Below are 47,616 nucleotides of genomic sequence, written 5' to 3'. Positions count from 1 at the left end.
TCCTGCATAACATCACCTAATTTACCGGTATAAGCAGACTTACCTTTACCTGGCATAATAGCTGATTCAATCGTTAATAGCTCACCACCGACTTCAGTCCAGGCTAATCCGGTTACCTGACCGACACGATCACTTTCTTCTGCCACACCATATTGATAATGATATACACCTAAGTATGTTTCGATATTATCGGCCGTCACGATAACTTTTTCTTTTGGCTGCTCAGTAATAATTTGTTTCACTAATTTACGGCAGATTTTAGAAATTTCACGTTGTAAATTACGTACACCAGCCTCCCGGGTATAACGCCGAATAATTTCCATGACGGCATCTTCCTGAATATCAATTTCCTCAGCTTTAAGACCATTGTCTTTGATCGCTTTAGGCAAAAGATATTTCATGGCGATATTGAGTTTTTCATCTTCTGTGTAGCCCGCAAGACGAATAATCTCCATACGATCACGTAATGCATCGGGGATATTCAATGTATTTGCAGTACAGACAAACATAACGTCGGATAAATCATATTCAACTTCTAAATAATGATCGGCGAACGTTGAATTTTGCTCAGGATCAAGCACTTCAAGTAATGCTGATGCAGGGTCACCGCGAAAGTCTTGAGCCATTTTGTCTATTTCATCAAGCAGAAATAAAGGATTTTTTACTTCTGTTTTACAAATATTCTGTATGACTTTACCAGGCATAGAACCTATGTATGTGCGACGATGACCACGGATTTCAGCTTCATCTCTAACACCACCTAAAGCCATTCGGGTGAACTTACGATTAGTCGCCCGCGCGATAGATTGTGCAATCGATGTTTTGCCCACACCAGGAGGACCGACCAAGCAAAGAATGGGACCTTTTGATTTTTTTACACGTTTCTGGACTGCAAGGTATTCAACGATACGCTCTTTGACTTTTTCAAGACCGTAATGGTCTTCATCCAAGACCTCTTCAGCCTTGTGCAAATCCAACGTCACTCTTGAGCGTTTTTTCCAAGGCACTTCCAGTAACGATTCAATATAGTTTCTAACTACAGTCGCTTCTGCAGACATTGGCGACATCATGCGAAGCTTTTTCAATTCTGATTCCGCTTTTGCACGTGCTTCGGCCGGCATGCCGGCTTTTTCGATATTCGCAGCAAGCTCATCCGTCTCGTTTGCAGATTCGTCTATTTCGCCTAACTCTTTCTGAACGGCTTTGAGCTGTTCGTTTAAATAGTATTCGCGCTGGCTTTTTTCCATTTGTTTTTTAACACGGTTGCGAATACGTTTTTCAATCTGCTGAATATCAATCTCGCCTTCAAGGAAAGCCATTAACTTCTCAACGCGCGCTTTTACATCACTCATCTCAAGTAACATTTGCTTATCTTCAAGCTTCAGTGTCATATGAGCAGCAACGGTATCAGACATACGCGACACGTCCTCGATACTCGAAAGCGATGAAATCACCTCAGGTGGAATCTTTTTATTTAATTTGACGTATTGTTCAAATTGACCCAATAACGTTCGCATGAGAACATCGGCTTCACGGTCATCTTCGATATCATCAATAAATGGTGCCACTTCGGCTTCTGTATGCGTATCATGATTATGGAAATAAACCACATTTGCACGCTGTACACCTTCGACCAATACTTTAACCGTACCGTCAGGCAGTTTCAGTAGTTGTAAGATATTTGCCAGTGTTCCTGTTTCATATAAACCATCAGAGTCAGGCGTATCTTCTGATGAATCTTTTTGTGCAACCAACAGGATTTGTTTACTTTCATCCGTTGCCGACTCAAGGGCTTTGATAGATTTATCTCTACCAACAAAAAGTGGTATCACCATATAGGGATACACGACAACGTCACGTAAAGGTAAAACAGGAACAACCTTTATGTTGTTATCGTTTGAAGTGGTAGTTAGTTCATTTTCCATTAAGGCAAACCTCTTACATGTGTCTGTAGACACCCAATTTAGGACATGAATTCAATATGGGGTCAGACAATAAAAAATCAAGCATACAGAAATCGTATGCTTGATTTAATGTGCAGATACAACGGTATAGTTGACTGATTATTTATCGCCAGAGGCCATATCAGTGCTTTGATCTTCGTAAATCAAAATAGGTGAGTTCTCACCAGCAATCACACTTTCATCAATCACTACTTTGGAAACGTTATCTGCTGACGGTAACTCAAACATAGTATCAAGCAACACATTTTCAATGATAGATCGTAAACCACGAGCGCCTGTTTTTCTCTCCATAGCTTTTCTGGCGATAGCTCTTAATGCATCATCTCTGAACTCAAGTTCAGCATTTTCCATATTGAATAATTGTTGATACTGCTTAGTTAGTGCATTTTTAGGTTCAGTTAGAATCTGAACCAATGCTTTTTCGTCTAGCTCATCCAATGTAGCAACTACCGGTAGGCGACCAACAAACTCTGGAATAAGACCATATTGAATAAGATCTTCAGGCTCGACCGTCCGTAATGACTCACTCAATGGCTTATTGTCATCCACACTTTTTACTTCAGCAGAGAAGCCAATACCACCTTTTTGGGTACGATTTCTGATAACTTTATCCAAACCAGCAAAAGCACCACCACAGATAAATAAAATTTTACTTGTATCTACCTGTAAGAACTCTTGTTGAGGATGTTTGCGTCCGCCTTGTGGTGGTACAGAGGCAATCGTTCCCTCAATCAATTTCAGCAATGCTTGTTGAACACCTTCACCACTCACATCGCGAGTAATTGATGGGTTGTCTGATTTGCGAGAAATTTTATCTATCTCATCAATATAGACGATGCCTGTCTCTGCTTTATCAACGTCATAATCACATTTTTGCAGTAGCTTCTGGATGATATTTTCAACATCTTCCCCTACATAACCGGCCTCTGTAAGCGTGGTAGCATCAGCCATAGTAAAAGGCACATTTAACTGTCTGGCTAATGTCTCAGCTAATAACGTTTTACCGCTACCGGTAGGCCCGATTAAAAGAATATTGCTTTTAGACAGTTCTACGTCGTTATCTTTATTAGCCGTACGAAGACGTTTGTAATGGTTATAAACCGCAACAGAAAGGTAACGCTTAGCGCGTTCTTGTCCGATCACGTAATTATCTAGTGCATCATTAATTTCGCGAGGTGTAGGTAATTTACTTTCGGCTTCTTCAGTCGCCATTTCCTGCATTTCTTCACGAATAATGTCGTTGCATAGATCGACGCATTCGTCACAAACAAATACAGATGGACCAGCGATTAATTTTTTTACTTCATGCTGACTTTTTCCACAAAAAGAGCAATAAAGTAATTTATCATCGTTATTTTTGTCGTCGCTCATATTTTTACTACCTTACGCGTCATCTATAAATTTTATCGGCCGAGATTGCTTATTCTGTAGGTCGGCTTGTTAATACTGAGTCGATTAAACCATATTCGACAGCTTGTTCACCGTTCATGAAGTTATCACGGTCAGTATCTTTACGAATTGCTTCTATATCTTGACCAGTATGCTTGGCAAGAATTCCGTTTAAACGATCACGAATACTCAAAATTTCTTTTGCGTGAATATCAAAATCAGAAGCTTGTCCCTGGAAACCACCTAATGGCTGGTGCACCATGATACGTGAATTAGGCAGACAATAACGCTTTCCTTCTGCACCACCGGCTAAAAGAACCGCGCCCATACTGGCGGCCTGACCAATACACAATGTGCTGACATTAGGTTTAATAAACTGCATGGTATCGTAAATAGCTAACCCAGCCGTTACTGCACCACCAGGTGAATTGATATATAGATGAATGTCTTTATCAGGATTTTCTGATTCAAGGAATAACAACTGGGCAACTACCAGGTTAGCCATTTGATCTTCAACAGGGCCGACTAAAAATATGACACGTTCTTTTAATAAACGAGAAAAAATATCATACGAGCGTTCACCACGAGATGTTTGCTCAACGACGATAGGCACCAGTGCGTTTTGAATCATACTGGTTTCTTCACCAGAAAATTTATTTGTCATAACCATCCTAATTTCAAGGTCCCAATAAAAAAACAGCCCATACCCATTTCACATGAGTACGGGCTGCATTCAATATCAGCGTTGTTAATTAGTTAGATACTGCATTAACGACGTCTGAGAATGTCGATGTACTCTCTTCTACTTTAACATGGTCATAAATCCATTCAACTACCATGTCCTCTACAACTGTCATTTGAATTTCTGACAGTCTTTCTTGATTGTTCATGTAGAAGGTAACAACTTCTTCTGGATCTTCGTAGCTAGCCGCAATCGCGTCAATAGCTTCTTTTACGCGATCTTCCTCAGGACGAATTTCGTTATCAGAAATAATCTTACCAATCAAAAGGCTTAACTTAACGCGCTTTTCTGCATTTTCTTTAAAATTGTCAGGATTGAAAGGCAAACCTTCAACATTTACGCCCTGATTGCGGAGATTGTTTTTTGCTTGCTCAACAAGATATTGTGCTTCACGTTCAACAGGGGCTGACGGTAAAGCAATTTCATTGTTTTTGGCCAATGAATCCATCGCTTTACGTTTGTTCAGTGTTTTTAATGCTGATTTCAGTTCACGTTCCATATTGGCACGGACTTCTTTTTTCAGTGCAGCGATGCCATCTTCGACACCACACAGTTCAGCAAATTCTTTATCCAGTTTAGGTAATTTTTTCTTAGCAACTTGTTTGACGGTAACAGCAAATTTAGCTTCTTTACCTTGTAAGTGCTCTGCACGGTAATCTTCAGGGAAAGTTAATGTAACTTCAACTTCCTGATCGGCTTTTTTACCAATTAATTGTTCTTCGAACTCAGGCAACATACGTCCTTCGCCTAATTCGAGTAACACATCCTGACCCTTGCCGCCCTGGAATTCTTCACCGTCGATGGTACCAACGAAATCAATAGTAATGCCATCGCCTTCTTTCGCACCACGTTTTAGTGGTTCCCACGACATACGCTGTTCACGTAGCGTTTCCAACATACGGTCTACATCTTCATCAGTCACTTCAGCAACTGTTTTTTCCAATGTAATGTCATCAAGTTTGACACTTTCTACTTCTGGGAAAACTTCGTAGTTAAGGGTATAGATAAAGTTACTGCCTTTTTCATCCATACTATCGATATGTGGAGGACTAGCTGGATTAACACCTTCTTGGGTGAAGGCTTCACGCATGCTTTCCTGAACAAGAGAGTCAATAACTTCACGACGTGCAGATGGTCCGTGTGTTTTAGCGACCATGTTCATCGGTACTTTGCCGGGACGGAAACCCGCCATTTTCACATTAGGTCTAATTGACTTAAGGCGTTCCTGTACTGCTTGCTCGATATTGGCATCTTCGACTGTGACGGTCATACGGCGACCAAGTTCGCTCACGTTTTCTACAGTAACTTGCATTCTCTAACCTCAAACATGGGGATTTAGGCATGGCGGTTTCGCCATCCGCCTATTGTAGTAATGGTACGAGAGGAGAGACTCGAACTCTCACAGGTTACCCTACTGGAACCTAAATCCAGCGCGTCTACCAATTCCGCCACTCTCGCATAATCATTTATCAGGCATGCCTGATGCCTGAAAGAAGTCGGCTATTATAGCGATAACATTTCGATAAAACTAGCCTTGAATCGCTAAAAAACTAATTCCCATGTTCGTTTGCTGGCAAAACTGCTGAAATGCAATGAATTCTTGCTGAGAAATATCTCGCTTGCTCGAACTTCGATCGGCCATAAACAAGCCAATAACTTTATTTTTTACCACTACAGGCATGAGCAAATACGATGACCCTTCTAGCATGGCTCTGATTTGTTTGGAAATATTGTCTTCGTTACTTTTCTCTAGAAATAAAGACTGACGCTGCTCTACTACTCTTTTAAATACCTGATTGGAAGCCAGATCAATAATTAACTGCTGTTTAAGCTCATCGACCTGTTTTCCTAGCCCTGTTTTGCAGGTTAACTTTGTTCGTGTTTCATTCAGCAACATGAACACAGCCCGATCCATACCCAAACCGCGCGTGAGTCCTTCAAGCGTCATTTCCAGAACAATACTGATTGATGGTAGCGGCAGCTCTTGTAGTACCTGTGTCATCTCTTGTGACACTCTCATTAGATAGTCAAAATCGGGAGCAGAAAAATCATTCAGAACATCAGGAATATCAAGCTTTGGTAAGGCTTCAGCTTCATCGATATGGTCGGGTAACAGAATTGCCCTGCTGATTTGTTCGCTTCCGTATAGCACTGTCAGCTCTTTCGATTTGTTCACATTAGATAGAACTAATTTTTTTGCTTTTTCAACTGACACATCACAAATTTGAGCCACACGCTTAGATACTGTTTCTAGCTCTACCTGCTTCCATCCCTGCTGTGCTGTTGTTGCAATATCAACAGCCAGAGAAATAACCTTGGTATTTTTTGCCGACAAGCGATTATTCAAATAGTCATTAAGTAACTCGCCTAATGACCAATCATGACAGAGGGTTTTTGTTAAGTCAGTCAGTCTGAAGCCCAACACTTTCAGCTCTGCCTTGGTTGACTCTATTCCTTCATGCATTTCATTCAACAGTGTCAGGCTTTCTTCACCAGCAAATGCCCAAAATGCCATATAGCCAAGACGTGAAAGTAAGGTCGCAACAAAAATATCTTCGGCGTCGTCTAACTTCAACTGTTTTGCAAACTCTTGTGCTTGAGTAGCTGCATGAAATGCAAAAGCCATTTCTTGAATCAACTGGGCGCGTTGTTCACCTACTCTCAGATTATCAATGAGCGCCATTGACAGTGTAATGACTTTTATTTGATCAAACCCCATGACCATTACTGCACGAGAAACAGTGCTGATGCTGTGTCTGGTTGGATTGAAATGAACGGTATTGGCTGCCTTCAAAACCCGACTGGTTAAAGAGGCATCCTGAAGAATAATATTAGCCACATCTGATGCTGAACTTTTACCACTATGTAATGCCTTGGTGACATTCGCCACAGTGCCAGCAAAGATTGGCATATCCTCTTCACTGAGTTGTTTTATCCAATCAGATATCGATGCATTGACCACTAGAGGTTAATCCTGCGCTTTTTTTTGATTTGCAACACCATGCGGAACATGTCCGGTAGCAACATGTTCCACAGCGGATTGACAATGCTTTTCCTGGTCATCAAAAAAGATATCCGCACCGAATGATTTCAAAAACGGGCCTTTATCCATTCCTCCCAGGAATATAGCTTCGTCAATTCGTATATCCCATGCTCTTAGAGTACGAATAACACGTTCATGTGCAGGCGCAGAACGCGCTGTGACTAATGCTGTTCTGATAGGTGATGCATTCTCACCGTATTCAGTCTGAATCTGATTCAGTGCCATCAAGAAATCTTTAAATGGTCCACCGGGTAAGGGTTCACGCGCGGTCTGCTGCTCATTTTCAGTGAAAGCTTTCAAGCCTTTTTCTTTGAAAATACGTTCCGAATCATCAGAAAAAAGAACAGCGTCACCATCAAATGCGATTCTAAGCTGATCACTGTCATTATTACTTCTGATATGTGATGGCAGAATAGTGGCGGCAGCAATACCGGCTTCCAACGCCATACCCACGTCTTCAGGACTGGTTGATAAAAATAGATGTGCGTTAAAAGGCGCTACATATCTGTACGGACTGCTACCTGATGTAAATACCGCACGAGTAATAGCTAATTTATGATGCTGTATGGAATTAAAAACGCGTAGTCCAGTATCGGCAGAATTACGTGATAACAGAATAATTTCAACTTTAGGCGTATTGGGATTGTTATCATTCAATGCCAATAATTTACGCACTAAACTAAAGGCGCCGCCTGGTGACAGAGGCACATCTTCATTTTCGATTTGATAGTTACAATAAGCCTCTGTGCCTTGTTCTTCATAGATTCTATGACTTTCATCCAAATCGAATAAAGCCCGAGATGAAATAGCAAGAACAAGTGGTTTGGTTTCCATTATATTTTGACATCCCTCAACAATGATTGGCCGTCAGTACGAGCAATTCTGATGATTCGCTCCCATGCAATCTCTCCAAGTTGATTTACACTTGGTTCCTTAGCAAGCCCCTGCAAATCTTCATCTAAGGTTCTGATAACAGAGACTTCGCTGGGTTTACCTTTAGGAAAGTTACTATTTTCAGAAAAGACTATACGGCAAAAGATTGGGACTTTCGGTGCTAATAACTGCAACGCATGTTTAGTGTTGTAGATCCGATGTAGTGGATTGGTGAACTTGAAGCTTCTACCGTCGATAATTTGTGTCCATTGATCTATGTGATCGGCACCAAATAAATGTCCTGACATCGGATATGTTTCAATAATCAATAACCCTTGCTCAATCAGCAGTAAGCGTTCTATTTCTATCGCCCCACCTAAACCATCAGGAATAATAATAGATTTTGCTTCTTGCTTTTTTATTGATTGTAATGAACGTTCCAGCTTTCTTGAATAACGTGAACGTTTTCTTTTACGTTTAATCACAAACACTAAACACAGTAGAACACACACCGCGACAGCGATGGTTATTTGAGTGGATAAATCGAAGGTAATAATTGTACTGGCCTCAATATTGTTGTGTGCTAATTATACGAAATCGTCACCGTATTGTATTCACTTTATGTTATGACTCTAGCGGTAAATGAGTAATCGGATCTTCATGGATAATCACTTCTGCATCATCGAATAAGTCAGCTATCTGATGCTCAAGTTTATCGGCAATCTCATGTGCTTCTCTTAAGGTCAGTCTTTCATCCAGCTCCAAATGAAGTTGTACAAAGACCGTTGTGCCTGAACGCCGGGTCCGTAAATCGTGTAATCCCCTTGCTTGAGGATGATTCAATATCAATGCACTAATTTTTTCCCGCTCTTCATCCGGCAATTCATGATCCATGAGTAAATCAATCGATTCTTTCACAATGCCCCAGGCACTGTGCAAAATAAACAATGCTATGGCGATAGCAATGATAGGGTCAGATAAGTACCAGCCATTCATGCTAAGCACTAATGCCAGGATGACACCGCCATTGACCAACAAATCTGTTTTGTAATGAAGGGCATCCGCTTTAATTGCGGTTGAGTCCGTCTTTCTGATGACATAATTCTGGAATGTCATTAATGCTAATGTAGCTACAATAGAAAACAGCATAACAGCTAGGCTCACCGTCATCCCCTGCTCCATTGCCTCGGGTTTGAACAGACGATTTATAGCCTGAAGTAGCAGGATGCCAGCAGACCCTGCGATAAACATTGATTGACCCAGACCAGCGAGTGATTCTGCCTTGCCGTGACCAAAACGATGTTCTCTATCTGCTGGTTGTAATGCGTGATGTACGGCAATCATATTTAAAATAGATGCCAAAACATCCAAACTAGAATCGACTAATGTGGCTAATACACTGACCGAATCAGTCAGGAACCAGGCAAATAACTTGGCTATTATCAAAGTGATGGCTGTCGCCACAGAAGCGTATGTTGCCATCCGCATCAAATGTGCTTTATCAATGTGTTGAGGCTTATTCATGGACTTAGTATAGTGGATTACATTCAAATAGCGTGAGTCTAGCAATAATGCTGCTCAATTGTTTCATTCAGGAAAGTTTTTATGCCAATTTCGACGATAAATACCACACCTTTTGAAGGCCAAAAACCAGGCACTTCTGGTTTACGCAAGAAAGTAAGTGTATTTAAACAACCCCACTATCTGGAAAACTTTATTCAATCGACTTTTAACGCGCTGGGTGATTGTGAAGGTAAAACCCTCGTTGTCGGTGGCGATGGCCGTTATTATAACCAAACAGCCATACAGATAATTCTGAAAATGGCAGCAGCCAATGGTTTTGCTCATGTCTGGGTTGGTCAAAATGGTATTCTGTCGACACCTGCTGCATCATGCGTTATCAGAAAATATCAGGCTTTTGGTGGCTTGATTTTATCTGCCAGTCATAACCCCGCGGGTATTGATGGTGATTTCGGCATAAAATTTAACACGAGTAATGGCGGTCCAGCGCCGGAATCAATTACCAATCAAATCTATCAGCAAACAGCTGAAATCAGCCAATACAAAATATCCAATGCAGCAGATATCGCTCTTCATAAATTAGGCACGCAGAGTTTAGGAGAGATGAGTGTTGAAGTAATTGATTCCGTAGTCGATTACACAGAATTGATGGCAACTATTTTTGATTTCCGTGCCATACAAGCACTACTAACTTCCAGCAACTTTTCTATGCGCTTCGATGCCATGCATGCGGTCACCGGTCCTTATGCAATTGAGATTTTAGAAAAACGTCTAGGCGCCCCTGCCGGCACAGTGATAAATGGTATTCCATTACCTGACTTTGGTGGTGGTCACCCTGATCCGAATCTGACTTATGCCGAACAACTCGTTACAGAATTATTTTCTGATGATGCGCCTGATTTTGGCGCCGCTTCGGATGGCGATGGTGATCGTAATATGATCCTGGGTAAACAGTTTTTTGTCACCCCGTCTGATAGCTTGGCGATTCTCGCTGCGAATTCACAGTACATCCCTGCTTATAAATCTGGTATTGCGGGTATAGCTCGCTCAATGCCAACCAGCCAGGCCGCCGATCGCGTTGCTGAAAAACTGGGTATCGAATCACATGAAACGCCGACCGGCTGGAAGTTCTTTGGTAACTTATTAGACGCAAATCGCGTCACTCTCTGCGGCGAGGAAAGCTTTGGCACAGGCTCGAATCATATTCGTGAAAAAGATGGCTTGTGGGCAGTCCTTTTCTGGCTAAATATTTTAGCGGTTAAACATCAGTCCGTCGCTGAGCTGGTTAATCAACATTGGCAACAATTTGGGCGGAATTATTACACTCGACATGATTACGAAGGTGTTCCTACTGAACAAGCAGAAGCGTTAATTCAACATCTGCAAACTCAGCTCCCAAGCTTGCCAAAGAAACAGTTCGGAGAGCGAGTTGTCAGCTATGCGGATAACTTTAGTTATCATGACCCTATCGACAACAGTATCGCTGAAAAACAAGGCATTCGTATTGGCTTTGAAGGTGGTGACAGAATTATTTACAGATTGTCAGGTACCGGAACAGAAGGCGCCACATTACGCGTATATATCGAATCTTATGAAGACAGGCCTGATAGACTAAATCAAGATACACAGACAGCCTTATCTGAGCTTATCGAGCTGGCAAACCAGTTAGCCAATATAGCTGTGCTAACAGGTAGAACAGTGCCCACAGTTATTACCTAAACTTAATAACATTGAAAAATATCATGCAGACATTAATACTGGGCTCCAGCTCACCGTTCAGAGCTGAAGTTTTAAAAAAGCTGGGGATAGACTTTATACAACACGCACCCGATATAGATGAATCTGTACTTGAAGGGGAAACAGCCCCATCACTGGTTGAACGCTTAGCAAAGGAAAAAGCCTTAGCCATTGCTAAAGACTACCCTGAAGCACTCATTATTGGTTCTGACCAGGTTGCAGTGATAGATGGCAAAATCTTAGGTAAACCCGGCAATCATGAAACGGCTGTAAAACAGCTTTTATCTGCTTCAGGTAAGGCTGTCACCTTCTATACAGGCTTAGCCTTGTATAACGCTCAAAGCCTAACGATGCATCACTTAGTAGAACCTTTTACTGTTCATTTCAGATCACTGTCTGAAAAGCAGATTCACTTTTATCTGGAACAAGAAAAGCCCTATCAGTGTGCTGGCAGTTTTAAATCCGAAGGCTTAGGCATTGCTTTATTTACTAAATTAGACGGCGATGACCCAAATAGTCTGATTGGTTTGCCACTGATAAAACTCATTGAGTTGTTGAACAAGGAAGGCGTTGATGTTCTTCAACTCAATGAGTAAAACATTTATTCGTTTGCTGATTGCTCTTTCAGTTTTTCGGCATTAGCCATAGCAGCAGCTTGTGCTGCATAATTGTTCATTGTTTTTGTCATAAGCTGACGAGCGGCTTTTGAACGCATTGACTTAGCCATACCTTCAACTAAACTGCTTTCAACGCCGTTGGACGTTAAATGCGTTTTCAGTTCATCAAGGTGGTTTTCACAGCTTTGCATAACTGCTTCAGCGGCTTTTTGTGGGTTTTCAGCTGTATGATTCGAATGCAAGTGTCCTTGCATCATGCATTTATTGTAGTCTGTGAGGATAGAATACATTTTCGTTTGTGCTGCTTCTGGCATATCAGCAGGTGTGACATACTCTTGAGCGATAACAGCTGAAGATGCACTTAATAAAAGTGCCGATATTAAAAATTTTTTCATTGCGACTCCATTGTAGCTAAAGCATTATTTAACACCCATCAGATTGACTGATGAGTTAGGAAATAATTCCCGATAATACGCCAGATATAAATAATATTCACACCACTCTTTTCATAGAGTCACAATGATTTCATCACAAACTAAATTTATAAATAAAGAACAAAGACTTAGATTTTGAGTAAAAATTACATGAAAAACGCGATCAACGATGCCAGACTCAATCAACTGACTACCTGGGTAGAAAAACTATTTCCTGATGATCATTTAAATATCACTGTAGCCTCCAGTGATGCCAGTTTCAGAAGATATTTCCGCTTGAAACAAACTAACAGCTCCTACATCGTGATGGATGCACCACCTGAGCATGAAGATATAAGCAGCTTTATCAAAGTTGATGAGTTTCTTGCAAAATATGATGTCGCAGTACCACATATCTATGCCAAAGATGAAGATAATGGCTATTTAGTGCTCAGCGATTTTGGCGATACTTCCTTTTTAAAGTCATTAACATCTGCCAATGCCGATAATCTCTATCGGAAAGCCATTAATGAGTTAATTTCTATGCAAAAAACTCATCCGGCAAACACATCATTGCCTGATTATGATGAGACAAAACTACGGGATGAAATGTCACTATTCCCTGATTGGTTTCTGAGTCGACATTTAGACTTAAAAGTCCCGAAAATACTCACCGCTGTCTATGATTTTCTTATTGATGAAATACAACAGCAACCTAGCTGCTTTGTTCATCGTGATTACCACAGCCGAAACCTAATGGTCTGTGCCGACAATACCCTCGGTATTATCGATTTTCAGGATGCGGTGGTCGGCCCAATTACCTATGATTTGGTGTCATTATTGAAAGATTGTTACATTCAGTGGCCAGCTGAACAGCAGCAGAACTGGCTAAACTACTACAAAGAACAAGCAATAAATAACAAACTGATTACACAATCCCAAGGTAAGGATCTACAGCGTTGGTTTGATTTGACCGGATTGCAGCGACACCTTAAAGTGCTTGGCATCTTTTGCCGCCTCAACTATCGTGATGGTAAAGCTAATTACCTTAATGACTTACCTCTTACGCTTCACTATGTACTGGAAGTCTGCGAGCGATACAAAGAACTTGAGGCTTTATATGAGTTTCTTACCTTTACCCCCGAAATTATGGCAATAAAATGAAAGCAATGATTTTAGCTGCAGGCCGAGGTGAACGCTTGCGACCTTTAACAGATCACACTCCCAAACCGCTTGTATATGCTGGAAATAAGCGTCTGATTGAATACCTTATTGATAATTTAGTATCTGCAGGTATTCAGGAAATCGTGATTAATTATGCTCACCTGGGTGAACAGTTTCCTGCTGTTCTTGGCAATGGTGAGAATTACGGTTGTCGCATCGTTTATTCACCCGAAACCGCTGGCAGCTTGGAGACAGCAGGCGGTATAACTCAAGCATTAAGTCTGCTGGGTGACGAACCATTCATTGTGGTCAATGGCGATATCTGGACGGACTTTGACTTTTCTGTGCTAATAAGACATGCGCTAGCAGCTGGTACTGACTGCCATCTAATTATGGTAAACAATCCTGATCATAATGCTGATGGCGACTTTGCAATCCAAGCGGATAATTTAGTCAGCCTTGAAGGCAAGAGTAAATTTACTTTTAGTGGTATTGGCCTCTACCATCCTCGACTTTTCCAACACCTGAAAGTCGAACGCAAAGCGCTTAGGCCATTGTTTGAAGAAGCGATAAAAAATAAGCGGATGACTGCAGAGTTATATGATGGCCGCTGGTCTGATATAGGTACGATAGAGCGTCTGGAAGCATTAGAGCAAGAGCTAAATTAACTAAGCTCTTGCTCTGCACATAAAAACTCTAATAAAGCCTTTTGTGCATGTAATCGATTTTCAGCTTCATCCCATACAACACTTTGTTCACCATCAATGACATCGGCGGTGACTTCTTCGCCACGATGTGCAGGTAAGCAGTGCATAAACAAAGCGTCTTTTGCTGCCAGTTTCATGATGTCATTATTGACCTGAAACTCAGCAAAAGCTTCTTCACGTTTACGTTGTTCTTCTTCCTGTCCCATGCTGGCCCAAACATCAGTTACAACAAGATCCGCATCTTTTGCCGCCTCTGCTGGATTATTGAATAACGCAATTGTGGCATCTACCGACGACACAATATCCGCTTTCGGTTCATAACCTACCGGCGTGGCTATATGCAGCTCAAAGCCAAATTGTTGCGCAGCATTGATATATGAATGGCACATATTATTGCCATCCCCAATCCAGACCACTTTCTTACCTTTAATTGAACCACGATGCTCTTGATAAGTCTGCATATCGGCTAATAACTGACATGGATGAAAATCGTCGGTCAGAGCATTGATTACCGGAACAGAAGAGTATTTTGCAAATGTTTCAATCTTGGCATGTTCAAAGGTACGGATCATTACCGCATCCACCATAGATGAAATTACACGTGCAGAATCTTCTACAGGTTCACCACGGCCAAGTTGAGTATCATCAGGTGATAAAAATATTGAGCCACCACCAAACTGTATCATGGCTGATTCAAAGGAAACCCTGGTACGTGTAGATGACTTTTCAAAAATCATCGCCAGGACTTTATTCTTCAAAGGCTGGTAAATTTCACCTTTATGCTGCATTTTTTTGAGCTCAGATGCACGATTAATTAATGCTTCTAACTCATCAGCACTCAAGTCTTTTAAAGTTAAAAAATGTCTCATGTTTAGGCTACACTCTCAACCTGTTGCGAAGACAAAAACTCGAGTACGAGTTTACTCACCTTATCTACGATCATTTGGGACTCCTCAACATTGAGGATTAACGGTGGTAATAAACGAATAACAGATTCTGCTGTGACATTAATCAACAGACCTTCTGCTAGTGCTTTTTTAACCAACTCAGCACAAGGCATTGATAACTCGATACCAAACATCATCCCATGTGCACGCACATCTTTCACGCCAGCTTTGCCAAGCAGTCTTTGCTGAAAACCTTCCAGCATTTGTTTTCCAAGCACGTTGACGTGTCCCAATATGCCATCTTCTTCGATCGTGTTTAATACGCTTAATGCTGCACTACAGGCTAACGGATTGCCACCAAATGTCGAACCATGATTACCTGCTTGTAAAATACCAACAGCATTACCAGCAACAAGACAAGCGCCAATTGGCATACCATTACCCAGCCCTTTCGCCAAGGTCATCACATCAGGTACGAGCTCTACATTATGTTGATAAGCAAACCATTTACCCGTTCTGGCAATACCTGTCTGCACTTCATCCAGCATCATCAGTAATTTGCGTTGTGTACAGATGGCACGAACACCCGCTAAATATTCACTGTCAGGTATTTTAATTCCGCCTTCACCTTGTACAGGTTCAAGTAACACTGCCACAGCTTCAGGCCAGTGACCAATCGCCATGCGTAAAGCATCAAGATCATTGTATGGAACACGGACAAAGCCAGGCACTAAAGGATCAAATCCTACCTGTACTTTAGCATTACCTGTAGCAGTCAACGTCGCCATTGTACGACCATGGAAACTGCCATCCATTACAATCACTACAGGCTTATCTATGCCTTTACTGTGGCCATATTTGCGAGCAATCTTAATTGCAGCTTCATTGGCTTCTGCACCTGAATTACAAAAAAACACCTGATCCATTCCAGACAAGGCCGTTAGCTTATCAGCCAGTTTTTCTTGCAAAGCAATATGGTACATATTGGAAGTATGTACTAATGTTTCCGCCTGGTGCTGAATAGCTCGCGTCACAGCAGGATGGCAATGCCCCAAATTACATACAGCAATACCGCTTAACGCATCAAGATAGCGTTTTCCATCTGTATCAGTTAACCAAGCGCCTTTACCTTCACTAAAAGTGACGTCTAGACGTCCGTATGTGGGCATGACCGACTCTGTCATGGCTTGTACTCCTTGCCCTGACGGCATTAAAAAAAACGGCTTTTTAAAGCCAATAAACGAAAAATGGCAGTTTCAAATGAAACTGCCATTTATCAAAAATCGTGTATTTTATAATGTTATAAAGTAATAAACAAATTTACTCTACAACACGATTAACTAGCCAGCAAAGTTTGCTGATACGAAGTCCCAGTTAACCAAGCCCCAGAAAGCTTCCAGATATTTAGGGCGTGCATTACGGAAGTCAATGTAATAAGCATGTTCCCAAACGTCAACAGTCAATAAAGGTTTTTGACCATCTGTCAGCGGGCAGCCAGCATTACTTGTGTTAACGATAGCAATACTGCCATCAGCATTTTTGACTAACCAAGTCCAGCCTGAACCAAAGTTTGTCGCCGCTGATTTGCTGAATGCTTCTTTAAATTCATCAAAAGAACCAAATGTGCTGTCGATAGCAGCAGCTAAATCGCCTTCTGGAGCACCTTTTGCATTTGGTGTCATGCAGTTCCAGTAGAAAGTATGGTTCCAAACTTGCGCGGCATTATTAAAGATACCACCAGAAGCTTTAGTGATGATTTCTTCTAATGACTTACCTTCAAATTCAGTACCCGGTACCAAGTTATTCAAGTTAGTCACATAAGTTTGGTGATGTTTACCATAATGATATTCAAGCGTTTCTGCTGAAATTGTTGGTTCTAATGCATCCTTAGCATAGGGAAGTGGTGGCAATTCATAAGCCATGTTTTTATCTCCTAATATGTGAAAAATAACCGAGTAATTGAGTCAATTATTCTAAAAGAGCACTCAGATGATATCAAGTGCCGTGGTCTTGAGTTTACTTATATATCACCGAAAATCGATAACATAGATAAATCCAAACCCATCAATATTGCATTCTCTCTACCATTTTCTGCCGGGTAATAAGCTCTGCGGACTGACATTTCATTAAAACCTAGCTGTTCATAGAGATTTTGTGCTTTCTTGTTTGACTCTCTAACTTCTAAAACCACAATCGAAGCCGATCGGGCTTTGGAAAAATCAATGATATGCTCAAGTATAAATCGACCATATCCTTGTCGTTGCATATCTGGTCTGACACAAAGGTTAAGCAGATGAGCTTCGTCCAGGACTAACTGTACAATGGCATAACCCAAAATCACATCATAAGCATCAGAATAGACCCATGCATAATGTCCGGCATCAAGACTATCGGAAAAGTTCTTGAGCGTCCACGGAAACTGATTTGCTGAGCATTCGATATTATGAACAACCTGCAAGTCCTGATCCGTCATTACTCTTGGGGAGACCATATTTTTTATCCGTTAATTAAAAGCGGTGCGATAATGTTTTAATCGTTGCCAGGCAACGGCTTTTAAAGAGGGTTGACTTTGCATGGCTGCTAAAGATGGTAACTGAACGCATTCAATATCATCAGGTAAGCTGTGTTCAGTCTGAGTCATAGTAATAATTGTTTTACTATGAAAATTATCTTGGTGCATGAGCCCCAAGTCTGACGACTCAATCATTAGTTGTTGCCTAGTATCTAAGCTGACGGCTTTAAGAATACTGGATAATAATCGACGTTCAACTGTGTCTAATTGTGTAGTTTCAACAACAATAAGCAGTTCGACATCATCAGGAATTTGCAGAGACTGACTCTGCAAATTATCTGATGATAGTGACTCATTAGCCTTTATTATTTCAGTATTATTGCTCTGACGTAGTGTCCAGACAGGTATGCCCATTTCAGACAATACTGAGTATTGATATTGCGTTAATGCCATTAGACTTGAGGATGAGCTCGGTCAACAGGGCTTAATATTTTATTCAATGCATTGAGATAAGCTTTTGCTGAAGCAATCACAATATCGGTATCTGCACCCTGACCACTTACAATTCGTCCGCCTTTCTCAAGACGAACACTGACTTCACCTTGCGCATCGGTTCCCGTTGTAATGCTATTAACCGAATACAGTTGAAGCTCTGTTTGACTCTGTACAATAGACTCTATGGCTTTATATGCCGCATCAACAGGTCCCCCGCCACTCATTTGAGTCTGTACTTCTCTACCATCGACTGACAATGTCACTGTAGCAAAAGGCGTTTCGCCAGTTTCACTACACACCTTCATTGAGATTAAACTCACACGTTCATCCGCAGTGGCCACTGTGTCACTCACTAAGGCTTGGATATCTTCATCAAAAACTTCATGTTTTTTATCTGCCAGCTCTTTAAAGCGTGTAAATGCGGCATTCAAGTCAGTTTCAGATGATAATTCAATGCCTAACTCCTGAAGGCGACTTCGGAAGGCATTTCGGCCTGAATGTTTACCAAGCACCATTCTGTTAGTATTCCAGCCAACATCTTCAGCACGCATAATTTCGTAGGTTTCACGGTTTTTCAGTACACCGTCCTGATGTATACCTGACTCATGGGCAAAGGCATTGGCACCCACAATCGCTTTATTTGGCTGAACAACAAAACCGGTAATACCAGACACTAACCGTGAGGCAGACAAGATATGTTGGGTATCAATATCGGTATCGCACGGGAACATATCCTGACGTGTTCTTACCGCCATCACAATTTCTTCTAAAGCGGCATTACCAGCGCGTTCACCTAAACCATTGATAGTACATTCAACCTGTCTTGCTCCATTCATGACCGCCGATAGGGAGTTGGCAACAGCCAGACCCAGATCATTATGGCAATGAACAGAAAATATGGCTTTATCCGCGTTGGGAATACGTTCACGTAAGGTTGAAATTAATGAACCAAACTGGTGGGGCAAGTTATAACCGACCGTGTCAGGAATGTTCAAAGTCGATGCACCCGCATCGATGACTGCCTCAAGAATTCGACACAGAAAATCAGTTTCACTACGACCAGCATCTTCTGGAGAAAACTCGACATCGTCTGTATATTGTCTGGCACGTTTTACTGCACGAACTGCGTTTTCAATTACCTGATCAGGCTCCATCCGCAGTTTCATTTTCATATGGATAGGTGATGTTGCAATGAAGGTATGGATGCGCGACGCATTAGCTAGTTTAAGTGCTTCACCTGCTCTGTCGATATCGGCATCTAATGCTCTGGATAGTCCACAAATACGACTATCCTTAACGGCCTTGGCAACGGCTTGAACCGCTTCAAAGTCACCGGTGCTGGCAATGGGAAACCCAGCCTCGATAACATCAACCCGCATGCGCTCGAGCGCTTTAGCAATACGGACTTTTTCATCCTTTGTCATCGATGCGCCCGGGCTCTGCTCACCGTCGCGTAAAGTTGTATCAAAAATTATTAGCTTATCAGTCATAAATGTGTGAACCAGATTATCAATAGTATTGTTTATTTTATTCTTCTTTTGCTTGAGCGCGTTCTGAACGATGCTGGCGCAGCTTCAACAAAGTAAAAACAGGGCCAGATAAGCCATAAATCAAGAATACGCTAAATAAGATTGTCGGTGGGTCTATAGCAACCAGTGCAAAAATTAGTACGAGTACCAGCATCACTACAAAAGGTACCCTATTTCTTAAATCAAGCTCTTTGAAGCTATGGTAACGCATCGAACTGACCATCAGAATAGCTGCACCAAAGGTGATAGGAATGGTGAAAATAGCAATCATATTCTCACTGAAATCATTACTTGTACCGGCCCACACCCAACCTGCGATAATTGCCGCAGCAGCGGGGCTTGGCAGGCCCTGAAAATAACGTTTATCTTGCGTTCCTATCTGAGTATTAAATCTAGCCAGTCTTAATGCACCACAGGCAGCATAGATAAACGCTACCATCCAGCCAAACTTGCCCATCCCATTCAACGACCATTGAAAGATGACTAATGCCGGTGCCATACCGAACGACACCATATCCGCTAAACTATCGTACTCCGCGCCAAAAGCACTTTGGGTATTAGTCATACGTGCAATACGGCCATCAAGCCCATCCATGATCATCGCGATAAAGATAGCGATAGCCGCTGTTTCAAAGTCACCACGAATGCCTGCGACAATGGCGTAAAACCCTGCAAACAGCCCAGCTGTTGTAAATAAATTCGGTAGTAAATAGATACCGCGATTTTGAGGCTTTTCGCTATTAATCATAAATACAGGCTCCTGTTGATTAGTCGTTACATTATGACAGTTCAGACGCACAAACAAAACGGGGGCGATTGTTTTCACAACCGCCCCCGTTGATTTTCAATCTATTAATTGATTAGTTTTTAGACTTATCAACAATTTTTTGAATCCAAGGCATCATAGAACGCAGTTTTGCACCGGTTTGTTCAATTGGATGCTCAGCATTAATACGACGCATTGCTGTCATTTCAGGATAACCCGTCTGACCTTCCTGAATGAATTGTTTAGCGTATTTGCCTTCCTGAATATTCTTCAGTGCTTCACGCATTGCCCAACGACTTTCTTCGTTGATAACACGAGGACCGGTTACGTATTCACCATATTCAGCATTATTCGAGATTGAATAATTCATATTGGCGATACCACCTTCATACATCAGATCGACAATCAGTTTTAACTCATGCAGACATTCGAAGTACGCCATTTCAGGTGCATAACCTGCTTCGGTTAATGTTTCGAAGCCGGCTTTAACTAATTCAACGGCACCACCGCATAAAACAGCTTGTTCACCAAATAAATCGGTTTCTGTTTCATCACGGAAAGTCGTTTCGATAATACCTGTGCGGCCACCACCAACACCAGATGCATATGACAGTGCGATATCTTTTGCACGGCCTGAAGCGTCTTGTTCGATAGCGATTAAGTCAGGAATACCACCGCCTTTCACAAATTCACTACGCACTGTATGACCAGGCGCTTTTGGTGCAATCATGATAACGTCAAGATCTTCACGCGGAAGAATTTGGTTATATAGAATCGCAAAACCATGAGCAAAGGCTAAAACAGCACCTTTTTTCAGATTAGGTTCGATTTCTTGTTTGTATAGCTGAGATTGGAACTCATCAGGTGTCAGAATCATCACCAGATCAGCACCTTTCACTGCTTCACCGACGTTATCAGAAACTGTCAGACCAGCAGCTTGTGCTTTAGCAATAGATGAAGAACCGGCACGTAAAGCAACTGTGACATCAACACCTGAATCTTTCAGGTTACATGCGTGGGCATGGCCTTGTGAACCATAACCAACGATGGTGACTTTCATCCCCTGGATGATTGATAAGTCACAATCTTTATCGTAATAAATGTTCAAACTCATGATTGAATTCCTTAGATTTTCTTGAACGAATATAAATTCAGTTTACAGGTGCAAGCTTTTCTCGCCGCGAGCAATACCTGTGACACCTGAACGGACAGTTTCAATAATTTTATGTTCAGCAAGTGCTTCGATAAATGAATCCAGCTTGTTGACAGCCCCTGTCAATTCAATGGTATACGTTGATGAGGTCACATCAATAATATGTCCCCGAAAAATATCACAAAGACGTTTAACGTCTTCTCTTTGAGCCATAGTTGCTGCTTTGACTTTAATCAGCATCATTTCACGCTCAATGTGAGGCCCTTCAGTTAAGTCCATTAGTTTTACAACATCGATCAGTTTGTTTAGTTGTTTCACAATTTGCTCGATGATACGGTCTGTACCGTTAGTCACTATCGTCATACGTGACAAAGATGGATCTTCTGTTGGTGCAACAGTCAGTGACTCAATATTGTATGCCCGTGCAGAAAAAAGACCCGCCACACGCGACAAAGCCCCTGCTTCGTTTTCGATCAGGATAGAAATAATATGGCGCATGGTTATGACAGCTCCCTTTCAGACTCTTGTGCAGGCGCACTGTATGGTGACATATGCATGTCATTGTGTGCCTTACCTTGAGCAATCATCGGATATACGTTTTCTGTTTGATCGGTAACGATATCAAAGAAAACCAAACGATCTTTCATAGCAAAACCTCGTTCGAGTTCTGCTCTGAGATCTTCAGGTTTTTCAATGCGAATACCGACATGACCATAACTTTCGGTTAACTTCACAAAGTCTGGTAATGATTCCATATAAGAGTGCGAATAACGATTTTCGTAGAAAAATTCCTGCCACTGACGAACCATACCTAAATAACGATTATTCAAAGCAACAATTTTGATTGGCAATCCATACTGCAGACAGGTTGATAACTCCTGAATACACATTTGGATACTACCTTCACCAGTCACACAAACGACCGTATCTTCCGGATATGCTAATTGGACACCCATAGCAGCAGGCAAACCAAAGCCCATAGTCCCCAGACCACCAGAATTAATCCAACGATTTGGTTTATCAAAACCATAATATTGCGCGGCCCACATCTGGTGCTGGCCAACATCTGAAGTCACATAAGCATCACCACTGGTAATGTCATGAACCATCTCTATTACTGATTGCGGCTTGATTTTGTCACTGTTACGGTCATAGCTCATGCATTGTTTAGCACGCCAGCCATTAATGATTTTCCACCACTCTTCAATGGCTTTTTTCTGTGGCTTTTTACTGCTAGTTGCCAACAAATGGTTCATTTCCTGAAGCACATCAGGAACACTGCCAACAATAGGAATATCTACCGTGATCGTCTTAGAAATAGAGGAAGGATCGATATCAATATGTACGATCTGCGCGTGCGGGCAAAACTCTGCAATTTTTCCGGTTACCCGGTCATCAAAACGAGCACCAATAGCAACCAGCACATCACAATCATGCATCGCCATATTCGCTTCGTAAGTGCCATGCATCCCAAGCATACCGAGGAACTGTTTATCTGTTGCAGGATAAGCACCTAGCCCCATTAGAGTACTGGTAATAGGGAATCCCAGATGACGAACGAATTTTCGTAACTCATCTGAACCATTACCCAATACAACACCACCACCCGTATAAATCATGGGTTTTTTGGCAGATAACATCAAATCAACAGCGCGTTTGATTTGGCCGGTATGGCCTTTCACTGTCGGCTGATAAGAACGCATCACCACTTTTTCTGGGTAGTGATAAGGTACTTTTATCGACGGATCAGTAATGTCTTTAGGAACATCGACAACTACAGGACCCGGCCGCCCAGTAGAAGCAACATAAAATGCTTTTTTAACTGTCTCAGCGAGATCATTGATATCTTTAACTAAAAAGTTGTGCTTGACGCACGGGCGTGTAATCCCAACCGCATCAACTTCCTGGAAAGCATCACTACCAATAACAGCAGTGCTAACTTGACCGGTGATGACCACCATTGGAATGGAATCCATATATGCCGTTGCAATACCAGTGACAGCATTTGTAGCACCAGGACCAGATGTGACTAAGACCACACCAGGTTTACCTGTAGCCCGAGCGTAGCCATCTGCAGCATGCGTTGCAGCTTGCTCATGTCGAACCAGAATGTGTTTGACATCTTCCTGATTGTATAGCGCATCATAGATATGCAGCACTGCACCACCAGGATACCCGAAAAGGTATTCAACACCTTCGTCTTTGAGACATTGAACTAATATCTCGGCACCACTTAATTCCACGTGTTCCCCTTATATGTATGCCGTTCTTTTTAGTGAGCTAAAAAATTGTAAACGTGTAAAGTTACTTGTAATGCTTGATAAGGTCAAGAATAAGGTCTGTCGCCTCTCTGCGAAGAAAAGATCTATTTATCCTTAATGCATTTGCTGTGGCATAATTCGCCGCTATGACACAATTAAATCAAAACCAAATAACATTAACCCGACCAGACGACTGGCACTTACACTTGCGCGACGATCTGGCTCTTGAGCGTACAGTTGGTGATACAGCCAAAACATTTGGACGAGCCATCGTCATGCCAAATCTGCGACCACCAGTGATCAGTACCGCCTTGGCACTCGACTATAAAAGCAGGATAGTTAAAAACATACCTGCTGATAGTCAGTTTCAACCATTAATGACATTGTATCTCACCGATAACACCTCTGCCGATGAAATTTATCGCGCTAAAGAAAGTGGCGTTGTTCATGCCGTAAAACTCTACCCGGCTGGTGCAACAACCAATTCAGACGCTGGTGTCACCGATCTAAAACATTGCTATAAAGCCTTAGATGCTATGCAGAAAATAGGCATGCCATTACTTGTTCATGGTGAAGTGACGTCTGCTGATATTGATGTGTTTGACCGTGAAAAAGTATTTATCGATCAAGTATTAATTCCGCTGATTAATGACTTTCCTGAATTAAGAGTTGTGTTTGAACACATCACAACCTCAAACGCTGCGGAATTTGTAGCGACTGCTAGCGACAATATAGCTGCCACCATAACGCCACATCATCTTTTGTTAAATAGAAATGACCTTTTAGTAGGCGGCATTCATCCTCATCATTATTGTTTACCGGTATTGAAGAGAAATACCCATCAACAAGCATTGATACAAGCCGCCACCAGTGGCAGTAAAAAATTCTTTTTAGGCACTGATAGTGCACCGCATCCACGCTCGGGCAAAGAAACGAGCTGTGGCTGCGCAGGTATTTATAGCGCACATGCTGCTATCGAATTGTATGCAGAAGCGTTTGAAGCCGCACAGGCACTGGATAAATTAGAAGCTTTTGCCAGTTTTAACGGCCCCGATTTTTATCGTCTGCCAAGAAACGAAGATAAGATAAGCTTAGTCAAACAAAGTTGGGATGTACCAGAAACGTTAACTTTTGCTGACAGCTCACTGGTACCAATGCGAGCAGGCAAGCAAATACACTGGAAAGTCGTTAGTTAAACTAACGACTTTTCTTGCGCTTATACATCAGCGCATCGCCTTCAGAAAGTAGAATCATTTATTGTCACGTGTTTTGCAGGGTCAAAGAGTACAATCCCGTATGAAAAAGTAATGTCATACCCCAGCGCTTGCTGCTCATTACAGCGTTCAATTTGCTGAGAAAATCGTTTCATCACTTGATCGACAGCTTTTTTGTCGGCATCAACTAATAGAATGACAAACTCATCTCCGCCCATTCTGGCCACTATGTCTGAATCTCTGCCGACGTCATCTAAAACGCTTGCGAACTGCTGAAGCGCTCTATCACCCTCGGCATGACCAAATTTATCATTGATGGGTTTAAATTCATTAAGGTCAAGAAAAACTAAAGCTACGGGCAGCGCACCCCGTTTGCAGATATTTAAGGATTTTTCTGCCGACATATTAAATCCTCGTCGGTTTAATATGCCTGTAAGTTCATCCATCGTAGCCAATTCAACCGCTTGAATTTCGTGCTCAACAATGGTGGCCAAGTCTCTCAATAACTGTCGGTCTTCCTCTGTGAAAGCTCTTGGCTTAATATCTTTTATACACAAGGTACCTAACTTACTGCCATCCAAGTAACGAATGGGGTAACCAGCATAAAAACGTATGTGCTTTTGACCTATCAATAAAGGGTTGTCGACAAAACGTTCATCTTGATGCGTATCCTCAACAACAAAGGCCCCCTCTCCTAAAATGGCATGACCGCAGAAAGACAGATCTCGGGGAGTTTCGGTTATATCCAAGCCCTGACAGGACTTAAACCATTGACGATTTTTATCAACAATGCTGACAAGTGCGACGGGAACATCAAACAATTTAACAGCGATTCTTGTTAGTCGATCAAAACGTTCATCTGGTGCAGAATCAAGAATCGTCAGCGAATTCAGTGTCGCTAATCTTTCCTGTTCGTTCTCAGGTAAATCTGGTGTTTTCATTTAAAACTCCAGTTTTAGAAATGCAAAAACATCATAAATCACAATACATATTGTGTATATGAGCAATCTTTTATTCACCCGTTAGAGCAAGGTATGTATGTGAAAAAAAGGCTCATTTCGCAATTAACGAAATGAGCCTTAATAACTTGAACCTATAATTTAACGCCTATACGCTGTGCTACTTCTTCATAGGCTTCGATTACGCCACCCAAACCTTGTCTGAAACGATCTTTATCCAGTTTTTTACGTGTTTCTGCATCCCACAGACGGCAACCATCTGGACTAAACTCATCACCTAAATAAATCTCGCCTTTGAACAAACCGAACTCCAGCTTATAGTCGACCAAGATCATCCCAGCATCAGCAAATAATTTCTGCAAATATTCATTAACTTTAAACGTTAACTCTTTCATTTTGCTTATATCTTCAGCTTTTGCCCATCCGAATGTTTCGATGTGATATTCGTTAATCATTGGATCATGTAATGCATCATTTTTCAGGAAAAATTCAAATACCGGTGGATTGAGTTCAAGTCCATCTTCGACGCCAAGGCGACGAACCAGACTACCTGAAGCCACATTACGTACGACACATTCCACAGGCACCATTTTCATGTTTTTAACCAATGATTCGGTGTCGTTCAGCAACGCTTCAAAATGCGTCGGAATACCTTTATCTGCCAGATATTGCATGATGAAAGCATTGAATTTGTTATTAACCATGCCTTTGCGGTTTAACTGTTCAACTTTTTCACCATCAAATGCCGAGGTGTCATCACGAAAGCTCAGAACGACATAATCTTCATTATCCGTAGCAAAAACACTTTTGGCTTTACCAGAATACAATTCTTGTTTCTTTTGCATCAGCTATCTCTTAGCGGTTAGTTATTTCACGCCAGTCAAAACCGGCCTCTTGGTCTGCAATGCCAATCCAGTCATGTTCACATGCCAGTGCATCAGCGAGCAATGGCACAACAAGTGACGGACAATTATTTTTTTCAGAAATATGCATTGCCATAATATGCTGCAAGTTCGTGGTGTCAATTTTCTCAAGTAATGAGGCGGATTGCACGTTATTTAAATGACCCAGCCTGCCACCAACTCGACGTTTAAGATGTTCGGGGTATTCCCCCTGCTCGAGCATCATCATATCGTGATTAGCTTCTAACAATAATCCATGACAACCAGACAATATTTGCTCAATCAAAGGTGTAATTGAGCCCACATCTGTCAATAATCCTAAACGGTGTTGTCCATCACCAAATACAAACTGGCTGGGCTCTCTTGCATCATGCGGAACTGGGAAAGGTTCAACTTCCAAATCCTTGATGCTGAAGGTTTCGTGGCAATTAAATGTTTTAATGTGAGGTGCAACATCTTCAGGTAAACAGCCTGCAGTGCCAGGTGTTGTATAGACTGGTAGGCGATATTTACGTGCCATGACCCGGATGCCTGCCATATGATCCGCATGTTCATGCGTCACTAATAAAGCTGACAGTTGATGAGGATCGACGCCCAGCATTTGCAAGCGTTTTTCAGCCTCACGAGCAGAAAAACCACAGTCAATCATGACTGTGGTTTCTCCTGATGTTACCAGTGTAGCGTTTCCTCGACTACCACTTCCAAGGGAAGCAAAACGCATTACGGTGCAAGTTGTTCCTGAATCAGATCTAACAAACGTTTTGCAGATTCATCAGAAGTACGCACTTCATTTGAATCTAATACCATCACACGTGTTTGATCAGCATCGGACAACAATTTGATGTAGTAGTATTCGTTTGGTTTTTTCTCAACATCATCACGCCAGAAAGCCAGCTTACTCAGCATGCCTTCATCATCTTCTTCCGCTTTCTTGAATGGATCAATATAACGAACAAAGTATTGCCCTTTACTACGATCACGATCTTCTACAGAGAAACCTTTGCTATCAAGTACACGTCCGACACGGCCCCAAACAGTTTGGAAATCCTGTTCAATCAACAAGCTTTGCTGACCGTTGCTATCGTCCATCAGTAAGACACGCGCTGTTTCTTCAGGTGGTGGTGCTGGGGTAGCTAATTTAAACTGTTCCATATCCTGTTGATAAAGCGTACCCAAATAATCAGCGAGTTGACGAAGCATGGCTTCATCTTTCTGAGTATTCGCTTGCTCATCATCAGGGTTACCTAAATAGACTTTCGCCATCTTAGAGGTATCGCCTCGTTCCACTCGGATTCGATACACATAACCATCTGCATCAGGCGTTGTATCCATCAAACCAATGCGGTCATCTGCGCGAGCAATGCCCAAGTCTTTGGTAGCCCAGAAATCAATGATGCGCTGCCAAGTCACTTCACGTTCACCTGGCACAACGAGATGTCGGTCTTTACCTTCACCTGACAGTGCGGGTTTTGTATCCGGTGTAATGTTGTATTTAGCTGCCAGCGGATTTGTCGCTGCTTCTTCAAATTCAGAGTAAGTTGCAGTATTTGTTTGATTACCGGAAATATCATCTTTAATACGACTTGTGCTTAAATCCGGCGGCACATCAAGCGGTGGCATGGTTTCAGCTTTACGGTATTTCTGAGTATTGTCAGGAACCACCTCATCCAATGATGAAAAAGCGCCACAAGCAGTTAGAGCAGTCGTCATCATGACAACCAGCGATGTTTGTTTAAATAATTTTACGTTCATTTAATACAGTTCACTCACTTGAATTTAGTTTAGAACACCGGCAGTGTTCAATGCATCACGCACAGATTGATGATAATTCTCAGACAATACCGTCATTGGCAGACGAATGCCACTAGAAATAAGTCTCATTTCGTTCAAAGCCCACTTAACAGGTATGGGGTTTGATTCTACAAATAAGAACTGGTGTAGTGCGACTAACTTTAAATTGATTTCGCGTGCCAGCGTCTCATCACCAGCAAGAGCAGCCTGACACATTTCATGCATCAGTTTCGGTGCGACATTTGCGGTAACAGAAATGACACCCTGACCTCCTGCGAGAATAAAATCGACAGTATTGGCATCTTCACCGGTATAAAGTTCAAATCCTTCTCGTGATAATTGTTTAATTTGTTGAACACGAGATACATCACCAGTGGCTTCTTTGATACCGATGATATTGGACAGTTCAGAAAGCCTTCCGACCGTTTCTGGTAACAGATCAGACGCTGTGCGACCTGGAACGTTATAGAGAATTTGTGGAATGTTGACGGCTTCAGCAATAGCTTTGAAATGGAGATACATCCCCTGCTGAGTCGGTTTATTGTAATAAGGTGCGACCAGCAATACAGCGTCAACACCCAGATCTTTTGCAGATTGAGTCAGTTCGATAGCTTCTGACGTGGAGTTAGCACCTGTACCCGCAATAACAGGAATACGACCATTAACTTGTTCTACCACCAGACGAATCACGTCGCAGTGTTCTTCTACGCTCAAGGTTGCAGATTCACCGGTCGTACCGACAGCGACAATGGCATCTGTGCCCTGGCTGATATGAAACTCGACCAGCTTTCGCAGGCTGTCAACATCCAAGGCACCATCTGCCTGCATGGGTGTGACAAGAGCTACCATACTGCCGCTAAACATATTTAAATGACTCCGAAAAAATAACAGGCATGGTACTTTGCCTGCCTGTTGATGACAAGATCAGACTGAATTGTGTAAGGTACTTTGCTTTCTAAATCTTTTCAAACAGGATGACTAAGATGACACAAGTACGATTAGGTGAAGCTGTCCCAGACTTTACGCTGCCAAGCACAGGCGATAAAACATTCCAACTTTCAGCGCTCAAAGGTAAACGTGTTTTGATCTATTTTTATCCAAAGGATAATACGCCCGGTTGTACACTTGAAGGTCAAAACTTCCGCGATAATATCGACTTTTTCAATGAGCATAATACCGTCATTTTTGGTATTTCACGTGACAGCCTTCGTATGCATGAAAATTTCAAAACTAAGCAGGCATTTCCTTTTGACTTACTGTCTGACGCTGATGAAGAAGCCTGCCAGTTATTTGATGTGATCAAACTTAAAAAACTCTACGGGAAAGAACATCTGGGCATTGTCCGCAGTACGTTTTTAATCGATGAAAATGGTGTACTTCAACAAGAGTGGCGAAATGTGAAGGTCAAAGATCATTTAGATGAAGTAAAACAAGCAATACTTGACCTATAGATACCGGATACAGGCTTGGCCATGTTACAACAACGACCGTGCCCATAATGGAACATCTATCTTTATCATCCGCACTAAATTTGTGCACTTTTTGTCAATACCACTTTGTAGGTATACCAAAATAGATAGTCTTGGCGATTGGTCTGCTTTTTGCCTCTCGCAGTGTTAAACAACACTGTTAGGGGTAACAATGAGTCAATTACGAAGTACTTCCATGAATCTCAGCCACAAAGAAAAAACGTGGCTACCTTGGTTTGGTCCAACAGGGAAACTGGCCATGTCCTGGTCGTGTCGCCTTAATCGACACAACTATGCCGCCGTCGAAAAAACATTTGAGGGGATCGCCGCTACTAGAGTAAAAATTCTTCAGCAATGGGTAGAAAACCAATGGAATCAAATATCGTTCTTAGCCGAACAGCTAGCGGGTTCTTATCCAGAGCTACAAACATCGCTGTTGGACGATCGGCTCAAGGCTGCGCCAGATTTCTCTGAATTATTTATCATTGATACCTTTGGCAAGGTCACTTATTCAACGTACAGCTCCCACGTCAATAAAGCAGACCTATCTAGTAAAGCGGTGCAGCATGGACTATCCGAGCCGTTCATTCACGGCCCTTATGTCGACAAACTAACCCTAGAAATTGGTCCTTCAAGCTCGAAGTTCCATGATGAAGTCACACTGATGTTCTACCAACCTTTGATTGTAGATGGAGAGAGCGTCGGCGCATTATGTGGTCGTGTACCAAATGATGTCTTGGGTGATCTCATCCAGCGTGAAGCAGGTCATATCTATACCGAATCAGGTGACAACTATATTTTTATGGTCGAATCGCGGTTCGATCCTACTTTGCAAAAAGGTATAGCCCTCTCCCGCTCCCGTTTTGAAGATAATACGTTTTCACATGGCGAAAACCTGAAAAGCGGTATTCATACCGCTTTTGGTGTCGTAAAAATTCAACACCATACCGAGTTTGAAATACGCTTTACTGATCCGGCAACCAACGAGCTTCATCCAGGTGTACGTGAAACCATTCGCAACGGCGAAAACCTATTTGTCACCTATCCTGGTTACTCAGATTACCGGCACATCCCTGTTATTGGTAAAGGTGTCACCTTCCAATTAAAAGGTTCGCCAGATCGCTGGGGCATGATGTGTGAAGGTGATCTTGAGGAAGTTTACCGACGACGTTCAATCAATGTCAGCTTAATGAAAGGCTTTGTCTGGTCAATGTCACTACTGCTAGGCACCAATATGGCATTACACGCTTTCACCCAATTGCCCGTGGTGGCTGTCAATGCTTTATCGATTGTCATGATTGCTGTGATAGCCATGATGTATAAGAAATTGACGACCAATCCACTGGCCAACCGCCTTGACCAAATGACCCACGTTATTCAGACGATTGCCGAGGGTGAAGGTAACTTGGCACAGCGACTTGATAACACGAAATTTGTTAACGACGAAACGGGTGATATGGGACGTTGGATAAACAGCTTTATTGATAATCTGGATGGCATTGTTGGTCAAGTCATCAAAACCAGTACGAATGTCCGACGCACGAATGAAGCTATGCTCGAAACAAACCGGGAAGCGTTTCATGTTTCTAATGAAGTCGCTAGCGCGATAGAAAGAATGTTGCAGCTGCTGGAAGATCAAATCCGTGACATTGGCAATGCATCAAACACAGCAGAAGCAATGAAACAAGCGATGGATGAAGTTGTTCAAGAGGCCAGATTGCAATATGAGTCAGTACGAAGTGGTACGCAGGAAATTCGTGATGTGGTGGAAACGTCAGCTAGAGCAGTTCAGTCCCTACATAATCGTACCGCAGAAATCGGCAATATTATTGGCGTCATCACTGAAATCACTAATCAAACCAATTTGCTCGCACTAAATGCGGCTATTGAAGCTGCCAGAGCCGGTGATCACGGTAGAGGTTTCTCAGTTGTTGCAGATGAAGTCCGTAACCTAGCACAAAGAACAGCTACATCGGCTGATGAAATTCAACAAATGATTGAAACTATTCAGTCTGAAACGCTGGAAGCGTATAAATTTATGGAGTCAGGTGTAGAAAATGTGGACCGCAGCCTGAAGAAAACGGAAGAAGCCTCTTCTGAAAATACACAATTACATCAGTTAGTTGAACAAATGTTCTCCACCATTAAACAACTTGATCAGAATAGTCAGTTGCACGGTGCCACTGCACGGGACGTTGGACACTCGGCAAGCTTGATGACACAAGCCATTGATGCCTTGCAGCATCGCTCTGTTATGGTAAAAAATACTGCCCAAAAGCTCAGCCAACTGGTTGGCGTTTTCAGTGTCAGCACTCAGTAAATTTTCAGAAAATATAAGCAGATAGGGATATCTGCTTTATTCCTATTGTCACCTACTCTGTGTTTAGCCAGAAAAGGAGACTGTTCTATGGACATGCACATCAACCAAGAAACTAAACCAAGTAAACTCGCTGCTGTATTTGATGATGAACAGAAAGCCATCGATGCCAAGCAAACCCTCGTCAATATCGGTCACTTCAAACAGCAAGATATCGAAGTAATACAACCAAAAGACCGTAATACCAGTAAAAAAATTGAATCCGAACCCAAAGCTATCGCACGCTTTATTACACGTTCTCATTTTATTTTTGGTGGTGTTGGCTTGCTAGTTGGGCTAGTCATTGCCAGTGCGATGGTAGTATCCGGTCCAATGATGACTCAGTCGAGTCCACTCTATACCTATATAGCATTAGCCGTAGTGGGTACATTTGTTGGACTGTTGTTTGCCGGATTACTGTCGCTACGTCCGGATCATGATCCGCTAATCAACGATACCATGACCGCAAGCCGTCATAATTTATGGACACTCATTGTGCAGACCGATGGTCGCAAAAATCTGAAGAAAGCACATCAACTGATGAACCCGACGGCCGTCTCTGTCACAGAAACATTCTAGTTCTTAAGTGCTTAGCGAAAAGTCTTCTGGTGCTGGTTGAACAAAACAATCAGCACCAGTATGATGCCCGTCCCCCTGGGACCAGACACAACAAAATCTGCCTTTTTTTCAGTAATAAAAAAAGTTTTTTCAGGCACCAAAAAGTTACAAAAGCTGTGATCCCGCATAGGCGCTGACTTAGCTCTAAGCACACAGTAAGTTATCCACAAAAAGTGCACAAATTATGTGCGAAATCTCCACTTGCCAAGCCTTCAAAAACACACTATCTTGTGGTTCAATCATTTCGAAACCACAACCTCTAGTGGTTTTGTGTTTTTTGATTATTTCAACATTATTGCAGGGATTTTCATTATGGCGAGCGAAACAGCACAACCCATTTATACCTCATCACAATCTGAAAGCGGATACAGCGTTATCCGTCGAAACGGTAAAGTCACCGAATTTGATAGCAGCAAAATTGCTGTCGCTATCACCAAAGCTTTTTTAGCGGTTGAAGGTGACTCAGCAAAAGACAGTCGTCGTATTCATGACACAGTGGCAAAACTGACCAGACAAGTCACTGACAATCTTTTACGTCGTATTGATGATGGTGGCACCGTTCACATTGAAGATATTCAAGATCAAGTTGAATTAGCTTTAATGCGTGAAGGTGAATATAAAGTTGCTCGCTCTTACGTTGTTTACCGTGAAAAACAAGCAGAAAAACGTGCTGAAGAAGAAAAGAAACATCCACAGCCTGCCAATGAATCTCCCCTGCATGTCATAGCAGCTGATGGCAGTCGTCACCCGCTAGACATCGATCGCTTACACAACCTCATTACCGAAGCATGTGAAGGTCTGGCAGAAGTTAACCGTGATGCCATTTTACGTGACACCCAACGTAACCTGTTTGACGGCGTTAAAGAGGCCGACGTCGAAAAAGCACTGGTGATGTCAGCGCGTACCTTTATCGAAAAAGATCCTGCCTACAGCACATTGGCCGCTCGCCTGCTGATGGATGGTATTCGTCGTGAAGCATTAAGTTTTGTCTACAAAACACCTAAACAAGCCTCTCAGAATGAAATGGGCGATTTGTATGCTGACTACTTCAAAACTTATATCTCAACAGCCATTGAAAAAGAACTGATTGACTCAGAACTGGGCTTATTTGATTTAGACCGTCTGGGTAATGCATTAAAACCAGAACTGGACTTCGAGTTCACGTACCTGGGTCTGCAAACGTTGTATGACCGTTACTTCATTCACTTTGATGGTACCCGCTTCGAATTACCACAAGCCTTCTATATGCGCGTGGCAATGGGCTTGGCTATCAACGAATTAAACCGTGAAGAACGTGCTATCGAGTTCTATAACTTGTTATCCAGCTTCGACTTCATGAGCTCGACGCCTACCCTGTTCAACTCAGGCACACTGCGTCCGCAATTATCTTCTTGCTACCTGACAACCGTACCTGATGATCTGAGCGGTATTTATAACGCAATGCGTGATAATGCCCTGTTATCAAAATATGCCGGTGGTCTGGGTAATGACTGGACCCGTGTTCGTGGTCTGGGCGCTCACATCAAAGGCACTAACGGTAAATCACAAGGTGTTGTGCCTTTCCTGAAAGTCGCTAACGATACTGCCGTTGCTGTTAACCAAGGTGGTAAACGTAAAGGCGCTGTTTGTGCTTACTTAGAAACATGGCACATCGACGTTGAAGAATTCTTAGACTTACGTAAAAACACCGGTGACGACCGTCGTCGTACACACGACATGAATACAGCTAACTGGATTCCAGACTTATTCATGAAACGTGTGGCTGAAGAAGGTCAATGGACCCTGTTCTCACCAGAAGAAGTCGAAGACTTACACGACTTAACCGGTCTTGATTTTGAAAGAGCCTATGAAGCCTACGAAGAAAAAGCGGCTCGTGGCGACATTCGTAACTTCAAACAACTGCCTGCCACAGACTTATGGCGCAAAATGTTAGGCATGCTGTTCGAAACAGGTCACCCTTGGATTACTTTTAAAGATCCATGTAACCTGCGTAGCCCACAACAGCATGTTGGTGTCGTTCACAGCTCAAACCTGTGTACAGAAATCACCCTGAACACATCAGATAAAGAAATCGCTGTATGTAACTTGGGTAGTGTCAATATGGTGAAACATATTGATGAAAACGGTAAGCTGGACAAAGAAAAACTGCAAAAAACCGTTCGTACTGCGATGCGCATGTTAGATAACGTTATTGAGTACAACTACTACAGCGTACCGCAAGCACGTCACTCAAACTTACAACACCGCCCTGTTGGTTTAGGTCTGATGGGCTTCCAGGATGCACTGTATAAACTGCGTATTCCTTATAGCTCTGATGAAGCCGTTCAATTTGCTGATGAATCAATGGAAGCGATCAGCTACTACGCGATTGAAGCTTCTTCTGATTTAGCTGCAGAACGTGGTAAGTACCAAACCTACGAAGGTAGCTTATGGAGCAAAGGTATTCTGCCCATCGATTCAATCAAATTATTGAAAGAAGCACGTGGCGAATATCTGCAACAAGACGAAAGCAAAACCATGGACTGGGACATGCTGCGTGACAAGATCAAACGTCAAGGCATGCGTAACTCAAACACCATGGCGATTGCCCCAACAGCGACGATTTCAAACATCTGTGGTGTCAGCCAATCGATTGAGCCGACTTATCAGAACCTGTTCGTGAAATCAAACCTGTCAGGTGAGTTCACGGTTATCAACCCATACATGGTTGAAGATCTGAAAGCACGTAACCTGTGGGATGATGTGATGATTAACGATCTGAAATACTTCGACGGTAGCCTGCAAGGTATCGACCGTATTCCAGCCGAGTTGAAATCACTCTACACCACGGCATTTGAAATGGATGCACGCTGGTTAATTGAAGCCGCATCACGCCGCCAAAAATGGCTGGATCAAGCTCAAAGCCTTAACTTATATATGGCTGAACCATCAGGTAAGAAGATGGACAACCTCTATAAACTGGCTTGGGTACGTGGCTTGAAAACCACCTATTACCTCCGCTCTATGGGGGCAACAGGTGCAGAGAAAACCAGCACAGCACCGACTACAGCAACAGAAGCGCCTGCACCAAGCAAGCCTAAACCTGTTGCTGCCGCGAGCACGCCAGCGCCGGTTGCCAGCTCGTCATCAAGCATAGACGATTTAGTTCTAGGTGAAGGTATGGAAGCGCCAAAAGCGTGTTCAATTTTAGAACCAGATTGTGAGGCATGTCAGTAATGTTGAATTGGGATGATCCATTCTCAGCACCGATAGCCGGTACTGCGGAAGCAAAAAAACAAAACGAAGAAAAAGCAGCAGCACAGCCTGCTGCTCCAGCCGCTAACGATCTCAGCGAAGCCCCGGCTTCTGCTGAGATCAAAAAAATGCCATTAATGAATGCCAAACCCGTCAATGCTGACGACAAACGCGTTATCAATGGTGAAGCCGATATTAACCAGTTAGCACCGTTCAAATACCCTTGGGCATGGAACTACTTCCTGAATGCCAACAAGAATCACTGGACACCGCTGGATATCAATATGGCGCAAGACGTTCATGACTACCGTCATAAACTGACGCTGGAAGAACGCCATGTCTATGAAAACGTGCTGTCATACCTGACCACATCAGACATCTTAGCGATGCGTAATATCGGTCTGGCCGTAATGGAAAAAATGACCGCGCCTGAACTGCAAATCTATCAGGCTCGCCAAGTGTATGAAGAAGCATTGCACACATGGACATACCAGCACTGTATCGAAACCATTGGTCTAGATCAGTCAGAAATCTACAACCGCTACCGTGTTGTGCCAGAGATTTACCAAAAAATTAAACTGGCCAATGACCGTTTAAACACCGTCATGCGTAGTGATATTGATCTGCATGACCGTGATGAACTCGAAAACTTTGTCATGTCATATGCGTTTTTCGCTGGCATCTTCGAAGGTTCATGGTTCTACAACGGCTTCAGCCCAATCTTTGCTCTACAACGTCGTGGTCTGATGAAAGGCACTGCCGAACAGCTGCAATACATCATGCGTGATGAAGTCATGCACGCCTCTTTCGGTATTCGCGTCTGTAAGCAAATCATGAAAGAAGAAAACGTCACGCTGGACCCGAAAAAAGTCCAACAGATGTTTGAAGAAGCCGATGCTGCAGAAGAAACCTATGCAGGCTACATTCTGCGTGACCCGATTTTAGGTTACTCAAAAGAAGTGCATCACGGCCAGTTCCGTTACACCGCTAACCGTCGTGCGAAACAGCTCGGCTTTGAAGAACCGTTCCCTGGCGCCGAAGCCACCCTGCCCTGGCTTGATGAACAAGCCAATATGCGGAAGGAGAAAAACTTCTTCGAAACCAAAGTCACCGAGTACCAAACCGGTGGCGGTTTGAAATGGGATTGATGATTTAATGAAAAAGCCGACTTTTATGTCGGCTTTTTTTAAAATTGATGACTTATACGCCTGATTACAAATGACTAAGCTTTTATCTGTGGAACATGCTAAGAACAACATCTTACTTCATTGGAAAGAAGCAGGTTTTGATATAGGAAAAGAGCCATATGCAGCTCAAGTAGCCAAGGAATTTGGACAGGATCTTACTGACGTTCCAGTTGCAGCATTGTATGTTTTTGTAGATGAATATTTATGTAGTTACGACCATAACTACAAAAAAAACGACCATAACTTGATAAAAACTTGCCCTCGTATTCACAGTTGCTGTAATCTGCAACTTGATGCGAGGGAGTGTTATGTATGGCAACACCAGCGAGATCGATACACAAAATAGGACGTCGACGTGTAATTGGTAGTTTTGCTAGTGCCAAAATGCGAGAAATGGTTGAATGGGAATCTCAAATTGAACGAGATTTTCTATACCATCTCGAGTTTGACCAGGATGTAATACGTTATGTGTCACAACCCATCAAATTTAGGTTCAGCCAGAACAACAAGTACCACTATCATTATCCCGACTTTGAAATCTTCCGCCATTCGACTCCCAAACGAAAGTTCATTGAAATAAAACCGTATCACATCACTCTAAAACCCGAGTTCATAGAAAAAACAGAAGCTATAAAAGCGAAAATGTTTTCAGACGGTTTTGATTATGCAGTGATTACCGATAATGAAATAAGAATAGAACCGATACTCAGTAATCTAAAACTACTGTATCGATATAAACTTCATGAATATAGCCTGGCAAATGTCAGTAAGCTCGTTAAGGCTTTACATAGCAGCGGATTGACCTCATTAACTTTCTCACAACTCGAAAAAACTGCACAAGAATTTTCCCTAGAATTAATAGACTGCTATTCCTGTATAGCAAATAAAGTTTTTGACTTTGATATTAAAGTACCACTCACAGAGAATACTTTATTGGTAGTTTCAGACAGGAAACTGAGATGAATAGATTTACCCTCTCAAAAGGTGTTCATCTCCGTTATGAGGGTGATATTTATAAAATATCCAATGTACTGAATCAAAACACATTTGAATTAACTAGATTAATTGATAATCACACACTGAATTTAGACAGGTTGGATTTACTGTCAGCGTATACAAATGGTGATGTTGAATTTCTTGACGAGGATGAAATAAAACTCCGCAGGCCTAATCCTCAAAAAGCAATTGATATAGATTTTACATCCTATACGGAACTAGAGAAAAAGCGCGCAGTTAATAGGCTAGCTTATATTCAAGCAATTGAAGAAGCCAAAATTCAGCCAAGTTTATTTAAAGATAAAAGCAAACTTTTAGAGTATGTAACGAAAAAGATACAAGATAAAAATCCTCCTAAATCTTTGGCTACCATATACAAATGGCGTAAAACTTATGAAGAGTCAGGAAGGAATATAATCTCGTTAATAGGTAAAACGAGAAACCGGGGTAATAGAACGACCAGATTTAATGAATCAACTGAAAATCAGATTCAGCGTGCAATTGAGTATTACCTTACTCCGGAAAGACCTAGCATAAGAAAGGCTTATCAACGCTTACAATATTTGACATGGGAAAATGATTCTAAAACAAACGAGATTACATCATTACCGAGTTATGATGCATTTCGAAAAAGAATTCACCAAATTGATCAGCATTTAGTCATTAGTAAGCGCTTCAGTAAACGTGTTGCTGACATGAAATTTAAGCCTTATAAAAAAGGGTTAGTTGCAACACGCCCCTTAGAGTTAACTGAAATTGATCATACACCCGTAGATCTTATGGTAGTAGATGAAGACTCACGTCTACCACTCGGTCGTCCGACACTAACTACCATAATTGATAAGTTCTCTAGAATGCCGATTGGTTTCTATTTCAGCTTCACACCACCCAGCACACTTAGCATTATTGAATGTCTAAGGCATGCAATTCTTCCGAAGACAACTCTACAACAGCTCTATCCATCACACGATATAACATGGCCTGCTCATGGGATACCTGAAACTATTATTGTAGATAATGGCAAGGAGTTTTTAAGTAGTGACTTTACTGAAATCGCTAGCTCACTCGGGATAAGCATTATTCGAAGCCCAGTAAGGACGCCAACTTACAAAGGAGCTGTAGAGAGATTTTTCAGAACTTTCTCTGAAAGCTTACTCAAAGATGTACCTGGAAAGACTTTCAGCAATATTTTTGAAAAGGATGAATATGATCCGAAAAAGCATGCTGTAGTTAGTCTCAATAAGCTTGTAGAGATGACTCACTTGTGGATTGAGCAATTTATCAACACGGTTAATAGATCTATCAATACAACCCCTATACGAATGTGGGAGTTGGGTATATCAAAGCATCCAGTGCTAATGCCTAAAAATATGGATGTGTTAAAAATATCACTTGGCAGAACGTTATCTCGAAAGATTCAGCATTATGGTATTGATTTTGAGAGTCTTAAATATAACTCTGTCGAATTATCAATGATTCGCAGAAAACATAAAGGCAGTGTGACAATCAAATTTAATCCGAATAACATTAGCGAAATTTATGTTCTTACACCTGATACAAAACAATTCATCACTGTCCCATGTACTGATTTGCCATACGCATATAAAACGCTCTTCCAGCATCAATTAATTAAGAAAGTACTGAGAAAAGATAATAAAAAATTAGACATCAATAATCTTATGCGTACTGAAGAGCAAATTATTCAGATCATTGAAAGTGAGAAAATTCTAACAAAGAAAATACACCGAGCATCAAAGCAAGCAAGATATAAAAATGTCAGTCAACAAACAAATCAAGTCCAAGGTATACCAATTAAAGAAACTGAGTCGCTGTCTTTAGATAAACACACGATTTTCAAGGACGATGGTTTCGATCCATATGTGTCAGACCAAGGTAATAACCCTCTTGAAAATGACGATGATGACATAGACAGCATATATGCTGATGACCCAGATTGGCATGCTGATTATTCAAGAAAAGACCAATCCTAAGGAGAACAAGACAGTGGAAGTTGAACATTTGTCTAAAGAAGATCGATTAAGGCTATTAAACAGTATTTATGTTGCTCATCCTGACGCTGAAAAAATTTTGAAAAAGATTGAACGTTGTCATAAAAGTAGAACTATATCTAGTGAACCCAGATCTATGTCTTTGACTGGAGAGACAGGCTCAGGAAAGACAACATTAATCGAACAATACATGCTGAGACATCCTACATTGGAAACAGCAAAGACAACTACCATACCTATATTTAAAAGCATTATTCAACCCAATACGAGCATTCGCGACTTTATTATCAGCGTGCTCAAATCATTGGTATCCAGAGTGTCAAATCAACGTGAGGATGATGTTAGCGATGAGCTATTGAAAGGAAGCCTGCCAGCAATAAGAAAAAGACTATATAAGTACATTGCAGTTGCTGAAGTTAAGCTCATCATCTTAGATGAGTTTCAACATCTGATTTCGAGTAAGAGTAAAAAAGTGCTCAATGATATTGCTGATACTATTAAAACCATCATAAATGAAACAAAAGTACCTGTAATACTAGTTGGCACTACCAAGGCAAATGAAGTATTTGTAGAAAACCCCGAGATGGCTAGACGTATCTCCGAAAAAATACGATTGAAGCCATTCTCTATTAGTTCAGAAGAGGAACTAAAAACTTATCGTAAATTTTTGGCACATATTGATAAGTCACTACCTTTTATAAAGTTGAGCAATCTCGCTCAATTAGAAATGTCTATAAGATTTTTTGCCGCCTCAAATGGCTATATTGATGACACAATGCGAATCATCCAAGATGCTGGGTATTCTGCTATTCATGCAAATAAAGATGCTATAAACCTTGAGGATTTAGCAGATGCTTTTGAAAATAATCCAGGCCAAAATCAACAAGCAGAAGGAAATCCTTTTATTGCTAGCTACGATGAGCTTAAAAAATGGGCTTGTATTGAAAATGCTCAGATGGGCATTACCCATAAGCAGTCCAGCCTTCGTAAAACAAGTGATATTTTTTAGGTAATAAAATTTGCGTCCTCTAATAGTAAGACCAGCTCCAAAAGAAAATGAAAGCCTCATGGGCTATTTGTTACGACTCACCGAAGAAAATTTTTTTCAGTCACCACTGAATCTGATTATGTATGCAGAGGCATTTAAGAAAAATAATAAAGCTTCAATCAATGATTTCATTAAATCTATTGCATCTGGACTGATAGATTTTGATTCTCTTTCTGCTATCACAGGAGAGAATAAAAAAGAGCTTGAAATAAAATGTTACAGATTACTCTGTGACCGTAGTGATGGAAGTCAGAGTTTATATTTGTTTTTAAATGCTCAGATACCCTCAAACCTTATTAGGTTTAACTATCCGAGATTTTGCCCTGACTGTATGAGAATCGATCCTTATCACAGGTTTTACTGGGATTTCGTGCCGTTAACAGGTTGCCCCATACATAAAAAACTTTTAATGGATGTGTGTCCTGAGTGTCATCAACAATTGACTTGGTCTCGCTCTTCTATATCTACCTGTTCACACTGTGGTTTCGATTTATTTAGCTATTCAGGAATAGATATTCCCGATAACCAAATGGATCACATTTACATGATTGCGAAAGCATTTCAAAAATGCGATTCAAGAGATCATAAACTAATTTTATTTTCCTCAATGGAATCATATGAAGCTATAAAAAATTTCGTAATACGTCATTTTAGTCTCACAGAAAGGAGACACTTTATTCATTTTAAGAGAAAGCTATCGGTTTTATCACCACCTCTACTACTAAAAAATCTTCCTTACTCACCATTGCCTATAATTAAAACCAACGATTTTATAGATCTACAATTACCTCGGCCAAAATTCTCACAACTAGATAAAATTCGAACCATCCAACAAATAAATGAATATTTGTGCTATGAACTATTTATCTTTAAACGCACTAATCGAATAAACATAGACGATGTTCTGCAGTGGCAGCCAAACGCTGAAGTTCATCAAAAAATGGTGAATTTTTTCACAGGTCAGAATGTACCTCTACTCGTTAATTATTCATCGTCCAAACAATTAACGACACGACAGAAAGCACGTCATTTTGGTGTAAAAAATATTGCGTATAGATTTCCTTCAAGAATGAACTCAATTTTAGATACGAACAGTTCATTTTTCGAGCGGCGTCATGACATCATAAACAGTATCAACGCATCTAAATATCTCGGTATTTCAGAACATTTACTCAGACAACTAACTAAAGCAAAAATTCTACACCCTATCAGTGGTCCAGAGATTGATGGTTTTGGCGATACGGTGTATTCGTTGAAGTATTTTCAAGTGTTTATGGATTCATTACTAGCCCTGAAAGAGCTAAATATATCAGAAGAAGAGACTATTTCATTAGATGAATACATCAAAACATATGACATAAGTAGACGAAAATCATTAGTCGAAATAATAAATGCTATATTTGATAAAAAGATCAAAGTATTTGACGTGCCAACATCTCGTCTAAGTCATATTATATTAAGCCTTAAGTGTATTAATGATTTCTGCCCTCAACCATCGGTAAGTTCAGGCTATATCTCAGTTAATACTATCGCTTCAAAAATTGGTATTTACACTGACGCGATATATAGAACACTCGAAGCAGGTCTTTTACCATTCAAAGCTGATGGTCGTAAAAAACTCATTCTTATTGAAGATTATGAAAGGTTTAATGAGCAGTTTGTGTTCATCAAAGAAATTGCCTCTAAGCATAAGTGTAATCCTACCAACTTAGCTGACAAACTTATCGACGAGGGTATTAGACCAATTTCAGGACCCAAAATAGACAATAATATTGTCTACATATTTAGACGTGTTGATATTGAAAATGTTGATATTAAAAAAATAGTCAGCAAAAACAAATATAAGGCAAACACCGGACGTATTGCTAAAAGCGATCACTCAACTAGTTACCATAAACTCATCGAGGATATGGCCCTAATGACTACTAGCGAGGCTGCTCACATACTGGATATATCAAGCCAAATGCTTGGTAAACTTTTGAAAGCAGGTGAGATTAGTTTATATCAAAATCCACTATTACCTGCTTATAAGAAATATCTAAAAACTGCTGACCTAAATGATTACATTAGTCGATATAGAGAAAATCCCAATTTGATTGAATATTCAGCTGCCGCCAAATTTATGGGTGAGTCACCTGAAAGATTTCAAAGTACTTGGGTGAAATATAAACGTATAACAACAATAGATGACGGGCTTAAAAATAAATATGTAAATCGTGAGAGTCTTGAAAAGCTCAAACTTTTTAAAAATGAAGCAATTTCAATCCAGGAAGCATCAGAATTAAAAGGTATTGACCGTAGCTATTTCTCCAATCTTATTAAGCTCAACAAGATACAACCAGTATCTGGACCGGGGGTTGACGAATACGGTAATTATTTCCTAAATCGGCAAGAAATAGAGAAGCATAGACATGAAAACTGGTGGTAAGAATCAATGATTCCACCTAATCTAAAGCAGCTTATGGTTTGTCCGGGGCAATACTTTGTGATGCAACTTGTCTATATAGAAGACACCCGAATTATATGTTACCCCTATTGCCATAGCTTCGGAATATTTTGCTTTATCAAAATAAACAGGCTCACCATCTACGCAAATTTTAATGATCGCATCGCCGTTATAATTATCGCTCCTGACATAGGCCGCTACGCGATTTTGAAGATGAATGATACCCTGATTATCTAGCACAGCAGTCGGAGAATAGGACTTTATGGGTAATGTTTCTGGGGTCCATTTTGCATGCTCTGGATAAAACATTATCTCTACGGTTACAGGCGAGCCTTCGGCAGGAATATCCAGGGACTTTTCAAAAACATATGACGCTTTGTTTTTATTGTGAAATTCAAACCCCATTTTTTCCCAAAAAGGAATAGACGATTCTGGTTCGCATTCAATGGAAACAGCAATTTTGCCAGTACTAATTACACGTTGCATTGCATATTCTACTAGCTGTTTTCCAACACCCTTCTTTCTAAAGTCTTCACGAACCTCCAGTATGCCAAAATCGCCCCAGATGTAGGCAATCGCCTCATCATCGAGAGTAGCCACGAAAAGCTGATTTTCATCATGAACACGCTGCGTTGAACTCCAATTGCATAAAAATGATCCATGCACTTCCCTACGATCGTGCTCTAAGAGCCATAAATGTATTGTTTCGACATCATGGTCAGTAGCCAGTCTAAAGGACAAACTTGACTCCCTCATCTTTAAGCCTCAATGGTTCTGAAACATACTGCATAACAGTCTATTTAGACAGACACTTCGGTCCGTTAAACATTTTTTATCCTGATATTCATACCAGACCTTTGCTGGTATCTGTAAAAAACGGGATGCTGACTTCTGCAAATTCAGGAACATTTTCAATATTTATAGGCACTGCAGGACATTCCCATATTTCTGGATTATATTTATTAAAAAAATATCTCATATATAGCATATTGAATCGGTTGAAGTTTTTAGCAACTCCAATAAGTTCAGAGTATATTTCGTCAATTGGGTTTTGGTCTTCATCCAAGCCGAATTTGGTTATGAGACCTTGGTTTGCCAATGCCTCTGCAAAATAATATAAAGTATTGGCATCGTTTTCCCTAGATATGTACAAGTCTAGTTCTTCTGGGAGGTCGCTTAACTTAGCCCCCAACTCATCTGGTGAGTAGTGAAAGGAGAGATTATTCCTAATTTCGTTGATTAGGTTTTTTCTACCAAAGTATTTCTTCAATTCTTTCAATAGTGTGAGAACCTCTTTATCTGCGTTTTCACTAAACTCCTCTGAAAGAACCTTGTTTTTGAAGTGATGTTTTTGTAATAGCTCCCATCCTTCGTTTAGTTTTCCTGATAACGTTTTTAAATAGAAAAAGTTCAGCGCAAGTTGCCCATGTACTACAGCATCATTGTCTGAAGTAAAGTCATGGGACCAAACCACCCCGTACAAGCAAAATCGTATTTCATTCTGCAAATGAGCAACTGCTATGAAATTGTTCCTCTCAGACTCAGGAACACTTAGAAGAGTCTTTTTATTGATTTTCCTATGAAATACAGTCATATCCTATGCTCTTCTTTTACTTATAACGCTAATTTCAGCGGTTTAGCCGCTGAAATACTTTGCGATTTACATACCATAGTATTTTGAACTAAATGCTACTGTAAGCGGCGCCCCATCACAAAGGCATGACACGCTAACTTTGAGCTTTCTTCTGTGATCATAATAGGTGTGGTAATGAATTTTCTTCCTTTCTAAATCAAGTTCCGTCAATCCGATACTTAGAGCACCAAGAACAGGCTCTGAGTCGAATTCTTGATTTTGGTTATGTGGTGCAGTAACTTTAAGGTCAATTTCTACATAGCTAATAAAGTTTCCTTCAGCCTCTAGGAGCATTCTACACTCATCATTTTCAACGATAATATTACCTACAGAGTTCGCAGTGGCTCCGACCTCCGCTTCAGCCTTGTGAATGGCCATTCCAATATACTGAAATGGCCGATGAAAAGGCTTTGACATTAGAGGTAAATTTTTCAAGGAAGCTTTATCTAGCGCAGTACCGAGACTGTTTGCGCTTCTTTCATATCTCATAACGCTTTTATTGAAGACCAAACCAATGCTATTAATAAGCTTTCTAAATGAGTCTTCGTACTCAGCTTCGTTCTGAAAATTCCCATACAGCTTTCCAACCAGAAATCCGGGAAGTTCAGACTCTTTGAGTAGAATGGGGAGTACTTTAATTGGCTTCCCATTAATCTGTTGATTCATAGCAACATCAAGCTCATTTATAACCCAGGGTGCATCAACAGAATTAGGAGATAAGATAACGGCGAAGAAGTCTACAGAATCAATACCTTCTCGTATTTTCTGGATCAACGAATCGCCAATTTTCATTTCCGCCTCATCAAGCCAATATCTCACACCGTGGTTCTCCAAGTCTCTCGCAAGCTTTCTTACAAAATCCTTGTCGCGATGGTTATGACTTAAAAACACACTTACCGCCATCTAGAAATGTCCTTTATTCATGTAACGTTTCAATGCTGTATCTACTGCGTGAAACTGAATTATTCGGCCGTCTTTATTAATTCGTAGGTGATAATGATCACCATTATAATAAACTGCCATTTTTCCATGTCGTGAAAAATCGACTGTTGCTTCAGACAATAAATAATCTTCAATCTCAGATTCTATTCTTTGAAGCACTTTTTCTATCAGGGATTTTAAATCGTTTGCCTTATATGAGAAGGCTGTCTTCAATTTGAAATCACCAATTTGATAACCTTTTAAATGGCGCAAGGCAATATGTATATATGAATCGACATCCCAGTAAATTTGTCTTTTCCCATGCATGAGGATTGAGGGTGAAAAGCCTTCAACCGCCTCAAATATCTTCTCTAGTTTTTTCGAATCAGAATCTTTCAGAGAGGCAATCATCCCAGTATCAATTAACTCTTTTACTATCTTATTAAACTTCTCTAGAGACAAAATACCTTTTATTTCGGCATAATTCTTTTTATCAATATCTGTTAGCTGGTTGCGTCTATCCTTAACCTTATAGAAGCTCATCCAAATATTTAGATTTTTTTTTAGGTCTTCTTCAGTAAAACAAAACTCTTTAAGTACTCTGGAATCAATTTGGCTATTATTAAAGGCTAAGGTAATGCCAATCAATTGCTCCTTTTCATACTGAATCAATCTAGTTCCAGAGTTATGTTTTAAAACGATGTAATTCTGATTGAGAACGTCAGCATCCAAATCGCCACACTCTGTTTCTATTTCAATTATGTCAGGTACTTTCTTTTCACCCGTTTCATAGATTTCAGATTCCCTCACGTAGGTGAGAAACGAGATAGAAGCTATATCCTCTACAGAAATTCCTCTATATTTTAAATCCCCTTTCTTCTCATTACTTAGTTCTCGACAAGGACTATCAATACAAATTCTTTGCTTGATTATTTCATGCCCAGTTTGAGAAGAACCTTCAAGAATATCTAGTGTTTTCCTATCATAAAAAATTACCCCCAAAACTGAGTTACCGTATTCCTGGTAAGAAGCACTATGTAGTGGTTAACTGATCCCGGAC

The 47,616-nt window shown here is 41.2% G+C and carries 43 protein-coding genes and 1 tRNA gene; 15 read left to right on the top strand and 29 right to left on the bottom strand.

Going from position 1 to position 47,616, the window contains the following annotated elements; all coding sequences use genetic code 11:
* The 9 genes from lon to B2248_RS07125 form a co-directional block, all read right to left on the bottom strand.
* Nucleotides 1-1,925: endopeptidase La (lon, locus tag B2248_RS07165; protein WP_286722588.1), on the bottom strand; the 1,925-nt coding region annotated here is incomplete at its 3' end.
* Between the two features lie 138 nt (nucleotides 1,926-2,063).
* Complete coding sequence (clpX, locus tag B2248_RS07160) at nucleotides 2,064-3,335, bottom strand: ATP-dependent protease ATP-binding subunit ClpX (protein ID WP_091713735.1); 1,272 nt, start codon at nucleotides 3,333-3,335, stop codon at nucleotides 2,064-2,066.
* Between the two features lie 49 nt (nucleotides 3,336-3,384).
* Entirely contained in the window at nucleotides 3,385-4,017 is a 633-nt protein-coding gene (gene clpP, locus B2248_RS07155; protein WP_007145152.1) for an ATP-dependent Clp endopeptidase proteolytic subunit ClpP, read from the bottom strand.
* 88 nt (nucleotides 4,018-4,105) lie between these two features.
* Entirely contained in the window at nucleotides 4,106-5,407 is a 1,302-nt protein-coding gene (gene tig, locus B2248_RS07150; RefSeq protein WP_007145153.1) for a trigger factor, read from the bottom strand.
* A gap of 61 nt (nucleotides 5,408-5,468) precedes the next feature.
* A tRNA-Leu gene (locus B2248_RS07145) sits at nucleotides 5,469-5,553 on the bottom strand.
* A gap of 70 nt (nucleotides 5,554-5,623) precedes the next feature.
* Nucleotides 5,624-7,057, bottom strand: coding sequence for an HDOD domain-containing protein (locus B2248_RS07140; protein ID WP_007145154.1), 1,434 nt, complete (start codon nucleotides 7,055-7,057; stop codon nucleotides 5,624-5,626).
* A 6-nt stretch (nucleotides 7,058-7,063) separates the two neighbouring features.
* Complete coding sequence (locus B2248_RS07135; RefSeq protein ID WP_007145155.1) at nucleotides 7,064-7,972, bottom strand: 5'-nucleotidase; 909 nt, start codon at nucleotides 7,970-7,972, stop codon at nucleotides 7,064-7,066.
* Complete coding sequence (locus B2248_RS07130) at nucleotides 7,972-8,496, bottom strand: nuclease-related domain-containing protein (RefSeq protein ID WP_273182924.1); 525 nt, start codon at nucleotides 8,494-8,496, stop codon at nucleotides 7,972-7,974. Before B2248_RS07130 ends, B2248_RS07135 begins: the two co-directional genes overlap by 1 nt.
* A gap of 139 nt (nucleotides 8,497-8,635) precedes the next feature.
* Nucleotides 8,636-9,535 (bottom strand): cation diffusion facilitator family transporter, encoded by a 900-nt coding sequence (locus B2248_RS07125; RefSeq protein WP_273182923.1) that lies wholly within the window; start codon nucleotides 9,533-9,535, stop codon nucleotides 8,636-8,638.
* Between the two features lie 81 nt (nucleotides 9,536-9,616).
* Here B2248_RS07125 and B2248_RS07120 point away from each other — a divergent pair, with 81 nt between their 5' ends.
* Complete coding sequence (locus B2248_RS07120) at nucleotides 9,617-11,251, top strand: alpha-D-glucose phosphate-specific phosphoglucomutase (protein ID WP_273182921.1); 1,635 nt, start codon at nucleotides 9,617-9,619, stop codon at nucleotides 11,249-11,251.
* A 23-nt stretch (nucleotides 11,252-11,274) separates the two neighbouring features.
* Nucleotides 11,275-11,865, top strand: a complete 591-nt coding sequence (locus B2248_RS07115; protein WP_273182920.1) for a Maf family protein — start codon at nucleotides 11,275-11,277, stop codon at nucleotides 11,863-11,865.
* 5 nt (nucleotides 11,866-11,870) lie between these two features.
* On the opposite strand, the gene B2248_RS07110 is transcribed toward B2248_RS07115, so the two are convergent.
* Nucleotides 11,871-12,281: a hypothetical protein gene (locus B2248_RS07110; protein WP_007145160.1), complete on the bottom strand. Its 411-nt coding sequence runs from the start codon at nucleotides 12,279-12,281 to the stop codon at nucleotides 11,871-11,873.
* Nucleotides 12,282-12,470: 189 nt separating this feature from the next.
* Between B2248_RS07110 and B2248_RS07105 the strand changes: the two genes are divergently transcribed.
* Nucleotides 12,471-13,463 (top strand): aminoglycoside phosphotransferase family protein, encoded by a 993-nt coding sequence (locus B2248_RS07105; protein ID WP_273182919.1) that lies wholly within the window; start codon nucleotides 12,471-12,473, stop codon nucleotides 13,461-13,463.
* On the top strand, nucleotides 13,460-14,131 hold the full coding sequence (gene murU, locus B2248_RS07100; protein ID WP_273182917.1) for an N-acetylmuramate alpha-1-phosphate uridylyltransferase MurU: 672 nt from the start codon (nucleotides 13,460-13,462) through the stop codon (nucleotides 14,129-14,131). Before B2248_RS07105 ends, murU begins: the two co-directional genes overlap by 4 nt.
* Here the strand turns inward: murU and argF are convergent.
* From argF to B2248_RS07050, 10 genes are all read right to left on the bottom strand, one after another.
* Entirely contained in the window at nucleotides 14,128-15,039 is a 912-nt protein-coding gene (gene argF, locus B2248_RS07095; RefSeq protein ID WP_273182915.1) for an ornithine carbamoyltransferase, read from the bottom strand. The two genes, murU and argF, sit on opposite strands and share 4 nt — an antisense overlap.
* A gap of 2 nt (nucleotides 15,040-15,041) precedes the next feature.
* Entirely contained in the window at nucleotides 15,042-16,241 is a 1,200-nt protein-coding gene (locus B2248_RS07090) for an aspartate aminotransferase family protein (RefSeq protein ID WP_273182913.1), read from the bottom strand.
* Nucleotides 16,242-16,397: 156 nt separating this feature from the next.
* On the bottom strand, nucleotides 16,398-16,979 hold the full coding sequence (gene sodB / locus B2248_RS07085; protein WP_007145165.1) for a superoxide dismutase [Fe]: 582 nt from the start codon (nucleotides 16,977-16,979) through the stop codon (nucleotides 16,398-16,400).
* Between the two features lie 98 nt (nucleotides 16,980-17,077).
* The gene (gene rimI, locus B2248_RS07080; RefSeq protein ID WP_007145166.1) at nucleotides 17,078-17,548 is read right to left on the bottom strand and encodes a ribosomal protein S18-alanine N-acetyltransferase; all 471 of its coding nucleotides are present in this window, start codon (nucleotides 17,546-17,548) and stop codon (nucleotides 17,078-17,080) included.
* Nucleotides 17,549-17,560: 12 nt separating this feature from the next.
* Complete coding sequence (locus tag B2248_RS07075) at nucleotides 17,561-18,022, bottom strand: DNA polymerase III subunit psi (RefSeq protein WP_007145167.1); 462 nt, start codon at nucleotides 18,020-18,022, stop codon at nucleotides 17,561-17,563.
* On the bottom strand, nucleotides 18,022-19,554 hold the full coding sequence (locus B2248_RS07070; protein ID WP_007145168.1) for a 2-isopropylmalate synthase: 1,533 nt from the start codon (nucleotides 19,552-19,554) through the stop codon (nucleotides 18,022-18,024). The genes B2248_RS07075 and B2248_RS07070 overlap by 1 nt, the downstream gene beginning before the upstream one ends.
* Nucleotides 19,555-19,591: 37 nt before the next feature.
* Nucleotides 19,592-20,341: a CDP-diacylglycerol--serine O-phosphatidyltransferase gene (pssA, locus tag B2248_RS07065; RefSeq protein ID WP_007145169.1), complete on the bottom strand. Its 750-nt coding sequence runs from the start codon at nucleotides 20,339-20,341 to the stop codon at nucleotides 19,592-19,594.
* Nucleotides 20,342-20,453: 112 nt separating this feature from the next.
* Nucleotides 20,454-21,467 carry a ketol-acid reductoisomerase gene (ilvC, locus tag B2248_RS07060; RefSeq protein ID WP_040576429.1) on the bottom strand — a complete coding sequence of 338 codons (1,014 nt, stop codon included), beginning with the start codon at nucleotides 21,465-21,467 and terminating at the stop codon, nucleotides 20,454-20,456.
* A gap of 48 nt (nucleotides 21,468-21,515) precedes the next feature.
* Complete coding sequence (gene ilvN, locus B2248_RS07055) at nucleotides 21,516-22,010, bottom strand: acetolactate synthase small subunit (protein ID WP_273182909.1); 495 nt, start codon at nucleotides 22,008-22,010, stop codon at nucleotides 21,516-21,518.
* 2 nt (nucleotides 22,011-22,012) lie between these two features.
* Entirely contained in the window at nucleotides 22,013-23,755 is a 1,743-nt protein-coding gene (locus tag B2248_RS07050) for an acetolactate synthase 3 large subunit (protein WP_273182908.1), read from the bottom strand.
* A gap of 164 nt (nucleotides 23,756-23,919) precedes the next feature.
* On the opposite strand from B2248_RS07050, the gene pyrC reads away from it, so the two are divergent.
* Nucleotides 23,920-24,969 (top strand): dihydroorotase, encoded by a 1,050-nt coding sequence (pyrC, locus tag B2248_RS07045; protein WP_273182905.1) that lies wholly within the window; start codon nucleotides 23,920-23,922, stop codon nucleotides 24,967-24,969.
* Between the two features lie 41 nt (nucleotides 24,970-25,010).
* On the opposite strand, the gene B2248_RS07040 is transcribed toward pyrC, so the two are convergent.
* From B2248_RS07040 to dapA, 5 genes are all read right to left on the bottom strand, one after another.
* Nucleotides 25,011-25,928: a sensor domain-containing diguanylate cyclase gene (locus B2248_RS07040; RefSeq protein ID WP_273182903.1), complete on the bottom strand. Its 918-nt coding sequence runs from the start codon at nucleotides 25,926-25,928 to the stop codon at nucleotides 25,011-25,013.
* A 152-nt stretch (nucleotides 25,929-26,080) separates the two neighbouring features.
* Complete coding sequence (purC, locus tag B2248_RS07035) at nucleotides 26,081-26,791, bottom strand: phosphoribosylaminoimidazolesuccinocarboxamide synthase (protein ID WP_273182901.1); 711 nt, start codon at nucleotides 26,789-26,791, stop codon at nucleotides 26,081-26,083.
* A 10-nt stretch (nucleotides 26,792-26,801) separates the two neighbouring features.
* Nucleotides 26,802-27,569: an MBL fold metallo-hydrolase gene (locus B2248_RS07030; RefSeq protein WP_040576221.1), complete on the bottom strand. Its 768-nt coding sequence runs from the start codon at nucleotides 27,567-27,569 to the stop codon at nucleotides 26,802-26,804.
* Complete coding sequence (bamC, locus tag B2248_RS07025; protein ID WP_273182899.1) at nucleotides 27,569-28,600, bottom strand: outer membrane protein assembly factor BamC; 1,032 nt, start codon at nucleotides 28,598-28,600, stop codon at nucleotides 27,569-27,571. Before bamC ends, B2248_RS07030 begins: the two co-directional genes overlap by 1 nt.
* Before the next feature lie 24 nt (nucleotides 28,601-28,624).
* On the bottom strand, nucleotides 28,625-29,503 hold the full coding sequence (gene dapA, locus B2248_RS07020) for a 4-hydroxy-tetrahydrodipicolinate synthase (protein ID WP_007145178.1): 879 nt from the start codon (nucleotides 29,501-29,503) through the stop codon (nucleotides 28,625-28,627).
* A 119-nt stretch (nucleotides 29,504-29,622) separates the two neighbouring features.
* Here dapA and B2248_RS07015 point away from each other — a divergent pair, with 119 nt between their 5' ends.
* The 10 genes from B2248_RS07015 (at nucleotide 29,623) to B2248_RS06970 (ending at nucleotide 43,984) form a co-directional block, all read left to right on the top strand.
* Complete coding sequence (locus tag B2248_RS07015) at nucleotides 29,623-30,090, top strand: peroxiredoxin (protein WP_007145179.1); 468 nt, start codon at nucleotides 29,623-29,625, stop codon at nucleotides 30,088-30,090.
* Nucleotides 30,091-30,280: 190 nt separating this feature from the next.
* Complete coding sequence (locus tag B2248_RS07010) at nucleotides 30,281-32,428, top strand: methyl-accepting chemotaxis protein (protein WP_273182895.1); 2,148 nt, start codon at nucleotides 30,281-30,283, stop codon at nucleotides 32,426-32,428.
* Between the two features lie 87 nt (nucleotides 32,429-32,515).
* Nucleotides 32,516-33,043: a hypothetical protein gene (locus B2248_RS07005; RefSeq protein ID WP_273182893.1), complete on the top strand. Its 528-nt coding sequence runs from the start codon at nucleotides 32,516-32,518 to the stop codon at nucleotides 33,041-33,043.
* Between the two features lie 351 nt (nucleotides 33,044-33,394).
* The gene (locus B2248_RS07000) at nucleotides 33,395-36,298 is read left to right on the top strand and encodes a ribonucleoside-diphosphate reductase subunit alpha (RefSeq protein ID WP_040576223.1); all 2,904 of its coding nucleotides are present in this window, start codon (nucleotides 33,395-33,397) and stop codon (nucleotides 36,296-36,298) included.
* A complete protein-coding gene (locus tag B2248_RS06995; RefSeq protein WP_273182892.1) occupies nucleotides 36,298-37,464 on the top strand; it encodes a ribonucleotide-diphosphate reductase subunit beta in 1,167 nt (388 codons plus the stop codon). The genes B2248_RS07000 and B2248_RS06995 overlap by 1 nt, the downstream gene beginning before the upstream one ends.
* A 70-nt stretch (nucleotides 37,465-37,534) precedes the next feature.
* Nucleotides 37,535-37,849, top strand: a complete 315-nt coding sequence (locus tag B2248_RS06990; RefSeq protein ID WP_273182890.1) for a hypothetical protein — start codon at nucleotides 37,535-37,537, stop codon at nucleotides 37,847-37,849.
* Complete coding sequence (locus tag B2248_RS06985) at nucleotides 37,816-38,466, top strand: TnsA endonuclease N-terminal domain-containing protein (RefSeq protein ID WP_273182888.1); 651 nt, start codon at nucleotides 37,816-37,818, stop codon at nucleotides 38,464-38,466. Before B2248_RS06990 ends, B2248_RS06985 begins: the two co-directional genes overlap by 34 nt.
* Nucleotides 38,463-40,490, top strand: coding sequence for a Mu transposase C-terminal domain-containing protein (locus B2248_RS06980; protein ID WP_273182886.1), 2,028 nt, complete (start codon nucleotides 38,463-38,465; stop codon nucleotides 40,488-40,490). Before B2248_RS06985 ends, B2248_RS06980 begins: the two co-directional genes overlap by 4 nt.
* A 13-nt stretch (nucleotides 40,491-40,503) precedes the next feature.
* Complete coding sequence (locus B2248_RS06975; protein WP_273270669.1) at nucleotides 40,504-41,517, top strand: TniB family NTP-binding protein; 1,014 nt, start codon at nucleotides 40,504-40,506, stop codon at nucleotides 41,515-41,517.
* 10 nt (nucleotides 41,518-41,527) lie between these two features.
* On the top strand, nucleotides 41,528-43,984 hold the full coding sequence (locus tag B2248_RS06970) for a TniQ family protein (protein WP_273182883.1): 2,457 nt from the start codon (nucleotides 41,528-41,530) through the stop codon (nucleotides 43,982-43,984).
* A 21-nt stretch (nucleotides 43,985-44,005) separates the two neighbouring features.
* On the opposite strand, the gene B2248_RS06965 is transcribed toward B2248_RS06970, so the two are convergent.
* From B2248_RS06965 to B2248_RS06950, 4 genes are all read right to left on the bottom strand, one after another.
* Nucleotides 44,006-44,743: a GNAT family N-acetyltransferase gene (locus B2248_RS06965; protein ID WP_273182881.1), complete on the bottom strand. Its 738-nt coding sequence runs from the start codon at nucleotides 44,741-44,743 to the stop codon at nucleotides 44,006-44,008.
* A gap of 103 nt (nucleotides 44,744-44,846) precedes the next feature.
* Nucleotides 44,847-45,596 (bottom strand): hypothetical protein, encoded by a 750-nt coding sequence (locus B2248_RS06960; protein ID WP_273182878.1) that lies wholly within the window; start codon nucleotides 45,594-45,596, stop codon nucleotides 44,847-44,849.
* A 66-nt stretch (nucleotides 45,597-45,662) separates the two neighbouring features.
* A complete protein-coding gene (locus B2248_RS06955) occupies nucleotides 45,663-46,538 on the bottom strand; it encodes a toll/interleukin-1 receptor domain-containing protein (protein WP_273182877.1) in 876 nt (291 codons plus the stop codon).
* Nucleotides 46,539-47,558 (bottom strand): hypothetical protein, encoded by a 1,020-nt coding sequence (locus B2248_RS06950; protein ID WP_273182874.1) that lies wholly within the window; start codon nucleotides 47,556-47,558, stop codon nucleotides 46,539-46,541.
* Nucleotides 47,559-47,616: the final 58 nt, after the last annotated feature.

It is taken from the genome of Methylophaga sp. UBA2012, from assembly GCF_002335235.1.
Classification (GTDB): domain Bacteria; phylum Pseudomonadota; class Gammaproteobacteria; order Nitrosococcales; family Methylophagaceae; genus Methylophaga; species Methylophaga thalassica.
This window is presented reverse-complemented; position numbering and strand designations above follow the sequence as displayed.

What these genes read in the sequence shown, in the direction of transcription:
- B2248_RS06985 (WP_273182888.1), top strand. Translation starts at nt 37,816, where the DNA reads ATGGCAACACCAGCGAGATCGATACACAAAATAGGACGTCGACGTGTA.
- B2248_RS07000 (WP_040576223.1), top strand. Translation starts at nt 33,395, where the DNA reads ATGGCGAGCGAAACAGCACAACCCATTTATACCTCATCACAATCTGAA.
- purC (WP_273182901.1), bottom strand. Translation starts at nt 26,791, where the DNA reads ATGCAAAAGAAACAAGAATTGTATTCTGGTAAAGCCAAAAGTGTTTTT.
- clpX (WP_091713735.1), bottom strand. Translation starts at nt 3,335, where the DNA reads ATGAGCGACGACAAAAATAACGATGATAAATTACTTTATTGCTCTTTT.
- B2248_RS07120 (WP_273182921.1), top strand. Translation starts at nt 9,617, where the DNA reads ATGCCAATTTCGACGATAAATACCACACCTTTTGAAGGCCAAAAACCA.
- B2248_RS06955 (WP_273182877.1), bottom strand. Translation starts at nt 46,538, where the DNA reads ATGGCGGTAAGTGTGTTTTTAAGTCATAACCATCGCGACAAGGATTTT.
- B2248_RS07015 (WP_007145179.1), top strand. Translation starts at nt 29,623, where the DNA reads ATGACACAAGTACGATTAGGTGAAGCTGTCCCAGACTTTACGCTGCCA.
- B2248_RS07005 (WP_273182893.1), top strand. Translation starts at nt 32,516, where the DNA reads ATGGACATGCACATCAACCAAGAAACTAAACCAAGTAAACTCGCTGCT.
- B2248_RS07040 (WP_273182903.1), bottom strand. Translation starts at nt 25,928, where the DNA reads ATGAAAACACCAGATTTACCTGAGAACGAACAGGAAAGATTAGCGACA.
- argF (WP_273182915.1), bottom strand. Translation starts at nt 15,039, where the DNA reads ATGAGACATTTTTTAACTTTAAAAGACTTGAGTGCTGATGAGTTAGAA.
- bamC (WP_273182899.1), bottom strand. Translation starts at nt 28,600, where the DNA reads ATGAACGTAAAATTATTTAAACAAACATCGCTGGTTGTCATGATGACG.
- B2248_RS06980 (WP_273182886.1), top strand. Translation starts at nt 38,463, where the DNA reads ATGAATAGATTTACCCTCTCAAAAGGTGTTCATCTCCGTTATGAGGGT.
- pyrC (WP_273182905.1), top strand. Translation starts at nt 23,920, where the DNA reads ATGACACAATTAAATCAAAACCAAATAACATTAACCCGACCAGACGAC.
- B2248_RS07110 (WP_007145160.1), bottom strand. Translation starts at nt 12,281, where the DNA reads ATGAAAAAATTTTTAATATCGGCACTTTTATTAAGTGCATCTTCAGCT.
- ilvN (WP_273182909.1), bottom strand. Translation starts at nt 22,010, where the DNA reads ATGCGCCATATTATTTCTATCCTGATCGAAAACGAAGCAGGGGCTTTG.
- rimI (WP_007145166.1), bottom strand. Translation starts at nt 17,548, where the DNA reads ATGGTCTCCCCAAGAGTAATGACGGATCAGGACTTGCAGGTTGTTCAT.
- B2248_RS07135 (WP_007145155.1), bottom strand. Translation starts at nt 7,972, where the DNA reads ATGGAAACCAAACCACTTGTTCTTGCTATTTCATCTCGGGCTTTATTC.
- dapA (WP_007145178.1), bottom strand. Translation starts at nt 29,503, where the DNA reads ATGTTTAGCGGCAGTATGGTAGCTCTTGTCACACCCATGCAGGCAGAT.
- murU (WP_273182917.1), top strand. Translation starts at nt 13,460, where the DNA reads ATGAAAGCAATGATTTTAGCTGCAGGCCGAGGTGAACGCTTGCGACCT.
- B2248_RS07125 (WP_273182923.1), bottom strand. Translation starts at nt 9,535, where the DNA reads ATGAATAAGCCTCAACACATTGATAAAGCACATTTGATGCGGATGGCA.
- B2248_RS07010 (WP_273182895.1), top strand. Translation starts at nt 30,281, where the DNA reads ATGAGTCAATTACGAAGTACTTCCATGAATCTCAGCCACAAAGAAAAA.
- B2248_RS07115 (WP_273182920.1), top strand. Translation starts at nt 11,275, where the DNA reads ATGCAGACATTAATACTGGGCTCCAGCTCACCGTTCAGAGCTGAAGTT.
- B2248_RS07075 (WP_007145167.1), bottom strand. Translation starts at nt 18,022, where the DNA reads ATGGCATTAACGCAATATCAATACTCAGTATTGTCTGAAATGGGCATA.
- B2248_RS06960 (WP_273182878.1), bottom strand. Translation starts at nt 45,596, where the DNA reads ATGACTGTATTTCATAGGAAAATCAATAAAAAGACTCTTCTAAGTGTT.
- tig (WP_007145153.1), bottom strand. Translation starts at nt 5,407, where the DNA reads ATGCAAGTTACTGTAGAAAACGTGAGCGAACTTGGTCGCCGTATGACC.
- B2248_RS07105 (WP_273182919.1), top strand. Translation starts at nt 12,471, where the DNA reads ATGAAAAACGCGATCAACGATGCCAGACTCAATCAACTGACTACCTGG.
- B2248_RS06990 (WP_273182890.1), top strand. Translation starts at nt 37,535, where the DNA reads ATGACTAAGCTTTTATCTGTGGAACATGCTAAGAACAACATCTTACTT.
- B2248_RS07030 (WP_040576221.1), bottom strand. Translation starts at nt 27,569, where the DNA reads ATGCGTTTTGCTTCCCTTGGAAGTGGTAGTCGAGGAAACGCTACACTG.
- B2248_RS07090 (WP_273182913.1), bottom strand. Translation starts at nt 16,241, where the DNA reads ATGACAGAGTCGGTCATGCCCACATACGGACGTCTAGACGTCACTTTT.
- sodB (WP_007145165.1), bottom strand. Translation starts at nt 16,979, where the DNA reads ATGGCTTATGAATTGCCACCACTTCCCTATGCTAAGGATGCATTAGAA.
- clpP (WP_007145152.1), bottom strand. Translation starts at nt 4,017, where the DNA reads ATGACAAATAAATTTTCTGGTGAAGAAACCAGTATGATTCAAAACGCA.
- B2248_RS07070 (WP_007145168.1), bottom strand. Translation starts at nt 19,554, where the DNA reads ATGACTGATAAGCTAATAATTTTTGATACAACTTTACGCGACGGTGAG.
- pssA (WP_007145169.1), bottom strand. Translation starts at nt 20,341, where the DNA reads ATGATTAATAGCGAAAAGCCTCAAAATCGCGGTATCTATTTACTACCG.
- B2248_RS06995 (WP_273182892.1), top strand. Translation starts at nt 36,298, where the DNA reads ATGTTGAATTGGGATGATCCATTCTCAGCACCGATAGCCGGTACTGCG.